At 54.5% G+C, this 57215-nt stretch carries 53 protein-coding genes and 5 tRNA genes (2 of these 58 running past the window's edge); 35 read left to right on the forward strand and 23 right to left on the reverse strand.

The window, feature by feature from the left end:
* From PYW49_RS20170 to yiaK, 5 genes are all read right to left on the reverse strand, one after another.
* Nucleotides 1–191 carry the start of an FGGY-family carbohydrate kinase gene (locus PYW49_RS20170; protein WP_320387342.1) on the reverse strand. 1315 nt of this gene lie to the left of the window's left edge, so 191 of the gene's 1506 nt are visible here — the first part of the coding sequence; it begins with the start codon at nt 189–191; the stop codon falls past the left edge of the window.
* 76 nt (nt 192–267) lie between these two features.
* The gene (locus PYW49_RS20175) at nt 268–1587 is read right to left on the reverse strand and encodes an MFS transporter (RefSeq protein WP_320387343.1); all 1320 of its coding nucleotides are present in this window, start codon (nt 1585–1587) and stop codon (nt 268–270) included.
* Between the two features lie 45 nt (nt 1588–1632).
* Entirely contained in the window at nt 1633–2559 is a 927-nt protein-coding gene (locus tag PYW49_RS20180; RefSeq protein WP_320387344.1) for a DUF4862 family protein, read from the reverse strand.
* 151 nt (nt 2560–2710) lie between these two features.
* Complete coding sequence (locus tag PYW49_RS20185; RefSeq protein WP_320387345.1) at nt 2711–3178, reverse strand: YhcH/YjgK/YiaL family protein; 468 nt, start codon at nt 3176–3178, stop codon at nt 2711–2713.
* A 10-nt stretch (nt 3179–3188) separates the two neighbouring features.
* A complete protein-coding gene (gene yiaK / locus PYW49_RS20190; protein WP_320387346.1) occupies nt 3189–4187 on the reverse strand; it encodes a 3-dehydro-L-gulonate 2-dehydrogenase in 999 nt (332 codons plus the stop codon).
* A 224-nt stretch (nt 4188–4411) separates the two neighbouring features.
* Between yiaK and yiaJ the strand changes: the two genes are divergently transcribed.
* Together yiaJ and PYW49_RS20200 are read left to right on the forward strand one after the other, a co-directional pair.
* Nucleotides 4412–5230, forward strand: a complete 819-nt coding sequence (gene yiaJ, locus PYW49_RS20195; RefSeq protein ID WP_320387347.1) for an IclR family transcriptional regulator YiaJ — start codon at nt 4412–4414, stop codon at nt 5228–5230.
* A 3-nt stretch (nt 5231–5233) separates the two neighbouring features.
* A complete protein-coding gene (locus tag PYW49_RS20200; protein ID WP_320387348.1) occupies nt 5234–5689 on the forward strand; it encodes a 4Fe-4S dicluster domain-containing protein in 456 nt (151 codons plus the stop codon).
* Nucleotides 5690–5693: 4 nt separating this feature from the next.
* Here the strand turns inward: PYW49_RS20200 and avtA are convergent, their stop codons facing one another.
* Both avtA and PYW49_RS20210 read right to left on the reverse strand, forming a co-directional pair.
* The gene (gene avtA / locus PYW49_RS20205) at nt 5694–6950 is read right to left on the reverse strand and encodes a valine--pyruvate transaminase (protein ID WP_320387349.1); all 1257 of its coding nucleotides are present in this window, start codon (nt 6948–6950) and stop codon (nt 5694–5696) included.
* Between the two features lie 189 nt (nt 6951–7139).
* Nucleotides 7140–9170, reverse strand: a complete 2031-nt coding sequence (locus PYW49_RS20210) for an alpha-amylase (protein ID WP_320387350.1) — start codon at nt 9168–9170, stop codon at nt 7140–7142.
* A 314-nt stretch (nt 9171–9484) separates the two neighbouring features.
* Between PYW49_RS20210 and PYW49_RS20215 the strand changes: the two genes are divergently transcribed.
* Nucleotides 9485–10309 (forward strand): protein bax, encoded by an 825-nt coding sequence (locus PYW49_RS20215; RefSeq protein WP_134348396.1) that lies wholly within the window; start codon nt 9485–9487, stop codon nt 10307–10309.
* A gap of 38 nt (nt 10310–10347) precedes the next feature.
* Here the strand turns inward: PYW49_RS20215 and xylR are convergent, their stop codons facing one another.
* The 4 genes from xylR to xylF all read right to left on the reverse strand — a co-directional run bounded on the left by xylR (nt 10348) and on the right by xylF (nt 15325).
* Nucleotides 10348–11526 carry a D-xylose utilization transcriptional activator XylR gene (gene xylR, locus PYW49_RS20220; protein ID WP_134348397.1) on the reverse strand — a complete coding sequence of 393 codons (1179 nt, stop codon included), beginning with the start codon at nt 11524–11526 and terminating at the stop codon, nt 10348–10350.
* A 33-nt stretch (nt 11527–11559) separates the two neighbouring features.
* Nucleotides 11560–12741, reverse strand: a complete 1182-nt coding sequence (gene xylH / locus PYW49_RS20225; RefSeq protein ID WP_134348398.1) for a xylose ABC transporter permease XylH — start codon at nt 12739–12741, stop codon at nt 11560–11562.
* On the reverse strand, nt 12719–14260 hold the full coding sequence (locus PYW49_RS20230) for a xylose ABC transporter ATP-binding protein (protein WP_320387351.1): 1542 nt from the start codon (nt 14258–14260) through the stop codon (nt 12719–12721). Before PYW49_RS20230 ends, xylH begins: the two co-directional genes overlap by 23 nt.
* A 72-nt stretch (nt 14261–14332) precedes the next feature.
* On the reverse strand, nt 14333–15325 hold the full coding sequence (gene xylF / locus PYW49_RS20235) for a D-xylose ABC transporter substrate-binding protein (RefSeq protein WP_047347624.1): 993 nt from the start codon (nt 15323–15325) through the stop codon (nt 14333–14335).
* 371 nt (nt 15326–15696) lie between these two features.
* On the opposite strand from xylF, the gene xylA reads away from it, so the two are divergent.
* The 4 genes from xylA (at nt 15697) to PYW49_RS20255 (ending at nt 20097) form a co-directional block, all read left to right on the forward strand.
* Nucleotides 15697–17019: a xylose isomerase gene (gene xylA / locus PYW49_RS20240; protein ID WP_134348435.1), complete on the forward strand. Its 1323-nt coding sequence runs from the start codon at nt 15697–15699 to the stop codon at nt 17017–17019.
* Nucleotides 17020–17079: 60 nt separating this feature from the next.
* A complete protein-coding gene (gene xylB, locus PYW49_RS20245) occupies nt 17080–18534 on the forward strand; it encodes a xylulokinase (RefSeq protein ID WP_320387352.1) in 1455 nt (484 codons plus the stop codon).
* 103 nt (nt 18535–18637) lie between these two features.
* Nucleotides 18638–19177, forward strand: coding sequence for an isochorismatase family protein (locus PYW49_RS20250; protein WP_320387353.1), 540 nt, complete (start codon nt 18638–18640; stop codon nt 19175–19177).
* Entirely contained in the window at nt 19177–20097 is a 921-nt protein-coding gene (locus tag PYW49_RS20255; RefSeq protein WP_320387354.1) for a GlxA family transcriptional regulator, read from the forward strand. The genes PYW49_RS20250 and PYW49_RS20255 overlap by 1 nt, the downstream gene beginning before the upstream one ends.
* Here PYW49_RS20255 and PYW49_RS20260 read toward each other — a convergent pair.
* Nucleotides 20090–21085 (reverse strand): acyltransferase, encoded by a 996-nt coding sequence (locus PYW49_RS20260; protein WP_320387355.1) that lies wholly within the window; start codon nt 21083–21085, stop codon nt 20090–20092. The two genes, PYW49_RS20255 and PYW49_RS20260, sit on opposite strands and share 8 nt — an antisense overlap.
* 183 nt (nt 21086–21268) lie before the next feature.
* On the opposite strand from PYW49_RS20260, the gene PYW49_RS20265 reads away from it, so the two are divergent.
* The 3 genes from PYW49_RS20265 (at nt 21269) to glyS (ending at nt 24725) form a co-directional block, all read left to right on the forward strand.
* Complete coding sequence (locus tag PYW49_RS20265; RefSeq protein ID WP_134348404.1) at nt 21269–21574, forward strand: YsaB family lipoprotein; 306 nt, start codon at nt 21269–21271, stop codon at nt 21572–21574.
* 160 nt (nt 21575–21734) lie between these two features.
* A complete protein-coding gene (gene glyQ / locus PYW49_RS20270) occupies nt 21735–22646 on the forward strand; it encodes a glycine--tRNA ligase subunit alpha (protein ID WP_003860141.1) in 912 nt (303 codons plus the stop codon).
* Between the two features lie 9 nt (nt 22647–22655).
* Entirely contained in the window at nt 22656–24725 is a 2070-nt protein-coding gene (gene glyS / locus PYW49_RS20275; protein ID WP_134348405.1) for a glycine--tRNA ligase subunit beta, read from the forward strand.
* A gap of 93 nt (nt 24726–24818) precedes the next feature.
* Here the strand turns inward: glyS and PYW49_RS20280 are convergent, their stop codons facing one another.
* Nucleotides 24819–24959, reverse strand: a complete 141-nt coding sequence (locus PYW49_RS20280) for a hypothetical protein (RefSeq protein WP_320387356.1) — start codon at nt 24957–24959, stop codon at nt 24819–24821.
* A 449-nt stretch (nt 24960–25408) separates the two neighbouring features.
* On the opposite strand from PYW49_RS20280, the gene PYW49_RS20285 reads away from it, so the two are divergent.
* The gene (locus tag PYW49_RS20285) at nt 25409–27028 is read left to right on the forward strand and encodes an ABC-F family ATP-binding cassette domain-containing protein (RefSeq protein WP_320387357.1); all 1620 of its coding nucleotides are present in this window, start codon (nt 25409–25411) and stop codon (nt 27026–27028) included.
* 39 nt (nt 27029–27067) lie between these two features.
* On the opposite strand, the gene PYW49_RS20290 is transcribed toward PYW49_RS20285, so the two are convergent.
* Nucleotides 27068–27355 (reverse strand): HTH-type transcriptional regulator, encoded by a 288-nt coding sequence (locus PYW49_RS20290; RefSeq protein ID WP_008502755.1) that lies wholly within the window; start codon nt 27353–27355, stop codon nt 27068–27070.
* Between the two features lie 331 nt (nt 27356–27686).
* Here PYW49_RS20290 and PYW49_RS20295 point away from each other — a divergent pair, with 331 nt between their 5' ends.
* Both PYW49_RS20295 and cspE read left to right on the forward strand, forming a co-directional pair.
* Nucleotides 27687–28397, forward strand: a complete 711-nt coding sequence (locus PYW49_RS20295) for a DUF3053 domain-containing protein (protein WP_134348407.1) — start codon at nt 27687–27689, stop codon at nt 28395–28397.
* A 246-nt stretch (nt 28398–28643) separates the two neighbouring features.
* Entirely contained in the window at nt 28644–28856 is a 213-nt protein-coding gene (gene cspE / locus PYW49_RS20300; protein ID WP_006177792.1) for a transcription antiterminator/RNA stability regulator CspE, read from the forward strand.
* Nucleotides 28857–28913: 57 nt separating this feature from the next.
* Here cspE and ghrB read toward each other — a convergent pair whose 3' ends face one another.
* From ghrB to PYW49_RS20330, 6 genes are all read right to left on the reverse strand, one after another.
* Entirely contained in the window at nt 28914–29888 is a 975-nt protein-coding gene (gene ghrB, locus PYW49_RS20305; RefSeq protein ID WP_320387358.1) for a glyoxylate/hydroxypyruvate reductase GhrB, read from the reverse strand.
* Between the two features lie 26 nt (nt 29889–29914).
* Nucleotides 29915–31195: an MFS transporter gene (locus PYW49_RS20310; RefSeq protein ID WP_134348409.1), complete on the reverse strand. Its 1281-nt coding sequence runs from the start codon at nt 31193–31195 to the stop codon at nt 29915–29917.
* Nucleotides 31196–31312: 117 nt separating this feature from the next.
* Nucleotides 31313–32251: a sugar kinase gene (locus PYW49_RS20315; protein ID WP_320387359.1), complete on the reverse strand. Its 939-nt coding sequence runs from the start codon at nt 32249–32251 to the stop codon at nt 31313–31315.
* Between the two features lie 3 nt (nt 32252–32254).
* Complete coding sequence (locus PYW49_RS20320) at nt 32255–33004, reverse strand: sugar phosphate isomerase/epimerase family protein (RefSeq protein WP_320387360.1); 750 nt, start codon at nt 33002–33004, stop codon at nt 32255–32257.
* A gap of 103 nt (nt 33005–33107) precedes the next feature.
* A complete protein-coding gene (locus PYW49_RS20325; protein ID WP_320387361.1) occupies nt 33108–34124 on the reverse strand; it encodes a LacI family DNA-binding transcriptional regulator in 1017 nt (338 codons plus the stop codon).
* A 179-nt stretch (nt 34125–34303) separates the two neighbouring features.
* Entirely contained in the window at nt 34304–34966 is a 663-nt protein-coding gene (locus tag PYW49_RS20330; protein WP_320387362.1) for an OmpA family lipoprotein, read from the reverse strand.
* Between the two features lie 212 nt (nt 34967–35178).
* Between PYW49_RS20330 and PYW49_RS20335 the strand changes: the two genes are divergently transcribed.
* Nucleotides 35179–37458, forward strand: a complete 2280-nt coding sequence (locus PYW49_RS20335) for a molybdopterin guanine dinucleotide-containing S/N-oxide reductase (protein ID WP_320387387.1) — start codon at nt 35179–35181, stop codon at nt 37456–37458.
* Here the strand turns inward: PYW49_RS20335 and PYW49_RS20340 are convergent.
* Together PYW49_RS20340 and tag are read right to left on the reverse strand one after the other, a co-directional pair.
* Nucleotides 37421–37867 carry an N-acetyltransferase gene (locus PYW49_RS20340; protein WP_134348415.1) on the reverse strand — a complete coding sequence of 149 codons (447 nt, stop codon included), beginning with the start codon at nt 37865–37867 and terminating at the stop codon, nt 37421–37423. The two genes, PYW49_RS20335 and PYW49_RS20340, sit on opposite strands and share 38 nt — an antisense overlap.
* The gene (gene tag, locus PYW49_RS20345; RefSeq protein ID WP_024909083.1) at nt 37845–38426 is read right to left on the reverse strand and encodes a DNA-3-methyladenine glycosylase I; all 582 of its coding nucleotides are present in this window, start codon (nt 38424–38426) and stop codon (nt 37845–37847) included. The genes PYW49_RS20340 and tag overlap by 23 nt, the downstream gene beginning before the upstream one ends.
* Before the next feature lie 154 nt (nt 38427–38580).
* Between tag and PYW49_RS20350 the strand changes: the two genes are divergently transcribed.
* The 9 genes from PYW49_RS20350 (at nt 38581) to dppF (ending at nt 49179) form a co-directional block, all read left to right on the forward strand.
* Nucleotides 38581–39279 (forward strand): autotransporter domain-containing protein, encoded by a 699-nt coding sequence (locus PYW49_RS20350; protein ID WP_320387363.1) that lies wholly within the window; start codon nt 38581–38583, stop codon nt 39277–39279.
* Between the two features lie 238 nt (nt 39280–39517).
* Nucleotides 39518–40720, forward strand: a complete 1203-nt coding sequence (locus PYW49_RS20355) for an L-lactate MFS transporter (protein ID WP_134348418.1) — start codon at nt 39518–39520, stop codon at nt 40718–40720.
* Between the two features lie 258 nt (nt 40721–40978).
* The gene (gene eptB, locus PYW49_RS20360) at nt 40979–42670 is read left to right on the forward strand and encodes a kdo(2)-lipid A phosphoethanolamine 7''-transferase (RefSeq protein ID WP_320387364.1); all 1692 of its coding nucleotides are present in this window, start codon (nt 40979–40981) and stop codon (nt 42668–42670) included.
* 91 nt (nt 42671–42761) lie between these two features.
* Nucleotides 42762–42838, forward strand: a tRNA-Pro gene (locus tag PYW49_RS20365).
* Nucleotides 42839–43458: 620 nt separating this feature from the next.
* Nucleotides 43459–45066, forward strand: coding sequence for a dipeptide ABC transporter periplasmic-binding protein DppA (gene dppA, locus PYW49_RS20370; RefSeq protein WP_047347644.1), 1608 nt, complete (start codon nt 43459–43461; stop codon nt 45064–45066).
* Nucleotides 45067–45243: 177 nt separating this feature from the next.
* Nucleotides 45244–46263 carry a dipeptide ABC transporter permease DppB gene (gene dppB, locus PYW49_RS20375; protein ID WP_320387365.1) on the forward strand — a complete coding sequence of 340 codons (1020 nt, stop codon included), beginning with the start codon at nt 45244–45246 and terminating at the stop codon, nt 46261–46263.
* Between the two features lie 9 nt (nt 46264–46272).
* Nucleotides 46273–47175 (forward strand): dipeptide ABC transporter permease DppC, encoded by a 903-nt coding sequence (gene dppC / locus PYW49_RS20380; protein ID WP_063957891.1) that lies wholly within the window; start codon nt 46273–46275, stop codon nt 47173–47175.
* Nucleotides 47176–47185: 10 nt separating this feature from the next.
* Nucleotides 47186–48169, forward strand: coding sequence for a dipeptide ABC transporter ATP-binding protein (dppD, locus tag PYW49_RS20385; RefSeq protein ID WP_134348422.1), 984 nt, complete (start codon nt 47186–47188; stop codon nt 48167–48169).
* Nucleotides 48166–49179: a dipeptide ABC transporter ATP-binding subunit DppF gene (dppF, locus tag PYW49_RS20390; protein ID WP_032644494.1), complete on the forward strand. Its 1014-nt coding sequence runs from the start codon at nt 48166–48168 to the stop codon at nt 49177–49179. The genes dppD and dppF overlap by 4 nt, the downstream gene beginning before the upstream one ends.
* A 44-nt stretch (nt 49180–49223) precedes the next feature.
* Here dppF and coaA read toward each other — a convergent pair whose 3' ends face one another.
* Nucleotides 49224–50174 carry a type I pantothenate kinase gene (gene coaA / locus PYW49_RS20395; RefSeq protein WP_021242480.1) on the reverse strand — a complete coding sequence of 317 codons (951 nt, stop codon included), beginning with the start codon at nt 50172–50174 and terminating at the stop codon, nt 49224–49226.
* A gap of 317 nt (nt 50175–50491) precedes the next feature.
* Here coaA and PYW49_RS20400 point away from each other — a divergent pair.
* The 12 genes from PYW49_RS20400 to rpoB all read left to right on the forward strand — a co-directional run.
* A tRNA-Thr gene (locus tag PYW49_RS20400) sits at nt 50492–50567 on the forward strand.
* Nucleotides 50568–50575: 8 nt separating this feature from the next.
* Nucleotides 50576–50660: transfer RNA gene (locus PYW49_RS20405), tRNA-Tyr, on the forward strand.
* A gap of 117 nt (nt 50661–50777) precedes the next feature.
* Nucleotides 50778–50852 (forward strand) — tRNA-Gly (locus PYW49_RS20410).
* A gap of 6 nt (nt 50853–50858) precedes the next feature.
* Nucleotides 50859–50934 (forward strand) — tRNA-Thr (locus tag PYW49_RS20415).
* 118 nt (nt 50935–51052) lie between these two features.
* Nucleotides 51053–52237 (forward strand): elongation factor Tu, encoded by a 1185-nt coding sequence (gene tuf, locus PYW49_RS20420; protein ID WP_320387366.1) that lies wholly within the window; start codon nt 51053–51055, stop codon nt 52235–52237.
* 228 nt (nt 52238–52465) lie between these two features.
* A complete protein-coding gene (secE, locus tag PYW49_RS20425) occupies nt 52466–52849 on the forward strand; it encodes a preprotein translocase subunit SecE (protein ID WP_014068449.1) in 384 nt (127 codons plus the stop codon).
* Nucleotide 52850: 1 nt separating this feature from the next.
* Nucleotides 52851–53396 carry a transcription termination/antitermination protein NusG gene (gene nusG / locus PYW49_RS20430; protein ID WP_002438628.1) on the forward strand — a complete coding sequence of 182 codons (546 nt, stop codon included), beginning with the start codon at nt 52851–52853 and terminating at the stop codon, nt 53394–53396.
* Nucleotides 53397–53552: 156 nt separating this feature from the next.
* On the forward strand, nt 53553–53981 hold the full coding sequence (gene rplK, locus PYW49_RS20435) for a 50S ribosomal protein L11 (RefSeq protein ID WP_008503452.1): 429 nt from the start codon (nt 53553–53555) through the stop codon (nt 53979–53981).
* A 3-nt stretch (nt 53982–53984) separates the two neighbouring features.
* Nucleotides 53985–54689, forward strand: a complete 705-nt coding sequence (rplA, locus tag PYW49_RS20440; RefSeq protein WP_006176745.1) for a 50S ribosomal protein L1 — start codon at nt 53985–53987, stop codon at nt 54687–54689.
* A 291-nt stretch (nt 54690–54980) separates the two neighbouring features.
* Nucleotides 54981–55478 (forward strand): 50S ribosomal protein L10, encoded by a 498-nt coding sequence (rplJ, locus tag PYW49_RS20445; protein WP_004097644.1) that lies wholly within the window; start codon nt 54981–54983, stop codon nt 55476–55478.
* 66 nt (nt 55479–55544) lie between these two features.
* Complete coding sequence (gene rplL, locus PYW49_RS20450) at nt 55545–55910, forward strand: 50S ribosomal protein L7/L12 (RefSeq protein ID WP_000028879.1); 366 nt, start codon at nt 55545–55547, stop codon at nt 55908–55910.
* A gap of 319 nt (nt 55911–56229) precedes the next feature.
* A protein-coding gene (rpoB, locus tag PYW49_RS20455) for a DNA-directed RNA polymerase subunit beta (protein ID WP_047345341.1) crosses the window boundary here: on the forward strand, nt 56230–57215 show its 5' portion. Its footprint extends 3043 nt past the window's final position; 986 of the gene's 4029 nt are visible here — the first part of the coding sequence; its start codon is at nt 56230–56232; its stop codon lies off the right edge, out of view.

Below are 57215 nucleotides of genomic sequence, written 5' to 3' on the forward strand. Positions count from 1 at the left end.
AAGGCAACGGTCGCGTGACAGTACTGCCATAGCTGATGCATATCCCGCTCGGCATAGCCTGCTCGAGGGCTGAGCGTGGCAACGGAGCGGCGTTCGATACTGACTTCTTTGCCCTGGCTGTTGTACAAACCGGCTTTCAGATAAGTACCGCCACAATCGATACCCAGCCAGAAAGGCTCTTTTTCACTCATCTTCTTCTCGCTTAATTGCCGGGCGGCGCTTCGCTTACCCGGCCTACGGTTTGGTTTAGTGGGTTAGTTGAGGGCATCAGACCGCACGTTTATGTGGGGTCACCGTGGGATTGGGCTCTGCGCCGGCATCGCATTTCGCCGGCAACAGCAGGGCCAGCAGCGATGCCAGTGCCAGAGAGATCGCCAGGCAGTAAACGCCCGCATCTTTGCTGTACAGGGTGATCAGCACGCCCACGGCATACGGACCACAGAACCCACCGAGGTTCCCCAGAGCGTTGATCACGCCACGCGCACCGCCCGCCATTTCGGCGCTGAACAGACGCGCCGGAATGGTCCAGAACACGCCCGCAGCGGATTGCAGGAAGAAGCCGCAGCCCACCAGTGCGGCATAGGCCAGCCAGGTGTTTGCTTTCAGCGCCACGGAAAGGAACATGCAGAGCGCGAAGCCAATCAGCGGCAGGGAGACAAACAGCTTGCGCTTGCCGGTGCGGTCAGAGAGCGTAGAGAACAGGAACATGCCCGCAATGGCACCGATGTAGGGCAGAATAGCGAGCATTCCCACCTGGCCGATGCTGGTGTGCGTCAGCTCCTTCAGAATGGTGGGCAGCCAAAGGGTGTAACCGTAAATCCCGGTCTGATAGAAGAAGTTCAGGGCGATCAGCTGCCACATGGTTTTGTCAGACAGCACCGCGCTGAGCGAGGCATTTTTCACCTCTTTTCCGGCGATGGCCTGCTGTTCCGCCGCCAGCGTTTGCACCAGATAGTTTTTCTCGGCGTCTGTTATCCAGCGGGCTTCCTGCGGACGGTCGTAAACGGTGAACGCCCACAGTACCAGCACCACGACGGACATCAGACCCTCAATAATGAACAGCCAGCGCCAGTCGAGTGCGGTAATAATCCAGCCTGACAGCGGAGCCGTGATGATCCCGGCGATGGGCACAAACATGATCACAATCGCGTTGGCGCGACCGCGCTCGGCGTCCGGGAACCAGTTACTGATCATCGTGAGCACAACGGGCAACATCCCGCCTTCCGCCACGCCGAGTAAGAAGCGCAGTACCAGAAGCTGATACTGGTTAGTCACAAGCCCGGTCAGAACCGAGATCACCGCCCAGGCGACCAGTGACCAGCCGATAAACTTCTTGCCGCTGCCGTGCACGGCAATCTTGCCGCCGGGGACCTGCAAAAACAGATAGCCGATAAAGAATATCCCGCCCGCCAGGCCTGCCATGGTGGCGGAAATACCCAGCTCTTCATCCATGCCACCCGGCATCGCAAACGCGATATTCACGCGGTCCATATACGAAATAATACAGGCGATAAGAATGGGAGGAATGATTCTTAGCCAGCGCTGACGCGGAATATCCGCATGTAGAGCTTGAGTAGACGTATTCATATTTAATCTCTCAGTGTAGGTAACCGGAATACGATTTTTTAATTGTTATTGTGTTGCTTTTTTCATGGCGCTAATGCCGTCGCGCAAAATAGCAATGCGATGGTTGACGTCAGCATTAGCATTTATTTCCAGTAACTTAATACCGGAGAATTTCAATGTTGCGGCGCTCGCCGCAGTAAAGAGTGATTTTGCGTGTTCAGTGGACATCAAACTGTCGGCGCAGAACGAAGAAAACGGCGCGTGCAGATCCTGCCATTCTCCGTACGCACCCAGGGCGGTCGTACCCGAGAACATCAAGGCTCCCAGTTTCCCGGCATCGAGCGCGGCCTGAACATGTTCAAGCGGAAGGGTCGTATTACGGCCTTCGATGGCCGAGCGCGCCCAGTTGATACAAACGCTGATGTCCGTTCCTCTCACCACCTCCAGCACCTGCGCCAGGGGCAGGAAGCCTTTACGCGGCGCGGGTCCCGTCATGGCGTCGCAGTGTTCCAGCACAAGATCGCAGGGCCAGTCCCAGCCCGCGATTTCACGGATGGAACGGGCGAACGCCTCGGTAGCCTGCTCAACTGAAGCATTGCCCGCCTGCGGTGCTGCCTGCATTTCCAGGGCGATCACTTTGCCGGGAAAACGGGCGTTAACCGCACTAATCTTTTGATGCAGATGGCGGTAATATTCAACGCATGCTTTACGCTGTTCTTCGTCAGCAGACGCCAGGCCAAACGCGCCGTGAGTGCCGCGGCGGCGCATGGTTTCCATTACCGCGGTGACGACGATTTGCCAGTTCCCAGGCGTATGACGGAACAACCATTCATCACCAAACGGATGGAGGTTTTCCAGGCAAGGTTGTTCCAGCCCACGGATGTTGGGCGTGTCGGAAAGTTCCCGCCAGAAGGTTTGTTCTTCTTGTTCCCCTTTCTGGTGAAACGAGGGTGCGCAGGGGTACGCACCAATAATAAAACTGGTATTGGTCATTTCGCGTTCCTGTATTTATACCCGTCATACTTCAAGTTGCATGTGCGTTGGCTGCGCTCGTTCACCCCAGTCACTTACTTATGTAAGCTCCTGGAGATTCACTCTCTTGCCGCCTTCCTGCAACTTGAATTATTTAGGGTATATCAGAAAATTAATCTAATTCGCTGATTGCCACTTTCACCACAATTTTACGAATTGCGGATTCCTTGTTTTTAATACAGGCAGGACGGTGTACATCCTGCGGGAAAAATATGGCATAACTGCCGGGTATCATTTCGATAAACGATTCGTGTTCGCTGTCGTGATAAAAAATAATATCCCGCTGTTCCAGTAATGATTCGCTTATTTCGTTATTGCCGGTATCAATGGCGATACCGATTTTCTCTTCACCCCAGGCCAGAAACTGTATATCCAGATAACGGCGATGCACTTCCGGGCGATTCTCGTGCTGTTCCCGGGTGGTGAGATCGAGCACCTGGGCAAAGATGTTGCGCCCCTCAATTTCAACGACACCCGGCTGTAGCATGCTGAAATCTGTGGTACGCAGAAAATCTAACGCTTTTTCAATCGCCCGCGGCAGGCGACACGGATTTGGCTGCGAAATATGTCCGAATATCATGGCCTACTCCTTACAGAGACTGGATTTTCGCCCACACGCTGTCGTCTACCGTGATGCCGTTGCGGCGGTTCTCTTCAAGCAAACGGGTGAACTCATGCCCCGGCAGACGAACGGCGACATTTTCATCAGCGCGTTCGGCGGTGGTGATGAAGTCCATGATGCGCTGCAGTTTGGCATCGCGGGTCGGACCGTCGATCAGGCGATCAACCTCGATGGCGATAAAGATCTGAGACACGCCGTATTCGTCACTGTTGTCCTGCGTCACTTCCGCGACGGAAGAGCCGTTGGAGAGCAGGGTGGCGATCATGTCGAGCACGATGGATAAACCTGAACCTTTCCAGTAACCCATTGGCAGAATCCGGCGGTTTTTCTCAATCACGCCGGGCTCTCGGGTGAGATTACCCTCGTCGTCAAAGCCGCCATCTACCGGCAACTCGCGCCCGGCAAGGCGATTCACTTCCAGCATGCCGTAGGAGAACATCGACATCGACATATCGACCATGGTGATCGGGCTGGAGGGAATGGCAACGATCAGCGGGTTCGTGCCGATGCAGCATTCTTTTGATCCCCACGCGGGCATGACGGCAATGGAGTTGGTCCAGCAAATGCCGATGTAGCCCTTCTCCGCCGCCTGCCAGCCGTAGCTGCCGCCGCGCATCCAGTGGTTAGCGTTACGCAGTGCCACCAGACCAATGCCGTGATCGGATGCCAGCTCAGTGGCGCGATCCATCATCTTTTTCGCCGTCAGGTTGCCGATTGAGCGCTGGGCGTCCCACTGTTCGATAGCCCCTAATGTCGTCACTCGTTTGGGCTGGGCGTCGGGAATGATGTCGCCAGCGTCAAGCTGCTGAATAAAACGCGGGAAGCGGTTGACGCCGTGTGAATAGACGCCGGATTCCGTGGTGCGGGCAAACATTTCCGCGCAGGCGTCTGCGGTATCCGCGTTGACACCGCGATCGAGAAGAACCCGATTGAACGCCGCTTTCAACTCTTCGAAGGTCACTTTCATCCCTGTTCTCCTGTTTTTTTAAGGGCAAGTGCGAGTGCTTTTTTATCGCTAAATTTCACTATGCGAAATCTGATTTCAAATATAGCGATCAAATTTTGCCAGATCAACGACATTCATGTTTTTCAAAATCGATTAAAATCAAACGGTTGTGTTTTTTCTGTTGAGATCGTGAACTGAACCACACTTTGCGCTACCATCAGGGCGCGATAAAAAGGAGCCATTTAATGAGCATGAAAGAGAGCGAAATGACGCAAGAAAAAGAAAGGCCAGCAGGTAGCCAGAGCTTGTTTCGCGGCCTGATGCTGATTGAGATCCTCAGTAACTATCCGAACGGGTGTCCGCTTGCGCATTTATCGGAACTTGCGGGGCTGAATAAGAGCACCGTGCACCGGCTGTTGCAGGGGTTGCAGTCGTGTGGGTACGTTACGCCAGCACCCGCGGCGGGTAGCTATCGGCTGACTACTAAATTTATCGCCGTCGGGCAAAAGGCGCTGTCCTCGCTCAATATCATCCACGTGGCGGCGCCGCACCTTGAAGCGCTGAATATTGCCACTGGCGAGACGGTGAACTTTTCCAGCCGGGAAGACGACCACGCCATCCTGATTTATAAGCTTGAACCGACAACCGGTATGCTGCGCACGCGTGCTTATATCGGTCAGCATATGCCGCTGTACTGCTCTGCGATGGGCAAGATCTACATGGCGTTTGGTCATCAGGATTATGTGGCGAGCTACTGGGAAAGCCATCAGGAACAGATCCAACCTTTGACGCGCAACACCATCACTGCACTGAGTGCCATGTACGATGAGCTGGCGGAAATTCGCGATCGCAGCATGGCGATGGATAAAGAAGAGAACGAGCTGGGCGTCTCCTGTATTGCCGTGCCGGTGTTTGATATCCACGGCCGCGTCCCGTATGCGATTTCTATTTCGCTTTCGACGTCGCGCATGAAGCAGGTGGGTGAGAAGAACTTACTCAAGCCGCTGCGCGAAACGGCAGAGGCTATCTCAAGAGAGCTGGGTTTTAACGTGCGCGAGGCATAACACATGAACCGATTTATCATGGCGGATGCGGAAAAATGCATCGGGTGCCGCACCTGCGAAGCGGCCTGTGCGGTGTCGCATCAGGACGCCGTCTCCGCAAATGCCTTTATGCCCCGCCTTCGGGTGGTGAAGGGCGGTTCTTACACCACGACAGTGGGTTGTCATCAGTGCGAGGACGCGCCGTGTGCCAACGTCTGCCCAACCCATGCTATTCGCCGCACTGCAGGAGCCTGGCTCGTTGAGCAGACGCGCTGTATTGGGTGCAAAAGCTGTATGGTGGCGTGTCCGTTTGGGGCGATGCAGGTTAGGCTGGAGGGAAACAGGGCGCAAGCGGTGAAATGTGATTTGTGCATGCATCGCGAAGGCGGACCGGCCTGTGTGGAAGCCTGTCCAACCCACGCGTTGCGCTGTGTTGATCCCGCCAGATTACGCGCCGAGCGGCAACGTCATCTGGCGTAAGGTTTTACTGACCGTCTTCGCGCCAGGCTTTCTCAATTTCTTCAGCCAGAATTTTGACACCCGCTTCGATTTTATCCGGATCGGGCACGTAGTTCATGCGCATGCACTGGTGCGTATGCGGCCACGGCTTATCCAGACCCGGGAAGAAGTAGTCGCCCGGCACCATCAGCACGCCGCGCTTTTTCAGGCGCTGGTAAAGCAGTTCGGTGGTGATAGGCAAATCCTTAAACCACAGCCACAGGAAAATCGCCCCTTCAGGTTTGTGGATCAGGCAGCGTTCTTCTGGTAAGTAGCGGCGAAGTATCGCAATCGTCTCCTGAACGCGCTGGTAATAGAACGGTTTGATCACCTCATTGGACAGACGCAGCAGATCGTTGCGTTTGATCATTTCGCACATCATCGCCGGGCCAATGCCGCCCGGCGAAAGGCTGATGATGCCGTTCATATTGGTAATGGCGGTGATGATTTTCTCATTGGCGATGATGATGCCGCAGCGGCTTCCCGGCAGGCCCAGCTTGGAGAGGCTCATGCACAGGACAATGTTCGGGTTCCACAGCGGGCGTGCTTCGCTGAAGATAATGCCCGGGAACGGCACGCCGTAGGCGTTATCGATCACCAGCGGAATGCCGTGCTGATTCGCCAGCGCATCCAGCTTCATCAGTTCGTCGTCGGTGATCACGTTGCCCGTTGGGTTCGTCGGGCGTGATACGCAGATCATGCCCGTCTCTTCACCAATATGCAGGTGTTCAAAATCGACGTGATATTTGAACTGGCCTTCCGGCAGCAGCTCAATGTTCGGGCGCGCGGAGACAAACAGGTCCTCTTCCAGGCCCGAATCGGCATAGCCGATATACTCCGGGGCTAGCGGGAACAGCACTTTTTTGGTGGTGCCGTCGGCGCGACGTCCGGCGAACAGATTAAACAAGTAGAAAAATGCGCTCTGGCTGCCGTTTGTCAGTGCAATATTCTGTGGTTCGATATCCCAGCCCAGCTCTTTACGCAGCATTTCGGCGAGGAGTGCCAGCAGTTCGGTTTTACCCTGCGGGCCGTCGTAATTGCAAAGCGCATCGGTTGCTTTGCCGCTTTCCAGCATCTGAGCGAGCAGGGTCTGGAAATAGGTATTCATCTCCGGGATTTGAGCCGGGTTTCCGCCGCCGAGCATGATTGCGCCTGGTGTGCGCAGCCCGTCGTTGAGGTCCTCCATCAGGCGAGTAATGCCTGAATGGCGGGTAAATTTGTCGCCGAAAAGTGAAAACGTCATAGCAGGTGATCTGTCGGGCTGATTTTGAAAGTGGGTAACCATAACGCTAGCACCGTGTTGGTGCAAATCGGGTGATGTGGTCGGATTTGTTGTTTTATAGGGTGGCTTTGGATTTTTTTAGTGAATAGTTCTGGGGATTTGCTCTCACCCTAACCCTCTCCTTGTCGGAGAGGGTACTGGAGTGAGCCGTTATTGATTACCTGCCCATATCACCATCACCTTATCGCCATTATGCTCGCGCACGAAGCCATACCCTTCTTTCAGCGACAGTGTGGTTTGTTTGCCTTCGCCTATCGCGGGATGTCGGGCGCGGAACTGACCCAGCGTCTGCCAGTGGGCGACGGTTAAGACCTGTTTGCCCGTCACGTCCTGCCAGTTCATATCTGAGCGGGTGCCCTGCAGCGGGTCGGAGCCCGTCGGGCCGAACGGACGTTCAGATTCATCCCCGTAATAGATTTGTACGCTACCCGGCGCTAACAGGAGCAGCTCGGCCGCGCGCTGGCCGCCTTCACGGAACAGGCGCGTGTCATGCGAAGAGAGATAACTCAGCACATTGAAGCTTTGCAGCTCTTCCGCCATCTGCTGCCACGTGAGGTCCATATCGGCCAGGCAATCCACTGCTTTTGCCGCCTGCTCCTGATAATCAAAGTTGATCATCGCATCAAAACCGTGGCGGTAGTAATCGCTCTGCATGACCCCATGGCCCCAGGATTCGCCGGTCATCCAGAATGGCGCGTTGTCGAGCTTTTTATCCGGATTCGCGCCTTTCCAGGCGGCCAGCGCCTGGCTTGCCTGGTCTTTCAACTGTTGCCATGCCGCAAGCTCAACGTGCTTCGCGGTATCCACCCGGAAACCGTCGATGCCGTATTCACGTACCCACTGGCTGAGCCAGTGGGTCAGGTAATCGCGCGGGGTATATCCCGGAATGGCTTTCGCATGGGTATCGGGCTTGTGTTGATAGAAGTTAGGTAACCCGGAAGGTGGGGTGGATTCCGTTTTGAGGTCGGGTAAGAACGCCAGCGACAGGGTTAAATCATTGAAGCCAGGGTTGTCGTAATCGCCAATGTCGGTGCGGATCCACTTTTTACCCCACCATTTTTCCCATGCGGCTTTATCGCTAAAGTTGATGTAGTCGTTAAAGCTGTGCCAGCTTTGGCCCGCGTCCGGCTTCCAGTCCGTCCAGCGTTCTCCCAGCGTCTTTTTGAGTTCATCGCCCTGCAGGTACAAGGCGCCAAACTGGTACTCCTGCATGTCCGCAAGCGTTGCGTAGCCCGTATGGTTCATCACGATATCAAACAGGATGCGAATGCCGCGTTTATGCGCTTCATCAACAAGATGACGTAAATCCTCTTCGGTGCCCATGTTGGCGTCGAGCGTCGTCCAGTCCTGGGTATAGTAGCCGTGATAGGCGTAGTGCGGGAAATCACCTTTGGTTCCCCCCCCAACCCAGCCGTGGATCTGCTCAAGCGGAGAGCTTATCCAGAGGGCGTTCACGCCCAGCTGCTGTAAATAATCGAGCTTGCTGGTAAGTCCCTTAAGGTCGCCACCATGGAACGTGCCGATCTCCTGCATGCCATCTTTATGACGGCCATAGCTGTTGTCGTTGCCTGGGTCGCCATTCACATAACGGTCAGTCAGTACGAAATAGACGGTGGCGTTTTGCCAGCTGAACGGCGCAGGCTTGTCGGTTTCGGCGCGTTCAAGCAGCAGCAGGCCGTTACTGTTGGCGGCTGGCTGCAGGGTGATTTTGCCATTCTGCACCGTCGCCGTCTGTTTACTGTAGTAGTCGCGCACCACGGAGCCTTCCGGGAAGGTATGGCTTACGTCCAGCGTCAGCGGTTTACCGTCCCACTTCGGGCACTGGCGGATAACGTTTGCCACCGGCTGTTCTGCGGCACTCTGAATGGTCAGCAGCAGGGTGGGCGTGCCGGATCGGGTATCAATCCGCATCTGGTATTCACCGTCGCGGAACAGGCGCCACTGGGGCGGTGTGGCTTCACAGGGTTTGAGCGACAGCATCTCGTTGAGTTTTATCGCTTCTGAGGGCTGCCAGCACGTGTTGTCAAAACTCACTGTCAAAGGGCGCGTACCCTTCGCAAGCTTTGCCTGGCTGGTGAAAATCCCCGTGCCTTCGGGACTAAATGCAGTAAACCCGGGCGATGACCAGTCTGCATGTGCCAGTGCGGGTAACATCAGAAAGGCTATTGCGGTGCGTTTCATTCCATTTTCCTGTCGCGGCATTTTTGACCAGTGTGCCATCAGGCGGAGGGTAAAAACTCATCCCCGACCGCTTTCTGCCAGGAGGATGCGTGAGGATGAGTGATCCCGCGCAAAATTAAGCAGTTAACTGCGATACCGCACACATTTTTTCGGGAATGGTGTTTTTGTGAGCACTTTTTAGATGACATAGTTTCGGAATTGGACTATTTCTATACGTGCTCTTGAAGTCTATTTTTGATATAATTTGAGATTCCGCTCTCAAATTTGTGAAAAAAATAAGGTGTTGGGATGATTACATCCGACCAGGAGACCTAATGATATCGACTCCCATTCGACGATATGGGGCTGCGATACTCATGTTACTCACCACGGCATTTTCGGGTGAGGTGCTTGCGAAGACGCACACGGATACAACGAGTAAGAAAGCCCACGTAATACAGACGACAAGTAGTAAGGTTAGCAGTAAACAAGAGTATTCTCGCAATAGTGCAAAGAGTAGTTCACTTCCTGATTTGCGAAAATACCCTTCCGGAACACCAAGGAAAAAAGCGTTTCTCCGGACGGTAATGCCTTACATCACGAGTCAAAATGCCGCGATTACTGCGGATCGTAACTGGCTGATTTCAAAACAGTACGACAGCCGCTGGTCGCCGTCAGAACGCGCGCGTCTTAAAGATATCACGAAGCGCTACAAGCTGAGCTGGAACGGTAACACGCGTCGTGTGCCGTGGAATGCTCTCCTTGAGCGTGTGGATATCATCCCGGGTAGCATGGTTGCGACCATGGCTGCTGCCGAAAGTGGCTGGGGTACTTCTAAGCTGGCGCGCAGCAACAACAACCTCTTCGGTATGAAGTGTGGGAAAGGTCGTTGTAACAATGCACCAGGCAAGGTGAAAGGCTATTCTCAGTTTGAATCAGTGAAAGATTCCGTGAGTGCCTACGTGGTGAATCTGAACACGCACCCGGCCTACTCCTCATTCCGTAAATCACGCGCGCAGTTGCGTAAAGCGGATCAGGAAGTGACGGCCAGTACGATGATCCACAAGCTGAAAGGGTATTCGACGAAGGGACAGAGCTATAACAACTATCTGTTCGCCATGTACCAGGATAACCAGCGCTTAATCGCCGCCCACATGTAATCTCAAAAAACGCCTTCCACTGGAAGGCGTTTTCTTTTCTATATCAGCACCTCGCTGTAGCGATCCCGGTACTCTTTTGGTGTGGTGTCATACTCTTTGCGAAACACCGAATAGAAATATTGCAGGGACGGGTAACCACACATCTGCGAGATTTCATTGATCGACAGTGACGTGGAGATGAGCAGGCTGCGGGCTTTTTCCAGCTTCTCAGCGTGGATGACGGCATGAATGGTTTCGCCCACTTCTTCTTTGAAGCGCTTCTCCAGATTCGAACGCGAAATGCCCACCGAATCCAGCACCTGATCGACCTTAATCCCTTTGCAGGCATGGTTGCGAATATAGTGCATGGCCTGAATAACGGCGGGGTCGCTTAAGGAACGATAGTCGGTTGAGCGACGCTCTACGACGCGGACAGGCGGTACAAGCAAGCGCTGAAGCGGCAGAGATTCTTTATCCAGCAGACGATGCAGCAGCTTCGCCGCCTGGTAGCCCATCTGACGCGTTCCTTGTGCAACAGAGGAGAGCGCCACGCGAGACAGATAGCGGGTCAGTTCTTCGTTATCAATGCCAATCACGCACAGTTTTTCAGGCACCGGGATGTGTAAATGTTCGCAGACCTGCAGTACGTGGCGCGCGCGGGCGTCCGTCACGGCGATAATTCCGGTTTGCGGCGGCAGCGTTTGCAGCCAGTCCGCCAGGCGGTTTTGCGCGTGCTGCCAGTTTTCCGGCGCGGTCTCCAGCCCTTGGTACACCACGCCGCGATACTTCTCCTGCGCGACCAGTTGGCAAAACGCGTGTTCGCGCTCAACGGCCCAGCGCTTGCCGCTGGTAGCGGGTAGGCCATAAAACGCGAAGCGGTGAACGCCTTTCTCTTTTAAATGGAGAAAGGCGGCCTCGACCAGGGCATGGTTATCGGTAGCAATATAGTGGACCGGCGGATAGTGTTCGGGCGAATGGTAGGAGCCGCCGACGCCCACTATCGGGACGTCGACGTCGGTCAGCAGTTGCTCGATGACGGGATCGTCATAGTCGGCGATGACGCCGTCGCCCAGCCAGTCTTTGATGTTTTCCAGACGGGTGCGGAAATCTTCTTCAATAAAGATATCCCACTCGGATTGCGACGCCTGCAAATATTCACCAACACCTTCTACAACCTGACGGTCATAGGCTTTATTGGCATTGAATAACAACGTAATGCGGTGACGCTTTTCAAACATGGCTCACTTCCCAATTAAGTCACAATACCGTTATCAGGCCCGTCGCTTGGTTGCCGAGTCCATCCAGACTGCCAGTAAAAGAATGGCCCCCTTGACGATATACTGCCAAAACGTCGGGACGTCCATCATACTCATCCCGTTATCCAGCGAAGCCATAATAAATGCCCCCATGACTGCTCCCGCCACGCTACCGATACCCCCTGCGAGGCTGGTGCCACCAATAACACAGGCGGCGATAGCATCCAGCTCGGCAATGTTACCGGCGGAGGGCGAACCGGCCCCCAGACGCGAGCTGAGGATCAACCCGGCGATGGCGACCATCAGGCCGTTAATGGCGAAGACCGCGAGTTTGGTGCGTTCGACGTTAATACCCGACAGACGGGCGGCCTCAAGGTTGCCGCCAATCGCATAAATACGGCGGCCAAACGCGGTGCGCGTGGCCATAAACATGCCGCCCAGCAGCAGAAGCGCCAGCAGCAGTACGGGTGTCGGGACACCGCGATAGTCGTTAAGAAGCCAGATTGCGCCCAGCACAATGACTGCCGTGAGCGCCTGACGCCCCACTACAGACGTTGACGCCGTAGAAGCCAGACCCAGCGCCTGACGGCGCATACGACCACGCCACTGCCAGGCAACAAACGCCAGCAACCCAATCACACCGATCGTAAAACCTATGCTATCTGAGAGGTAACTCTGGCCAATCTCCGACATTGCCGCGCTGGTGGGGGAGACGGTGGTGCCGTTGGTGATGCCGATTAAGATCCCACGGAAGGCCAGCATCCCCGCCAGGGTGACAATGAACGACGGCACTTTACGGTAGGCGACCCACCAGCCGTTCCAGGCGCCCAGTACCAACCCCAATACCAGCGTGACCGCCACGGTCAGTGGCAGCGGCCAGCCAAGCCAGACGTCAAAAATGGCCGCCACACCGCCGAGAAGTCCCATCATCGAACCGACCGACAGGTCGATTTCCGCAGAGATAATCACGAACACCATGCCCACGGCCAGAATGCCGGTGATGGCAGTCTGGCGGAGCAGGTTAGAGACGTTACGCGCGCTTAAGTAAGAACCATCGGTCATCCAGGTAAAGAACAGCATGATGACGATAATTGCCGCGATCATCACGAAAACCTGCAGGTTCAACGCTTTTAGCCCCGCGAACGCACCGGGCGTCGGAACAGCGACTTTGATATCAGACGGATTGCTTTTCGACATGACGTTCGCTCCTTAAAGCGGCTTCCATCACCTGCTCCTGCGTCAGGTTATGGTTAATCAGGTTGGCTTTCAGTTTTCCCTCGTGCATGACCAGCACGCGGTCGCTCAGGCCGAGCACTTCGGGTAACTCAGACGAAATGACAATGACGGCAATCCCTTGCTGTACAAGCTGATTAATCAGTTTGTAGATTTCATATTTGGCTCCGATATCAATCCCGCGCGTTGGTTCATCAAGGATTAATATGCGTGGATTGAGAAGCAGGCAGCGCGCCAGAATCGCCTTCTGCTGGTTGCCGCCGCTCAGCCGGCCAATGGCCAGTTCCGGTGAGGATGTTTTTACCTTCAGTCTGGCAAGCGACTGAAGGATGCACTGCTGCTCTGCGGCATCGTCCAGGCTGCTCAGTGCACCTGAGAATCGATCGAGTGCCGCAAGCGTAATGTTTTTACCTACCGCCATGACCGGCACTATGCCGTCTTTTTTACGATCTTCCGGGACCATGGCAATGCCGCGGGCAATTGCCTGCTGGCAGTTATCGATTTTCACCGGCTGGCCGTCGATATAAATAGTGCCCTCCCAGCGCCCCGGCCACACGCCAAACAGGCACTGTACGGCTTCGGTACGCCCGGCGCCGACGAGTCCCGCAATGCCGAGAATTTCGCCGCTGTGAAGAGAAAACGAGACGTTATTGACGCGCTTGATGTGTCGGTTAACAGGGTGCCATGCCGTCAGGTTTTCCACGCGTAACACTTCGTCACCCTGGGTGTGAGGCTCATTAGGGTAGAGCGCCGTCAGCTCGCGGCCCACCATCATGGTGATGATGTCATCTTCACTCATGCCCGCGGCTTCACGCGTGCCGATATGTTGCCCGTCGCGGATCACGCAGATGGTGTCCGAAATAGCTTTAACCTCGTTCAGCTTGTGCGAAATGTAGATGCAGGCGATACCGTGATTTTGCAGGTCGCGGATGATATTGAGCAGAACCGCGGTTTCCTGTTCGGTGAGCGAGGCCGTTGGCTCGTCAAGGATCAGCAGCCTGACCTGTTTATTAAGCGCTTTCGCTATTTCGACCAGTTGCTGTTGCCCAAGGCCCAGATCCCCCACGCGGGTATCCGGTGAAATGTTGAGGCTCACCTGTGCCAGCAGCTTTTCACAGCGCAGCGTCATAGTGTCGTAATCCAGTACGCCGTGGCGGGAAATTTCGGCCCCAAGGAAAATGTTCTCCAGCACGGTGAGATGTTTCACCAGTGCCAGCTCCTGGTGGATGATGGCGATGCCTTTACGTTCGGTATCGCGAATGTGCGTCGCCTGGATAACTTCGCCGGCAAAGACGATTTCGCCTTCGTAACTGCCGTGTGGGTAGATCCCGCACAGCACTTTCATCAGCGTTGACTTGCCCGAACCGTTTTCGCCACACAGAGAAACCACCTCGCCGGGGTTCAGCCGGAGACTGACGTTATCGACGGCTTTCACCATGCCGAAGCGCTTGGTGATGCTTTTCATTTCAAGTAAATAAGGCATAACTGCTCCACATAACCCGAGGGAAGAACAGTACAACGTGATGCGCCCCCGCAGAGCAGGGGCCGCGCCGGATTACAGTTCGCTCTTCTTGTGGAAACCATCTTTGATGACGGTGGCGTCAATGTTCTCTTTATTGACTTCAATTGGCGTGAGCAGACGAGCCGGAACGTCTTTAAGCCCGTTATTCAGCGTTGCGTCTGCTTTCGGTTGCTTACCATTGCCCAGCTCCACGGCGATTTCCGCCGCCGTATTGGCAAGCTGGGTAATCGGTTTGTAGACCGTCATGGTTTGGGTGCCTGCGATAATGCGTTTTACACCAGCCAGATCGGCATCCTGCCCTGAGATGGCGACTTTTCCGGCCAGCCCCTGGGCGCTCAGAGCCTGAATAGCACCGCCTGCGGTGGCATCGTTGGAGGCCACGACCGCATCAATTTTGTTGTTGTTGGCCGTCAGCGCGTTTTCCATAATTTTCAGCGCGTTTTCTGGCAGCCATCCGTCGGCCCATTGATCGCCAACCACTTTAATTTTCCCGTTGTCGATGTACGGCTTAAGGACTTTCATTTGCCCTTCACGGAACAGTTTGGCGTTGTTGTCCACCGGGGAACCGCCCATCAGGAAATAATTGCCCTGAGGCACTTTATCGATCAAGCTTTGCGCCTGTAATTCCCCGACTTTTTCATTATCGAACGAAATATAATAATCAATATCCGCATTATTAATCATGCGGTCATAGGCCAGAACTTTTATGCCTTCTTGTTTGGCTTCTTTCACCACGTTACTTAATACCTGGCCGTTATAGGGGATAATGACCAGGACATCAACGCCACGGTTGATCATATTCTCAATTTGCGACATTTGCGTTTCTTCGTTGCCGTTAGCCGACTGAACAAACACGCTTGCGCCAAGTGATTCTGCTTTTTTAACAAAAATATCGCGATCTTTTTGCCAGCGCTCCAGACGCAGGTCGTCAATCGCCATACCAATTTTGACCTCTTTGGCATGACCGGCAAAACTGGCAAGCAGGAGCGTAGTGCAGAGCGTTAGGGTCAGGTTCTTTATCTTCATAATTATTAGGCCTTTTTGTAGGGGTATGTGTTGCTGAGATAAAAGAAACATTCACTGCTGAGACGCAGCAAATTTTTAACGTGGAAAGGCCCGCTGGCAATTACAGATTTTTATCTTCTCATTATGATATTTGGTTTATTTCTGAATTTATGACCGCGATCGGGTTTTAAAATGCGTAACCTATTAATTACATTTGATTCTGGAATAAACACCGAAAAATAGTTTGCCTGCGCTTTATTTTGCGAGCCAGCGCACAGTTGTGCATTCTCTCAATAGCAGTGTGAAATAACGTAATTGAGCAACCCAAAATGTCTATTCACTATTACTCCTGTATCAACGACTCGCCGCATACCCTGATTATGGAGCTCAATATGCAAGCTTATTTCGACCAACTCGATCGTGTTCGTTACGAAGGCCCAAAAACGACCAATCCTTTAGCATTTCGTCACTACAACCCGGATGAGCTGGTGCTGGGTAAGCGCATGGAAGATCACTTGCGCTTTGCCGCCTGTTACTGGCATACCTTCTGCTGGAACGGCGCCGATATGTTCGGCGTGGGTTCCTTTGACCGTCCGTGGCAACAGCCGGGTGAGGCCATCGAGCTGGCGAAACGTAAAGCCGATGTGGCGTTTGAGTTCTTCCACAAGCTGAATGTGCCGTACTACTGCTTCCATGACGTTGACGTGTCGCCGGAAGGCGCATCGCTGAAAGAGTACCTGAACAACTTTGCGCAGATGGTGGATGTGCTGGCTGCGAAGCAGCAGCAGAGTGGCGTGAAGCTGCTATGGGGCACGGCAAACTGCTTCACTAATCCTCGCTACGGCGCGGGTGCGGCAACCAACCCGGATCCAGAAGTGTTTAGCTGGGCGGCTACGCAGGTGGTGACGGCAATGAACGCCACGCATCAGCTGGGCGGTGAAAACTATGTCCTGTGGGGTGGCCGTGAAGGCTATGAAACCCTGCTGAACACCGACCTGCGTCAGGAGCGCGAGCAGATTGGGCGCTTTATGCAGATGGTTGTCGACCATAAGCACAAAATCGGTTTCCGCGGCACGCTGCTGATTGAGCCGAAACCACAGGAACCGACGAAGCACCAGTATGATTACGATGTAGCGACGGTGTATGGCTTCCTGAAGCAGTTCGGCCTGGAAAAAGAGATTAAAGTTAACATTGAAGCCAACCATGCCACCCTGGCGGGCCACTCTTTCCACCATGAGATCGCGTCTGCGATTGCGTTGGGTATCTTCGGCTCTGTCGATGCTAACCGTGGTGATGCGCAGCTGGGCTGGGATACAGACCAGTTCCCAAACAGCGTGGAAGAGAATGCGCTGGTGATGTACGAAATCATCAAAGCGGGCGGCTTCACCACCGGCGGCCTGAACTTTGACGCCAAAGTGCGTCGCCAGAGCACCGATAAATACGATCTGTTCTACGGCCACATTGGCGCGATGGACACGATGGCGCTGGCGCTGAAAGTGGCCGCGCGCATGATTGAAGACGGCGAGCTGGATAAACGCGTAGCGAAGCGTTATAGCGGCTGGAACAGTGAGCTGGGTCAGCAAATCTTGAAAGGCCAGTTATCGCTGGCGGAAATTGCGAAGTACGCTGAACAAAATAAACTGGCACCGCAGCACCAGAGCGGGCACCAGGAACTGCTGGAAAATCTGGTCAATCACTACCTGTTCGATAAATAACAGCATGTAGGCCCGGTAAGCGCAGCGCCACCGGGCATTTTCAGTTAAGGAATCCACTATATGTACATCGGGATCGATCTTGGCACATCGGGTGTGAAAGCCATCCTGTTAAGCGAGCAGGGCGACGTGTTAGCAACGCAGACAGAAAAGCTGCAGGTTTCACGTCCGCATCCGCTGTGGTCGGAACAGGATCCGGAGCAGTGGTGGCAGGCGACGGATCGTGCAATACAGGCCTTAGGTGAACAACACAGTCTGCGTGACGTCAACGCGCTGGGGATTGCCGGCCAAATGCACGGCGCTACGCTGCTGGACAGTCAGCATCGTGTGCTCCGTCCAGCCATTCTCTGGAACGATGGCCGATGTGCAGAAGAGTGTGCACTTCTTGAGACGCGTGTTCCTGCCTCTCGCGAGATTACCGGCAACCTGATGATGCCCGGCTTTACTGCGCCTAAATTGCTGTGGGTTCAGCGCCACGAACCGGACATTTTCCGTCAGGTGGCAAAAGTTTTGCTGCCAAAAGATTATCTGCGCTTTCGTATGACGGGCGATTTTGCTTCCGACATGTCCGATGCCGCCGGCACGATGTGGCTCGACGTGGCGAAACGTGACTGGAGTGAGGCGATGCTGGATGCCTGCCATCTGACTCGTGAACATATGCCCGCGCTGTTTGAAGGTAGTGAGGTGACAGGCACATTGCTGCCAGCGGTTGCTGAACGCTGGAATATGCCTGCCGTACCGGTGGTTGCCGGGGGCGGTGACAACGCGGCGGGGGCTGTCGGTGTCGGCATGGTTGAGGCAGGGCAGGCCATGCTTTCGCTGGGAACGTCTGGCGTCTATTTTGCCGTCAGCGACGGGTACCGCAGCAATCCTGAAAGCGCTGTGCACAGCTTCTGCCATGCCCTTCCGGGGAAGTGGCATTTGATGTCGGTGATGCTCAGTGCAGCCTCTTGCCTGGACTGGGCGGCAAAGCTCACCGGCATGGCCGACGTTCCGGCGCTCATTTCCGCGGCCCAGCAGGCGGATGACGGTGCGGGTACAGTCTGGTTTTTACCGTATCTTTCTGGAGAGCGTACGCCGCATAACAACCCGGAAGCGAAAGGGGTGTTCTTTGGCTTAACCCATCAGCATGGCCCGGCTGAACTGGCGCGTGCGGTTCTGGAAGGCGTGGGGTATGCACTGGCCGACGGGATGGACGTGGTGCATGACTGTGGCCTGAAACCGGCAAGCGTCACCCTGATAGGCGGCGGCGCGCGAAGCCCGTACTGGCGACAGATGCTGGCGGATATCAGCGGGTTACAGCTGGATTTTCGCACCGGTGGCGATGTCGGGCCAGCGCTCGGCGCAGCGCGACTGGCGCAGATAGCCATGAACCCGGAAAAACCGCTTTCGCAACTGTTGCCGCAGCTTACGCTTGAACAGGCGCATTTGCCTGACGCGGCACGCCATGCGCGTTACGCGGAAAGGCGCGACGTGTTCCGCAAAATCTATCAGCAGTTACTGCCGCTGATGTCGTAAACACGCTTGTCCGACAGAGGCACGACGATGTCCTTTTTTGGTCTGTGCGTGCCTTTATTTCCTTGCCAGTATGGTGTCACACCCACTGGCGAGGAGAACCATCATGTCACGCATTGCATTAATCAACATCGATACTCAGCAGTCATTCCATCATCGTCATTACTGGCAGGAAGACGAAATTCCTGCCTTTCAGCAGGCGATGCTGGGGCTGATTGAAGGCTGCAAAGCGCGCGGTATTCCGGTCGTTGATATTTTTCATGTTGATGAAGACGGCCCCTTCACGCTGCAAAGCGGCTATGTCAAACCGATGGCCTTTTTGCGTCATCAGCCGGATGTGGTTTTCCAGAAACACGTCCATAATGCCTTCACGGATACCGGGCTCGACCGCTGGCTGCGTGAACGTGATATCAACCAGCTGATTATCTGCGGCATTCGTACTGAACAATGCTGTGAAACCACCGCACGGGTGGCATCCGATCTGGGTTATGCTGTGACCTTTGTGAGCGAGGCAACGCTGACGTTTCCCATGACGTACAAGGGCATTACCCTTAGCGCAGCGGAAATTCGCCATCGTACCGAAACGGTACTGGCCGGGCGTTTTGCCGAGATTAAAACGGTAGCGGAGACGCTGGAGTCACTGTAATGCGCATCGACGTCTGGTTCGTGATGTTGCCTGGGGTGCTGTCATTAGATATGACGGGCCCGGCAGAGACCTTTGTGCTGGCTGGCGACGCGTTTCGTCTGCACTATATTGGCCCGCAACCTGAGGTTCCGACGTCGATAGGCCTGACGATGAGCGGCATTAAGCCGCTGCCCGAAAGCCTGCCTCCCGGCAGCCTGCTGGTCCTGCCGGGGGTGAGCGACTCCCGCTCTCAATTCTCCACGCCGCAGGCGCAGCAGATTCAGCACTGGCTGATGCGCCTGCAGCCGCAGATCCAGCGCCAGGATATCACCGTGATGTGCGTCTGTTCAGGGGCACTGCTGGCGGCGAAATCGGGCCTGCTGAATAACAGACAGTGCACAACTCACCATGACGTTATTAGCCGTCTACGTACCGCGGTTCCCACGGCGACGATTAAAGAAAACCGGATATTTGTGCAGGATGAGAATATCTGGACCAGTGCCGGGATCACGTCGGGTATCGATCTGGCGCTGCATATGATTAACCGCCTGTGCGGCCCCGAAAAGGCGCTGACCGTGGCGCGTGAGATGGTGGTCTGGTTCCGACGTTCCGGTGACGATCCTCAGCTATCTCCGTGGCTACGCTACCGCAATCATCTTCATCCGGCCATCCATCGGGCGCAGGATGCGCTTACCGCCGAGCCGCAAAAAGCGTGGAGCGTGCCAGATATCGCCGCGCTGGCGCACGTCAGCCCGCGTCACCTTACCCGCCTTTTCCAGTTACATTTAGGGATTAGCGTTCGCGATTATCTGGAGCAGCTGCGTCTGGCGGTGGCGGAGCAGTGGTTATTGCAGGGGCGCGGTGTGGAACAGGCTTCACTGGCGGCAGGCTTCTCCTCTCCACGCCAGTACCATCGCGCCCGGCAGCGAAGCGTTAACTGACGAAGCGGCGTGTGTCTATTTTTTGCAGCAGCATCGACAGCAGCAGGCTGACAACCAGCGTAGCGGCAAAAATCCAGATAATATCCAGCACCGGCCAGCTTTTTAGCTCTACGCCTCTTGTCCGCAGCGCGTGGATCACCAGTGCGTGAAAACCGTAAATCCCGAGAGAGTGCCGCGAGATCATACTCAGTACGGGCAGGGGACGCGTGTTCAGAGTGTTTTTGGCGAGCGTGAGCAGCGAAACGGCACAGATAAAGACCATTGGCCCGCAATACAGATACCAGGTATCGGCAAAATTGCCGCGCCACTGCAGCTCATGTAGCGTCCCGCGCGCAATGACGATCACACCAGCAATAAACAGCGCCGCGCAGAGCCAGTTCAGACCGCGTTTTTGCGTGTCCATCATGCCGATAGCGCGCCCCAGCATGCCGTAAAGCACGTAGTAAAAGGTATCGCCGTTGATATAGAGGTTGACCGGCAACCATTCAAATCCGTCGATTTTCTGCGAGACCGTATTCGGGTTGGCGATAATGCCGATCACCATCATCAGGGCCAGAAGCATTTTTCCGCTGACATTTTTCACCTGAATGAGGGGGGAGACCAGATAGATAACGATAATGGCGAAGAAGAACCACAGATGATAGAACACCGGTTTTTGCAGCACGTATTTCAGCGATAGCCCGGCGTTAATTGAGGTGAACAGGGTGATATAGACCAAGGCAATGGCACTGTAGAATCCCAGGCAGGCCGCGATACGAATGAAGTGCCTCGGTTGCGCGCTACGCTCGCCAAAAAAGAGAAAGCCGGAAATCATAAAGAACAGCGGCACGCTGACGCGTGAAGCAGAGTTTAGAATATTGGCGATATCCCAGTTAACGGGGCTGATGCTGTGCGCATTTGTGATATACCAGGTCGTCGTGTGGATCATGACCACCATCAGACACGCTATTCCTCGCAGGTTATCAATCCAGTTAATTTTTGACTGCATCAGATCCTCGTATTCCCTGTAAATTGAGTGTGACTACCATTGTCCAAAAGTCTTCGTTTGGAAAATTCTGAGTTTTATTCAGCAGGCTTGTAGGGAGGCCGCGAGATTCGCAGAATGCCGGACCTTAATCTATAAAAGCTTTGATACTAAAAATAACAGCCACTGACCAGGGCGGTAATAAAAATGATGATGAAGCGTGCGGCGTCACTCTTTCTGCTGGTAATCCTCGCGGGATGCAGTGCCCCACAAGAAGCCCCTGTGCAAAAAGCGCAGCAGGGCAAAATGAGCCCGGAGCGTTCACTAAATATGGAAGCGCTTTGCAAAGATAGGGCTGCCCGACGTTATAACTCAGACGTTCAGGACATTGATGTCACCGGGTTTGTCCGCTTTCAGGGAAGCTATGAGCTGCGGGGCCATACGTCACGTAAAGAGGGCTTTGTCTGCTCGTTTGATGCGGACGGCCAGTTTTTACACCTCTCCATGCGCTAGCCTGCTCGTATAATCAACAGCCAGACGTCCACGACGTTCTGGCTTAACTGCTTATTTCCCAATTTTCCCTAAACAACCCCGTTTCGTACTGTATATCTTGCAGCCAGCGGGTATACTGGTCCCTTCCATTTAAAACCACACGTATCCAGCACGAAATACTATGCAAAAGTTTGATACCAAGACCTTCCAGGGCCTGATCCTGACCTTACAGGATTACTGGGCTCGTCAGGGCTGTACCATTGTTCAACCTTTGGACATGGAAGTCGGCGCCGGCACTTCACACCCGATGACCAGCTTACGCGCGTTGGGGCCAGAGCCAATGGCGACCGCGTATGTGCAGCCTTCCCGTCGTCCGACCGATGGCCGTTACGGTGAGAACCCGAACCGTCTGCAGCATTACTATCAGTTCCAGGTGGTGATTAAGCCATCACCAGACAATATTCAGGAACTGTACCTCGGGTCGCTGAAAGAGCTGGGTATGGATCCAACCATTCACGACATCCGTTTCGTGGAAGATAACTGGGAAAACCCAACGCTGGGTGCCTGGGGTCTGGGTTGGGAAGTGTGGCTGAACGGAATGGAAGTGACCCAGTTCACTTACTTCCAACAGGTTGGCGGTCTGGAATGTAAACCGATCACGGGTGAAATCACCTACGGTCTGGAGCGTCTGGCCATGTACATTCAGGGCGTAGACAGCGTTTACGACCTGGTCTGGAGCGACGGCCCGCTGGGTAAAACCACCTACGGCGACGTGTTCCATCAGAACGAAGTGGAGCAATCCACCTATAACTTCGAATACGCTGACGTGGACTTCCTGTTCACCTGCTTCGAGCAGTATGAGAAAGAAGCGCAGCAGTTGCTGGCGCTGGAGACTCCACTGCCGCTGCCTGCTTACGAGCGTATTCTGAAGGCCGCCCACAGCTTCAACCTGCTGGACGCCCGAAAAGCCATCTCCGTGACTGAACGTCAGCGCTACATTCTGCGTATTCGTACCCTGACCAAAGCCGTTGCAGAAGCTTACTATGCGTCCCGTGAAGCCCTTGGCTTCCCGATGTGCAACCGAAACAAATAAGAGGCGGCCATGTCTGAGAAAACTTTCCTGGTGGAAATCGGCACCGAAGAGCTGCCACCAAAAGCCCTGCGCAGCCTGGCTGAATCTTTCGCTGCGAACGTGACTGCTGAGCTGGATAACGCTGGCCTGGCACACGGTAAAATTGAGTGGTTTGCTGCCCCGCGTCGTCTGGCGCTGAAAGTGGCAAATCTGGCGGCGTCTCAGCCGGATCGTGAAGTGGAAAAACGTGGCCCGGCAATTGCCCAGGCGTTCGACGCGGAAGGCAAGCCGAGCAAAGCGGCTGAAGGCTGGGCGCGCGGTTGCGGCATCACCGTTGACCAGGCCGAGCGTCTGACCACCGACAAAGGCGAGTGGCTGCTGTATCGCGCCCATGTGAAAGGTGAGAGTGCAGAAGCGTTGCTGCCTGACATGATCGCCACCTCGCTGGCGAAGCTGCCAATTCCTAAACTGATGCGCTGGGGCGCGTCCGACGTGCACTTCGTGCGTCCGGTTCATACCGTGACCCTGCTGCTGGGCGATACCGTCATCCCAGCCACCATCCTGGGTGTGGCGTCCGATCGCGTGATCCGCGGCCACCGCTTTATGGGTGAACCGGAATTCACCATCGACAATGCCGACCAGTACCCGCAGATCCTGCTGGAACGCGGTAAAGTCATTGCCGACTACGAACAGCGTAAAGCCAAAATCAAAGCGGACGCAGAAGAAGCGGCGCGTCAGATCGGCGGAAATGCAGACCTGAGCGAAAGCCTGCTGGAAGAAGTGACCTCTCTGGTGGAATGGCCGGTTGTGCTGACCGCGAAGTTTGAAGAGAAATTCCTGGCCGTTCCGGCTGAAGCGCTGGTGTACACCATGAAGGGTGACCAGAAGTACTTCCCGGTCTATGCCAACGACGGCAAGCTGCTGCCAAACTTTATCTTCGTGGCGAACATCGAATCGAAAGATCCGATCCAGATTATCTCCGGTAACGAGAAAGTGGTGCGCCCACGTCTGGCGGATGCCGAGTTCTTCTTCAACACCGACCGTAAAAAACGTCTGGAAGATCATCTCCCGCGCCTGCAAACCGTGCTGTTCCAGCAGCAGCTGGGCACGCTGCGCGACAAGACCGACCGCATCGCGGAGCTGTCCGGCTGGATCGCCCGTGAAATCGGCGCGGACGTCAATCACGCGACGCGTGCGGGCCTGCTGTCCAAGTGCGACCTGATGACCAACATGGTGTTTGAATTTACCGACACCCAGGGCGTGATGGGGATGCACTACGCGCGTCACGATGGCGAAGCGGAAGATGTGGCTGTTGCTCTTAACGAGCAGTATCAGCCGCGCTTTGCGGGTGACGAACTGCCGTCCAACCCGGTTGCCTGTGCGGTGGCGATTGCCGATAAGATGGACACCCTGGCGGGTATCTTCGGTATCGGTCAGCATCCGAAAGGCGACAAAGACCCGTTTGCGCTGCGTCGTGCTGCGCTGGGCGTGCTGCGTATCATCGTTGAGAAGAACCTGAACCTCGATCTGCAAACGCTGACCGAAGAAGCGGTGCGTCTGTACGGCGATAAGCTGACCAACGCGAACGTGGTGGATGATGTGATCGACTTTATGCTCGGTCGTTTCCGCGCGTGGTATCAGGACGAAGGTTACACCGTTGACACCATTCAGGCGGTGCTGGCGCGTCGTCCGACCCGTCCGGCTGACTTCGATGCGCGCATGAAGGCGGTTTCCCACTTCCGTACGCTGGAAGCGGCATCTGCCCTGGCCGCAGCCAACAAGCGTGTATCCAACATCCTGGCGAAATCCGACGAGACGCTGAACGAGCGCGTGAACGCCGCGACCCTGAAAGAGCCGGAAGAGATTGCTCTGGCGATGCAGGTTGTAGTGCTGCGCGACAAGCTCGAGCCGTTCTTCGCGGAAGGTCGCTACCAGGAAGCGCTGGTGGAGCTGGCTGAACTGCGTGAAGTCATCGACGCCTTCTTCGAGAAAGTGATGGTGAACGTAGAAGATAAAGAGCTGCGTATTAACCGTCTCTCTATGCTCGAGAAACTGCGCGAGCTGTTCCTGCGCGTAGCGGATATTTCGCTGCTGCAGTAATGTGCCCGTTGTTACAAATGCTAAAAACCCGCTTCGGCGGGTTTTTTTATGGGGCTTTTGTAGGCTGGATAAGCGCAGCGTCATCCGGCAGGCTTAGCCGATCGCGATTGTGCCTTCATCCGTCTTCAGCCAGCGCGGTGCCTTTAGCGTATCGGCAAAGTAGCTGACCAGTTCGCACAGCAAATCTTCCATCACGATTTCAGATTGTCGCGGCAGTGAGCCGTTCATCAGCATCTGCGTAATCTCCTGACAGTAGCGCTCCAGTTCGGCCCGCCATTGAGATGCAACAGGCCGTACGACACAGAGCCTGTGTCGCCAGTGAAGTGATTCAGGGTTCCAATCCCGGCACCTGATTTTGCAGGTGCAAAGAGAACTTACTGATCATCAAAACAGGCGGCAATAGATTTGGGCTATGCCACTGAGGATACTACCATTTCTGGTAAGAGGCTCGCAAAATTACCGTCTGTTCCCCCTCACCCCAGCCTCTCCCAAAGGGAGAGGGAGTATAAGTCGTCCAAAATTTAACCTTGAAACGTTCAACACATTACCGCTATCCTTATCCGCGTTAACTTTCTCGCGCTGGAGCGCCCCCCAAAAATGAACAAACACGACTGATGAATTTCGATCCTTGCTAAACGCCACCGCGTCGGCAGGGGATGTTTTGATTTCATTCAGGAGTGCTTATGGCTCATTTTGCGCAGTCCCCTTCTTTTATTTTGCATCAGGTCACCTGTCAGTTTCCGACGGGCGATATTCTTTTTGGTCCGCTGAATCTAACGCTTGAACCCTCCCTGTGCGCGCTGGTTGGCCGCAACGGCAGCGGGAAAACGCGTCTGTTGCGCATGCTGGCGGGGCTGGATGAACCGGCTACCGGTCATATTGAACGCTTTGGCTCACATGTCTATGTGGCGCAGCAGCACGCTATTTCTCCGCAGACGACGGTTGCGGAACTGCTCGGGTACGACGCGATTTTTGCGGCGCGTAAGCGCATTGATAGCGGCGATTACGAACCTGACGATCTGGACACGCTCGACGGCCACTGGGATGTCGCCGAGCGCCTGCGCGAGGCGTTTATCAATGCGAAGCTCCCACCGTTTGACCCGGATAAACCTGCCGGTGAACTCAGCGGCGGCGAGCGTATTCGTGCCCTGCTGTGCGGGGCGTTTACGGCGGACGCGGACTTTCTGCTGCTGGACGAACCCACTAACCATCTGGACCGGCAAGGCCGGGCGTGGTTCTACGACCAGCTCAGTCGTTTTCAGGGCGGCGTGCTGGTGGCCTCCCATGACCGCGAACTTCTGGAGCTGGTGCCGCGTATTCTTGAACTGAGCCCTTCGGGCCTGCGCAGCTACGGCGGGAATTATGCGGATTATCAAACCCAGCGCGATGCCGAACAGCAGGCGGCCCGCGCGGCGATGGAACATGCTGCAACCGAGCGCAAACGGACCCGGGCACGCATGCAAAAAGAGCATGATGACAGCCAGCGGCGTTCGGCAAAGACATTACGCACCGTCGATACCCTGAATATCGCCTCGTTTGAGCGGGTCAAATATAAAGGTGCGGCAAAGGAACGGATCGGCGCCTGGAAAAAACAGCATAGCGATCAAAATGCGGTGCTGAACGCCGCGGTCAACAAGGCTCGCGAACGGGTTGAAGAGGATAACCCGGTGATGTTTACCCTACCGGGAAGTCAGATCCCGGAGGGCAAACAGGTGCTGGTGCTGGAGGAGCTGGTGTTGCCGCATGTGCCTGTTCCACCCATCACCTGGCGCATGGACGGACCGATGCGCGTGGCGTTAAAGGGCCCCAACGGCTGCGGAAAATCGACGCTGTTAAAAACGATCCTCGGCGAGATCGCCCCACGTTCAGGTATCTGTAAAGTTTCCGTCAGCTGTGCTTATCTCGACCAGCATCTGTCGCAGCTCGATCTTTCGCAGTCGGTCATGACGCATCTCAACTTGAGTCATACGCCACTGGAAGAGGGGGTATTGCGCACCCGTTTAGCGCAGCTTCAGCTGGGGGCCGATAAAGTCACGCTCCCGCTGGCGGCGCTCAGCGGCGGGGAGCGTCTTAAGGCCGCCCTGGCCTGCGTGCTGTGGCGTGCAGAGGCCACGCAGCTTCTGCTCCTGGATGAACCGACCAACCATCTGGATCTGGCTTCGGTGCAGGCGATTGAAGCGGCGCTGGCCGGTTTCCCCGGGGCTCTGCTGGTGGTATCACACGATGAGGCTTTTTTAAGAGGATTAACATTAACGCATGAATGGGTCTGGGAAGAGGCGGGCTGGCGTTGTGATAGCCTTTAAAACACAAGCCCCCGCAAAGGCGGGGGCATTCAAACTTCACTATGCTATCTGTTTGCTGAGTGCAGGGTTGGCCTGAATCAGGCGCATCAGCCTTAACTCGGTTGGGGTGGGTTTCTCACGTTTTGACTCCCACTCCTGCACCATAGCCACGCTGACACCCATCGCTCTGGCGAATTCTTCCGTTTTCAGTCCTGTCCCTTTGCGCAATTGCTCATATTCTGTAAAGGGATTGGATTTTTGTTGCAGGGTAATCGTCTGCGGTACATCTTTAAAAATGATCTGTTCCAGACTGCTCAGCAGTTCAAACTCAGGATCTTTATATTCCATTGAGGACTCCTCTTAAATCTCACATCGTGATCAAGAACATCAGAGAGCCAATTAAGAATAGTCCCTAATACAAACCCAGGATCCTCGCGGTTGTGATTAATCGTGCGGTAACGATCGCTTTACCCGATTCAGCGATATGGATAGTTATGCTAATTCCCTGATTAGTCATATGTCGGCTTCGTCAGGTATTTTTTTGTAAATGGTAAGAAATAAATCGGCAATAGCCGTTTTGCATGAAAAGAGTATCTTGCAAGGCTGACCTGGACTATCCTTGTCAGCGTCGGGCACGCGTGTGCCGGTGTGCGCTTTTTTGGGTGAAAGGAGTAATAAAATGGCGACAGGAAAGTCCTGCTCTCGCTGGTTTGCGCCTATTGCGGCGTTGTTGATGGTTGTTAGCCTGAGTGGGTGTTTTGATAAAGAAGGCGATCAGCGCAAAGCGTTTATCGATTTTCTGCAGAATACAGTGATGCGCAGCGGCGAGCGGTTGCCAACGCTGACTGCGGATCAGAAAAAACAGTTTGGCCCCTTCGTGTCCGATTACGCCATTCTTTATGGTTATTCACAGCAGGTGAGCCAGGCGATGGATTCCGGTATCCGTCCAGTGGTGGATAGCGTGAACGCCATCCGCGTTCCACAGGATTATATGACGCAGCGTGAACCGCTACGCCAGTCCAACGGTGCGCTTGGCGTGCTGAGCCAGCAGCTGCAAAATGCGAAAATGCAGGCTGATGCGTCACGTTCTGCGCTGAAGCAGGGCGACGATCTCAAACCGGTCTTCGATAAAGTGTATGAGAAAGTGGTGACCAAACCTTCTGAAGCACTGCAACCGTTGATTCCAGCCGCGCAAATTTTCACGCAGCAGCTGGTTCAGGTGGGAGACTTTATCGCCCAGCAGGAGGCTCAGGTGAGCTTTGTTGCCAATGGCATTCAGTTCCCGACCTCACAGCAGGCTAGTCAGTACAATACGCTGATTGGGCCGCTGGCCTCCCAGCATCAGGCTTTTAGTCAGGCCTGGAGTATAGCCGTTACGGCCACAGAATAAACCGAAAAAACCCCGCCTCAGGCGGGGTTTTTTTATACATACAGAAAATAACGCTTGTCATTCCTCTACCATATCGGTATAACTATTCCTGTCGGTTTGTTACACAGACCTAAAGCAGTTTAGTAAAGCAGTCCAGATTGTTATCCATAGATACCCTTCGTAGTGACCCTTCCTTCATCGCTTAAAAATCTGTAACGCAACCCATCAAGCCGGAAGGCACAATATATTTTTAATAAGGTAATTTCTATGTCTGGTAAAATGACTGGTCTGGTAAAATGGTTCAACGCTGATAAAGGTTTCGGCTTCATCACTCCTGACGATGGTTCAAAAGACGTGTTCGTACACTTCTCTGCTATCCAGAATGAAGGCTACAAATCTCTGGACGAAGGTCAGAAAGTTTCCTTCACCATCGAAAGCGGCGCTAAAGGCCCAGCAGCTGGTAACGTTGTAAGCCTGTAAGCTTCCAACCCAGTAGCAAAAAATTCTAAAACCCGCCTTCTGGCGGGTTTTTCGTTTCTACCGTTGTACCTGCGGATTCACGCAGTTTATCTCCACCTTACCGCTTAGGGCGGCGATAAGGTTATCTACCGCTGTGGCCGCCATGTTGTAGCGTGTTTCATGTGTTGCCGAGCCGATATGGGGCAGAGCGACCACGTTAGGCAGCGAAAGCAGTGGAGAATCCACCGGCAGCGGCTCCTGCTCGAATACGTCCAGACCTGCGGCGTGGATCTCACCGTTTTGCAGGGCTTCAATCAGCGCCTCCTCATCCACCACCGGGCCACGACCCGCGTTGATGAAAATGGCTGACTTCTTCATTTTCTCAAATGCCTCTTTGCCAATCAGATGACGTGTCTCGTCCGTCAGCGGCAGGACCAGGCAGACAAAATCGGCTTCCTGCAGCAGGGTATCCAGTTCACAGTAACGGGCGTTGAAACGTTCTTCGGCTTCACTGTGATGGCGACGCGCGTTATACAGAATCGGCATGTTAAAACCAAAATGCGCGCGCTGCGCCAGCGCCAGCCCGATACGCCCCATGCCAACAATACCGAGCGTTTTGCCGTGAACATCCACGCCGAACCAGTCCGGACCAATGCTTTTTGTCCATTCGCCCGATTTGACGCGCTCAGCCACTTCCACCACGCGACGGGCCGTGGTGAGTACCAGCGCCATCAGCGTGTCGGCCACGGTTTCCGTCAGGGCATGTGGCGTATGCATCAGCAGGATCTTGCGGGCGTTAAGGGCATCTACGTCGAAGTTGTCGTAACCCACGGAAACGGTAGAGGTAGCACGTAGCTTCGGCATTTTCTCCAGCAGGGCGACATCCACTTTCTCGCTTGAACCCAGCAGGCCTTCGGCGCTGGCGAACGTATCGGCGTGCTGTGCCACGGTCTCCGGGCTCAGATTCTTCACCTGCGTGACGGTGAAGTGTTCTTCAAGGCGTTTCTGCAGATCTTCCGGCAGTGCTTTATACAAAATGACGGACGGCTTCATGCTAATCTCCGTTGATTTTTAAGGATTCAGGCGTGGCGAGCGCCGACAGGGTGCTGTTGATTATTAGCAGGCTTAACAATCAGAGTAAGCCACACGGAAGCGAAAAGTGCCACCCCCATAAAGATGTACGAGGCTGACGGACTGCCGGTGGCACCGTTCAGGTAACCGACGAACCAGGAGCCGCAGAACGAACCCAGCGCACCCATACTGTTAATCAGCGCCATCGCGCCACCTGCCACGTTACGCGGCAGCATTTCCGGGATGATGGCAAAGAACGGACCGTACGGGGCGTACATGGCTGCACCGGCAATGACCAGCAGAGCGTAAGAGGCCCAGAAGTGATTCGCACCCACGGCCCAGGAGCCAATGAAAGCAAAGGCAGCGATCAGCAGCAGCGGCCAGACAAACAGCTTACGGTTCTGCAGCTTATCCGATGCCCACGATGCGACGATCATGGCGATGGTTGCTGCCAGATACGGTACGGAAGAGAGCCAGCCAACTTCTACCATGCCGAGGTTTTCGCCGCCGCTGCGGATAATGGACGGCAGCCACAACACAAAGCCGTACACGCCAATGCTCCAGGTAAAGTATTGCGCGCACAGCAGGATCACGTTGCGGGAGCGGAAGGCTTCACCATAGTTACGTACTGCCTTCAGCCCCTGCTGTTCTTTATCCAGCTGCGCCTGCAGTGCCGCTTTTTCATCTTCGGAAAGCCATTTCGCCTGTGCAGGTTTATCTTTCACCAGCACCCACCAGCAGAATGCCCAGATCACAGCCGGAACCCCTTCGATGATAAACATCTCGCGCCAGCCGAAAGACTGGATCAGGTAGCCAGACACCACCGACATCCACAGTACCGTGACCGGGTTACCGAGGATCAGGAAGGTATTCGCGCGTGAGCGTTCAGATTTGGTAAACCAGTTGCTGATGTAGATCAGCATCGCGGGCATGACCGCCGCTTCAACGACGCCGAGGATAAAGCGAATGGCAGCCAGGGCTGGAATATTGTTCACCATGCCGGTCAGTGACGCGCAGGCACCCCACAGAATCAGACAGATGAAGATCAGCTTACGCACGCTGCGGCGTTCCGCATAGATAGCGCCGGGGATCTGGAAGAAGAAGTAGCCCAGGAAGAAAAGGGCACCCAGCAGGGAGGAGACACCTTTGGTGATCCCAAGGTCTTCGGTGATCCCCGCCGCGGACGCGAAACTGAAGTTGGCACGGTCAAGGTACGCCAGGCTGTACGTGATAAACACGATTGGCATGATGTACCACCAGCGTTTTACTGCATTGGTCGAACTGTTCATAGGCTTGCCTCTGTTGTTGAGGTTGTTACCGCCGTTGTCTGTAGGGTACACGGTGGCTTAATTATTTGGTGCGGCTTGCTGCCCCCACCCTGGCCCTCTCCCACAGGGAGAGGGAATTTAAACGCCGAGCTCTGCTCGCGTTGGTAATCCTTCGCTGTCGCCCTGTACCTGAATGGCCAGCGAGCCAATCTTGTTACCCCGCGCGACGGCCTGCTGCAGCGTTTTGCCTTCCAGCAGGGCGCTAATAACGCCCACGGCAAAACCATCGCCCGCGCCGACGGTGTCGACAACGTTCTCAACCTTCACCGCAGCGACCGCGCCCTGTTCGCCGTCGGCCGTTTTAAACCATGCGCCATCGGCACCGGTTTTCAGCACCACCGCTTTTACGCCTTTATTCAGGTAGAAGTCGGCAATGCCTTCCGGCGTGCTTTCTCCGGTCAGGATCATCCCTTCTTTCAGGCCTGGCAGAACCCAGTCCGCCCTGAACGCCAGATGGTTCAGCTTCTCGACCATTTCCGCTTCGCTTTTCCACAGCACCGGGCGCAGGTTAGGATCGAAAGAGATCGTTTTTCCCTGGGCTTTCAGCGTTGCTGCCGCATGATCCAGCAGTTCATACGAGCTGGCAGAGAGCGCTGCCGCCACGCCGCTCAGGTGCAGATGGCGCGCACAAGCAAAATAGTCGGCGTGGTAATCCGCCACGGAGAGATGGCTTGCGGCCGATCCTTTACGGAAATACTCCACGATGGGATCGGTTCCATTTTCGACTTTCGATTTAAGCTGAAAGCCGGTAGGGAAGCGTTCGTCGAGGGTGACGCCTGAGGCATCAATACCCTCTTTTTTCAGCGAGTTGAGAACGAAATGGCCAAAGCTGTCGTCCCCCACGCGGCTGACCCAGCCGACGTTCAGGCCGAGACGCGCAAGTCCCGTCGCGACGTTCAGCTCGGCGCCTGCCACGCGTTTGATAAAGTGCTCCACAGCGCTCAGCTCGCCCGTTTCGGTGGCGACGAACATCGCCATGGCCTCGCCGATCGTGATGACATCCAGCGTCTTGTGCATGATTTACTCCTCGCGTAGCAGGTTGACGTAATGGCGGGTAACGGCGGTTAAATCCGCCCCTTCCAGCGGGAATTCGATACCGCGCGGGGCATCGGCTGGCAGCTGGCTGAGCAGATCCAGCCAGCGCGCATCGGCGCGGTCCGGTGCGACGGCGCGGAAGTTATCTTTATGCGGCACGGCGGCTTTCACGTGGATATAGCTCACGGCAGAGGCCAGATGGCGGGCCGCTTCTTCGGGAGAGTCACCGACCCACAGCCAGTTACCCATATCGAAGGTCAGCGTGATGGGGAGCGCCATTTCCCGGCAGGCGGCCTGGAAGCGCTGCATAGGCGCAAGCTGACCGCAGTCGGTCTGATCGTTCTCCACGACCAGCGCCATGCCGCTGGCGTTCAGCAGGGTACGCAGGGCTTCGAGAGGCTGTGCGTCGCTAAAATGGCCCAGGGAAACCTTGAGCCACAGCGCGTTCAGGGTGTTGGCCTCAGAGAGATAGCGGGGTAGCTCCGGGTTGAGGGTGCCGTCCGGCATAAACAGGGCGGCAGGAGCGGAGTAGCACGCCAGCAGACCCAGCAGCTCAATGGATTCACCCAGCGCAGGCAGCGCCAGCAGTTCTTCGCTGTTGAACAGCTCGCGGCGGATCTCCACGCCGTCTGCCCCTGCGCCTGCAATAACGGGAAGTATTGCCCGCTGACCGCCTGCCTGTCGCACCTGTTCCGCGCCATACGCGGCGGTGACCACCATAATTTTCCTGTCCATCTTCGGACTCCATCGCAACATATCAATACTATTACGCTAGGTGGAACCGGTTCCAAAGAAAAGGTCAGGATGTCGAATTTATGATCGGTATCACAAGGGAAAATTAACGCGCGGTGGAGCCGCGAACGATCAGCTCGCCGGAGAAGACCTGCTCGCGAACGGCATCGCTGATGCCTTCAATACGACGAACTACTTGTTCTACAGCAGCATAGCCAATCTGCCAGGTGGGTTGTTTGAGGGTAGTAATACCGACGCCAGCCAGCTCCGCCCACTCCAGTTCATCAAACCCCAGTAGACCGATGTCGCTGCCCCAGTGCAGGCCAATGCGCTTGAGTGAACGGGCGACCTGCAGGGTTAGCGCCCCGTTGGCAGAGATAACGGCTTTGCGCATTCCGCGATGGCGAGTGTGGAACTGACGAAGGGTGTTGTCGAGCTGCCCGGCTTCGTGAAGCGGGGTTTCGGCATTTTCGGCGATCACACCGGGATAGCGTTCCAGCGTGGCACGAAACGCGCTCAGACGTTCGCGACGGGTGTTAACCATGCCCAATGGTTCGCTCAGAAACAGAATCGCTTCGAAGCCTTGTTCGATGAGATGTTCGGTGGCAGTCGTGGCTGCCTGGGTGTTATCCAGCCCAACTACATCACAGGCAAATTCGGGAATTTTACGGTCGATGAGGACCATGGGCAGGGAGGACTGCTGCAGGCGGTTTAGTCCCTCTTCACGCATGCCCACCGCGTTAACCACAATTCCTTCCACCTGGTAGCTGCGTAGCAGATCGAGGTAATGCAGCTCCTGATCGACTTCGTTGTTGGTATTACAGACCAGCGGCGTGAAACCCTTCTCGCGACAGGCAGCTTCGATACCGCTGAGCACGTTAACGGAATAGGGGTTGGTGATATCGGCGATGATAAGCCCAATAAGGCGGGTGCGGCCACGTTTGAGTCCGCGCGCCATGAGGCTGGGACGGTAGTCGAGATCGGCAATGGCCTGTTCAATTCGAGCCAGCAATGCATCGGACAGCAGGTGTTTCTCGCCGTTAAGGTAGCGCGAAATACTGGTTTTACCGGTTTTGGCGGCTTTCGCCACGTCGCTGATGGTGGCCCGGGTTGGTTTGCTCATCGCTGATTTCCCTGAATTTAGTGAGAATACCTTAGCGGGAAAATCTGACGAAGCAAGTAATTTGCCCGGTGGCGCTACGCTTACCGGAGGTTGCGGTCTGTTGCCCTCACCCCAACCCTCTCCCACGGGAGAGGGCGCAAACACTAAAAACGGCAACGGGGTTGCCGTTTTGCTTTTACCTACTGCACAGGACTCAACGTAATCTCTACGCGGCGGTTCTGTGCTTTACCTTCCGCCGTGCTGTTGCTGGCGATAGGGTTAGCTGGGCCCATTCCGCTGGTGCGGATGCGGTTCGCTTCAACGCCCTGGGTAATCAGCGAGCTGGCTACGGAATCGGCGCGCTGCTGAGACAGACGCATGTTCAGATCCTGGCTGCCGGTGCTGTCGGTGTAGCCCGTCACGTTCACGGCGGTCTTATTGTACTCTTTCAGCACCATCGCCACGCCGGTCAGGGTATTCGCGCCGGCCGGTTTCAGCGTTGCGCTGCTGCTGTCAAAGGTCACGTTGTTCGGCATGTTCAGGATGATGTTATCGCCGCTGCGGGTGACGCTCACGCCGGTGCCTTTCATTTTGTCGCGCAGTTTCGCTTCCTGCACGTCCATGTAATAACCGACGCCGCCGCCCAGTGCTGCCCCCGCCGCTGCGCCAATCAGTGCGCCTTTGCCGCGATCTTTCTTGGAGGAGGAGAGCGCCCCAACGCCTGCGCCGACCAGCGAGCCGATACCTGCACCGATACCGGATTTACCCGCTTCGCGTTCGCCGGTGTAAGGGTTGGTTGTGCAGCCAGAAACAGCCAGTGCACCGCTCACCAGAGCGGCAATAACGAGTACGCGTTTTTTCATCTTCTTTCCTTAATCCTTTTTATTCTTTGCCACGACGAGCGTGGCAGTTGATTATGACGTCCGGATACGGAGAAAATTCCGGGTATAACTCTGAAATTTGTGACAAACCATAAACTGCCTCAATAAGAAGGCCGTAAAACCTGCACGCAACCAGGAGCGCACGCTTGAGCACCTCAACAAAAACCATTCTGACCGCCGCCCACTGGGGGCCGATGCTGGTCGAAACCGACGGTGAAAATGTCCTGTCGTCTCGCGGGGCATTGCCAACCCAACATTCCAACTCTTTGCAGACCGTCGTTCGCGATCAGGTGCATAGCAAAACGCGCGTGCGCTGGCCGATGGTGCGTAAAGGTTTTCTGGCTTCGCCGGACAAGCCGCAGGGTATTCGCGGTCAGGATGAGTTTGTTCGCGTTAGCTGGGATGACGCGCTGGCGCTGATCCATACCCAGCACAAGCGCATCCGCGATACCTGGGGGCCATCCTCCATTTTTGCCGGATCCTACGGCTGGCGTTCTAACGGTGTGCTGCACAAGGCCTCGACGCTCCTGCAGCGCTATATGAGCCTGGCGGGAGGCTATACCGGTCATCTGGGGGATTACTCCACCGGTGCGGCGCAGGCAATCATGCCGTACGTCGTGGGGGGGAACGAAGTGTACCAGCAGCAGACCAGCTGGCCGCTGGTGCTGGAGCATACCGACGTAGTGGTGCTGTGGAGCGCCAATCCCCTTAACACATTGAAAATTGCCTGGAACGCCAGCGATGAGCAGGGCATTGGGTATTTCGACGCGCTGCGCAAAAGCGGTAAGCGCATCATCTGCATTGACCCGATGCGTTCTGAAACCATGGACTTCTTTGGCGACAGCGCCGAGTGGATTGCCCCGCATATGGGCACCGACGTGGCGATGATGCTGGGTATCGCCCATACGCTGGTAGAAAACGGCTGGCACGATGTCGAATTCCTGACGCGCTGCACCACCGGCTTCGATAAATTTGCTGAATATCTAATGGGTCAATCCGATGGGGTGGTAAAAACCGCAGAATGGGCGGCCGGGATTTGCGGCGTTCCTGCGGATAAACTCCGAGAACTGGCAGCGTTGTTCCATAAAAATACCACGATGTTAATGTCCGGATGGGGGATGCAGCGCCAGCAGTTTGGCGAGCAAAAACACTGGATGCTGGTGACGCTCGCCGCGATGCTCGGTCAGATCGGGACGCCGGGCGGGGGGTTTGGTCTCTCCTATCACTTCGCGAACGGCGGTAACCCCACTCGTAAAGCCGCCGTGCTGGCCTCTCTGCAGGGCTCGGTGCAGGGAGGCGTGGATGCCGTGGATAAAATTCCGGTGGCGCGTATTGTCGAAGCCCTGGAAAACCCGGGCGGTTTTTATCAGCACAACGGTCTGGACCGCCACTTCCCGGATATTAAATTTGTCTGGTGGGCGGGCGGGTCAAATTTCACACATCATCAGGATACCAACCGCCTGATCCGCGCCTGGCAGAAGCCGGAGCTGGTGGTGATTTCAGAGTGCTTCTGGACCGCCTCGGCCAAACACGCCGATATCGTTCTCCCGGCGACCACCTCGTTCGAGCGTAACGATCTCACCATGACCGGCGACTACAGCAACCAGCATATGGTCCCGATGAAGCGCGTCGTGGCCCCGCGTGATGAAGCGCGTGATGATTTCGACGTGTTTGCTGAACTGAGCGAGCGGTGGGAGGCGGGCGGCCGCGAGCGTTTCACCGAGGGGAAAACTGACCTCGAATGGCTGGAAACCTTCTATCAGATTGCCGGGCAGCGCGGCGCGGCGCAGGGCGTGACGCTTCCGCCATTCGCTGAGTTCTGGGAGGCGAACCAGATCGTCGAGATGCCGGAGAGCGAACAGAACGCGCAGTTTGTCCGTTTCGCTGATTTCCGCCGTGACCCGGAAAATCACCCGCTGAAAACCGAGAGCGGAAAGATGGTGATCTACAGCGAGCGCATCGCCAGCTTTGGGTATGCTGACTGCCCGCCACACCCTATGTGGCTCGAGCCGGACGAGTGGCACGGCAACGCCCGGCCGGAGCAGCTGCAGGTGTTGTCAGCCCATCCCGCACATCGTCTGCACAGCCAGCTTAACTACACGTCTCTGCGTGAGCAGTATGCGGTTGCAGGGCGAGAGCCGATTACGCTGAATACTCTCGATGCAAAAGCCCGCGGGATTGCCGACGGTGACGTGGTGCGCGTCTGGAACCATCGTGGACAGGTGCTGGCAGGGGCGGTGGTTAGCGACGGGATTAAACCGGGCGTGATTTGCATTCACCAGGGCGCATGGCCTGACCTTGAGCCAACCGAAGGCGGTATCTGTAAAAACGGGGCGGTTAACGTGCTGACCATAGATCTCCCCAGCTCGAAGCTGGGGAATGGTTGTGCAGGGAACACGGCGCTGGCCTGGGTCGAGAAATATCAGGGGCCCGAGCTTACCTTAACGGCGTTTGATCCGCCTGCCAGCTCATGATCCAGGTCGGGTGCTGAGTATCATCCTGCCAGGCGCTGTCTTCGATACGAAAGCCCTGCGCGTGGTAGAAATTCACCGCCCGGATATTTTTCTGGTACACCTCAAGGCTTAAGTGTGGGAAGCGCTGTTGAACGTGGTTCAGCAGCGCGCGCCCGATGCCTTTCCCGATGCACGTCGGTGCGACAAACAGTGCGCCAACAAACTGAGACTGCATCACGCTGATAAAACCGCATGGTTCGCCATCCTGTTCCCAGACCCAGGTTTCAGCTGACGGCAGGTAAACGTCCCGCACCATGGCCTCGTTCTCTTTCCAGTAGCTTGCCTCGATAAACGGATGCGCTTCTGCGGTGCTTTCAAGCCATAAGCTCAGAAGCGGCGCGGTATTCTCACTTTGCCATTTGCGGATCATGGTGGCCTCCCGGATGACAGAAGCAGCCGGTAACATGGTCGTTGACCAGGCCACAGGCCTGCATAAAGGCGTAGCAGATGGTGGAGCCGACAAACTTAAAGCCGCGTTTTTTCAGAGCCTTCGAGAGCGCATCCGAGGCCGGGGTGGAGGCGGGGATTTCCGCGAGCGTGGCGGCCTGCGTGACTTGCGGATCGTTATTCACAAACGTCCAGACAAAGTCTGAAAACGATTCGCCGTTTTGTTCCATTGCCAGGTAAGCGCGTGCGTTACCGATGATGGCCTGGATCTTACCCCGATGGCGGATGATGCCAGCATCCTGCACCAGTCGTTCCACGTCTTCATCGGTCATGGCGGCGACGGCGACAGGATCGAACTGGTGGAAGGCGTTGCGATAGTTTTCGCGTTTCTTCAGTACCGTAATCCATGACAAACCCGCCTGCTGGCCCTCCAGGCAGATCATCTCAAAGAGTTTTTTGCCATCGGTTTCCGGCACGCCCCATTCCCGATCGTGATAGTCGATATAAAGCTGATCCTGGCTTACCCAACCGCAACGTTCCATCCGTAATCTCCCTTATTGATACTGATTTCGCAAAATTTTCATCCAGACTGGCTTGACGTGTTTACTATAAAGACAATAGTTAATACAAGGGCTATAAGCTCTTCCTGAATAACGACAAATATCGCCGAATTCGGCTCTCTCTGGGGTCGCGTTGATGATGATAAAAAAAATCAGTGGTCGCCATGCTGTTTCTGGCCTGGTGGGAATTTCAGCCTGCCTGTTTTTTTGTAATACAGCGTCTGCCTGGCAACAGGAATATATCGTTTCAGATGCACAAAATAATACGGCGGAACGCTATACATGGGACGCGGATCACCAACCGCGTTATGAGGATATTCTTGCAGAGCGTATTCAGTCTTCACAAAATGCGCCTGGCCTTGCCCTGAATGTACCGTCTGGCACCACGATGGAAGCGGCGATGAGTGTGGGCTGGAATTTTCCGGTTTCAGCGCGTACCACCACCGGTCCGGTGGTGGCGTGGCGTTATGACGGCACGACTCCCATGATGATCAACGAGTTCGGTGATAGCGCGACGACGCAAGCACTCACCGACCCGCTCTGGCATGCCAGCGTCAGCACGCTGGGGTGGCGTGTGAATACCCAGTATGGCGATCTTCGTCCCTGGGCGCAGATTAGCTACAACCAGCAGTTTGGTGAAAACCAGTGGAAATCGCAGTTTGGCATGCCGCAAACGCCGGCCCCCGCGCAAAACGGTAGCTGGATGGATGTAACCGTTGGAACGGATATTCCGTTTAACACGCATGTTGCGGCCTATGCGTCGCTCGCCCAGGGGGAACATACCACCACCGGTGAAGAGTTTTTGTACACCCTGGGTGTCAGCGCGAATTTCTAGAGTTGTTACTTTTTTAAACGTTACGATAACATCCTGAATACAACAACCGCAGGGGTTACAGCGATAGCAGGCACTAACACACTATCGCTTTATTCCCGGCGCAGGTCATTCATTCCCGATTCCAGGCATTTCATTCCGTTCCGCCTGCATTTCATGCCGTTTTACCCCAGGCGTATTAAGGTTTTGTTTATTGTTGTCCTCAGCGAACTTCCTTAATTTCTCTTGCAGGACAACTGCCATGAACACATCAACTTATAACCGCACGCGCTGGCTCACGCTCTTTGGCACCATTGTCACCCAGTTTGCACTGGGCTCGGTTTATACCTGGAGTCTGTTTAACAGTGCGCTTTCCGACAAACTCGGTGCACCGGTCAGCCAGGTCGCGTTCTCCTTTGGCCTGCTGAGCCTGGGACTGGCGATTTCGTCTTCCGTTGCGGGCAAGCTGCAGGAGCGTTTCGGTGTGAAGCGTGTGACCATGGCGTCCGGCATTCTGTTGGGCGTAGGCTTTTTCCTGACGGCGCACTCCAGCAACCTGATGATGCTGTGGCTAAGCGCCGGCGTGCTGGTGGGGCTGGCCGATGGCGCAGGCTACCTGCTGACCCTGTCGAACTGCGTGAAGTGGTTCCCGGAGCGTAAGGGCTTGATCTCCGCATTTGCAATCGGTTCTTATGGTCTCGGCAGCCTTGGCTTCAAATTTATCGACTCCCATCTGCTGGCGTCCGTTGGCCTCGAAAAAACCTTCATGATCTGGGGCGTAATCGTGCTGGTGATGATTCTGTTCGGCGCCACGCTGATGACCGATGCGCCGCAGCAGGCGGTCAAAACCGTTAACGGCGTGGTGGAGAACGACTTCACCCTCGCGCAGTCCATGCGTAAACCGCAGTACTGGATGCTGGCGGTGATGTTCCTGACGGCCTGCATGAGCGGTCTGTATGTCATCGGTGTGGCGAAGGATATTGCCCAGGGGATGGTGAAACTGGATGCGGCCACGGCAGCCAATGCGGTGACTGTTATTTCCATTGCCAACCTCTCCGGTCGTCTGGTGCTCGGTATTCTGTCTGACAAAATCGCCCGTATCCGTGTGATTACGATTGGGCAGGTGGTTTCGCTGGTCGGTATGGCGGCTCTCCTGTTTGCCCCGCTGAACGAAGCGACCTTCTTTGCGGCGATTGCCTGCGTGGCCTTTAACTTTGGCGGCACTATTACCGTCTTCCCGTCACTGGTGAGCGAGTTCTTTGGCCTGAACAATCTGGCGAAAAACTACGGCGTTATCTATCTGGGCTTCGGGATTGGCAGTATCTGCGGTTCGCTGATTGCTTCCCTGTTCGGTGGGTTCTACGTGACTTTCTGTGTGATATTTGCCTTGTTGATTATTTCTCTGGCGCTCTCTACCACAATTCGCCAGCCGCAACGCGAAGTTTTCAAAGAAGTTCATGCATAATGACGACGAGAAAGGCCGGTAATCCGGCCTTTTCCTTATGTAAAAAATGCAGCGTTGACTCAATCGCTAAATTCCAGATTCGTTTTTTTGTAAATAACTGTACCGATCACACACTCTGCTGCCACTTTTTCCCATCCCTGTGGTCTACTTACCACGCCTGTAGACGTTTCATTGAACGATCCCCTGAGCGTATGTTTAATCTGCCCACTTTTTAATCGAGGTGAGCGGCGGTACTGTCCCTTTTTCCGGGTAGCTTGCATGAAATACATTAAATCGATGGCGCAACAAAAGCTCTGCTTTTTGCTGGCGTTGTACATCGGCCTGTTTATGAATGGCGCAGTTTTTTTCCGTCGGTTTGACGGTTATGCGCAAGATTTTACCGTCTGGAAAGGAATTGCAGCGGTTGTCGAATTGGTCGCCGCGGTACTGGTCACCTTCTTTTTATTCCGTATTCTTACTCTGTTTGGTCGTCGCGTATGGCGAGTGCTGGCAACGTTTATCGTGCTGTGCTCGGCGGGGGCCAGCTATTACATGACCTTTATGAACGTGGTTATCGGCTACGGCATTATTGCCTCGGTGATGACCACGGATATCGATCTCTCTAAAGAGGTCGTGGGGTTGCACTTTATTCTCTGGGTGGTGGCGGTCAGTGCCTTACCGCTGCTGCTCATCTGGAGTAACCGCTGCCGGTACACGCTGGTTCACCAGATCCGCACGCCAGGAAAACGTTTCAGAAGTGTCGCGATAGTCCTGCTGGCCGGTCTGATGGTCTGGGGGCCAATTCGTCTGCTGGAGGTGAAGCAGAAGTATGATGAGCGTACCTCCGGCGTGGATATGCCAAGCTACGGCGGCGTGGTTGCCAACTCGTATTTACCGTCTAACTGGATCTCCGCGCTGGGGCTGTATGCGTGGGCGCAGGTGGATGAGTCTTCTGATAATAAATCGCTGATGAACCCAGCGAAGAAGTTTACCTATGTCCCGCCAAAAGATATCGATGATACCTATATCGTCTTTATCATCGGGGAAACCACGCGCTGGGATCATATGGGCATTCTTGGCTATAACCGCGATACAACCCCAAAACTGGCGCAAGAGAAAAACCTGATTGCCTATCGCGGCTACTCCTGTGATACCGCCACCAAGCTCTCCTTACGCTGCATGTTTGTACGTGAGGGAGGGGCGAGCGATAACCCACAGCGTACGCTGAAAGAGCAAAACGTCTTCTCGGTGCTTCATCAGCTTGGGTTTACATCTGACCTCTATGCGATGCAGAGCGAGATGTGGTTCTACAGCAACACCATGGCGCAGAATATTTCCTACCGCGAGCAGATTGGCGCGGAGGCGCGTAACCGTGGTAAGCCCGTCGATGACATGCTGCTGATTGATGAGATGAAATTGTCTCTCAACGGTAACCCGGATGGTAAGCACATGATTATCCTGCATACCAAAGGGTCGCACTTTAACTACACGCAACGCTACCCGCGTAGCTTTGCGAAATGGACGCCGGAATGTGTCGGGGTGGACAAAGACTGCACCAAAGAGCAGCTGATTAACTCCTACGACAACTCCGTGACGTATGTGGATCACTTTATTGATACGGTGATTGACCAGGTGCGTGATAAGAAAGCGATTGTGTTCTATGCGGCGGACCACGGTGAATCCATCAATGAATTCGAGCATCTGCACGGTACGCCACGTAAGATGGCGCCGCCGGAGCAGTTCCGTGTACCTATGATGGTGTGGATGTCTGACAAGTATCTGGAAGATCCTGAGAAAGCGAAGATGTTTGCTCACCTGAAGAAAGAGGCGGATATGAAGGTGCCGCGTCGTCACGTTGAGCTGTACGACACCATTTTAGGCTGCCTGGGATACACCTCTCCAGACGGTGGTCTTAACGAAAATAACAACTGGTGCAAACTCCCTGAAAGCAGCCAGAAAGCCGCGCAGTAGCTCGCCTGGCGAGAATATCGCCAGTTGAATGGCTTTTTGAAAATAAGGGATTGACGGGGGCGCACCCCAGCAGTAAGATGCGCTCCGCATTCGGCGAGTAGCGCAGCTTGGTAGCGCAACTGGTTTGGGACCAGTGGGTCGGAGGTTCGAATCCTCTCTCGCCGACCACATTCTGAAAAGGGCTAATCGCAAGGTTAGCCCTTTTTGCATTATGACCTTAGCCCGCCAGAGTCATCAAAACACCCCTTAGACCTGCTTCTCCCTGCCTGTTAACGATTTTGTGACATAATCCATTGTATTTTTTTATATATAGATTGATCTTTTTTCGCGTTGCTTATGGATAACCTCAGCATTTTTCGCTGTGCGTTTTAACGTTCGCGGTATTTAGTGCTCAGATAATCACCATTCTGCAAGAAAATTTACCCATTCTGAATAAAAGTTAATCACTGACTGTCGCTAAATATGAAGATATTTGTGCTGCAAGATAGCGAGTAGCATAAATTTCCCTGCTGAAAACTGGCATACATGGTTTTTTTAATCTTTGTTTGCGGTTTCTCACACTCAGCGTAAATCCCCGTCACCTGTATTGACGTTTTCACATTCTGTTGACAGATTGTAGGGCATGAGGGGCATTTCAGGGACGATCTGCGCTGCAACTCAAACGCTCTTCTGAAAGGATTCTCCATCCCTTTAAAGCCTTCGGGCATCACCGACCGGACCGGGTAAAAAATAAATAAAGGTCTGGCGGCGTAACACAACAAAGCAAAACATCACATTGGAGCAGAATAATGAGTATTTCCTTGAAGAAGTCAGGGATGCTGAAGCTTGGTCTGAGCCTGGTGGCTATGACCGTGGCAGCAAGCGTACAGGCAAAAACCCTGGTTTACTGTTCTGAAGGCTCGCCGGAAGGCTTTAACCCACAGCTCTTTACCTCTGGTACGACTTACGACGCAAGCTCTGTACCGATCTATAACCGTCTGGTTGAATTCAAAACCGGTACCACGGAAGTGATTCCGGGTCTGGCCGAGAAGTGGGAGGTCAGCGAAGACGGTAAAACCTATACCTTCCACCTGCGCCAGGGCGTGAAGTGGCAGGACAACAAAGAATTCAAACCGACGCGCGATCTTAACGCCGACGACGTTGTGTTCTCCTTCGACCGTCAGAAAAATGCCCAGAACCCGTACCACAAAGTTTCTGGCGGGAGCTATGAATACTTCGAAGGGATGGGTCTGCCAGACCTGATCTCTGAAGTGAAAAAAGTTGACGATAAAACGGTTCAGTTCGTACTGACTCGCCCGGAAGCGCCATTCCTGGCTGACCTGGCCATGGACTTCGCCTCTATTCTGTCCAAAGAGTATGCGGACAACATGCTGAAAGCCGGTACGCCGGAGAAAGTCGACCTGAACCCAATCGGTACCGGTCCATTCCAGCTGCTGCAGTACCAGAAAGACTCCCGTATTCTGTACAAAGCGTTTGAAGGCTTCTGGGGCACCAAGCCGAAGATCGACCGTCTGGTCTTCTCCATCACGCCTGATGCGTCAGTGCGTTATGCAAAACTGCAGAAAAACGAATGTCAGGTTATGCCATACCCGAACCCGGCTGACATCGCGCGCATGAAGCAGGATAAAAACATCAACCTGCTGGAACAGGCGGGTCTGAACGTGGGCTACCTCTCCTTCAACACCGAGAAGAAACCGTTTGATGACGTGAAAGTGCGTCAGGCTCTGACGTATGCGGTGAACAAAGAAGCGATCATCAAGGCGGTGTATCAGGGTGCTGGCGTTGCAGCTAAAAACCTGATCCCACCAACCATGTGGGGCTATAACGACGACGTTAAAGACTACAGCTACGATCCTGAGAAAGCGAAAGCGCTGCTGAAAGAAGCGGGCCAGGATAAAGGCTTTACCGTTGAGCTGTGGGCGATGCCTGTTCAGCGTCCGTACAACCCGAACGCACGCCGTATGGCAGAAATGGTTCAGGCTGACTGGGCGAAGATTGGCGTTCAGGCCAAGATTGTGACCTACGAGTGGGGCGAGTATCTGAAGCGTGCCAAAGCGGGTGAACACCAGGCGGTAATGATGGGCTGGACCGGTGATAACGGGGATCCGGACAACTTCTTCGCCACCCTGTTCAGCTGCGCGGCGGCGAAAGACGGCTCTAACTACTCTCGCTGGTGCTACAAGCCGTTTGAAGACCTGATCCAGCCGGCGCGTGCAACCGACGATCACAACAAACGTATTGAACTGTACAAACAGGCTCAGGTTGTTATGCACGATCAGGCTCCGGCGCTGATTGTTGCTCACTCCACCGTGTACGAGCCAGTGCGTAAAGAAGTGAAAGGCTACGTGGTTGATCCACTGGGCAAACACCACTTCGAAAACGTATCTGTTGAATAATTAAAAGCAACGCCAGGCGGCGCTGCGCTTGCACTGGCCTACGGTATGTAGGCCGGGTAAGCGTAGCGCCACCCGGCAGCAGTGCTTTATTCCCTCTCTAAAAGGGGAGGGAATAAGATTTGTGAGCAATACAGACGCCACGCCATTGGTTGTGCGTCATCAGAGAGAATCCGGGTTATGTTGCAGTTCATCCTCCGACGTCTGGGACTTGTTATCCCCACGTTTATCGGTATCACCCTTCTCACTTTTGCCTTCGTCCATATGATCCCCGGCGACCCGGTAATGATTATGGCGGGTGAGCGTGGTATTTCCCCTGAGCGCCATGCACAGCTGCTGGCTGAGCTCGGCCTCGATAAGCCGATGTGGCAGCAGTACCTCCATTATATTTGGGGCGTCATGCACGGCGATTTAGGGATTTCGCTGAAAAGCCGTCTTCCGGTGTGGGACGAGTTCGTGCCGCGTTTTAAAGCGACACTCGAGCTTGGCGTCTGCGCCATGATTTTCGCCACAGCGGTGGGCATTCCTGTTGGGGTGCTGGCTGCCGTTAAGCGTGGCTCTATTTTTGACCATACTGCCGTGGGCCTGGCGCTGACCGGCTACTCCATGCCTATCTTCTGGTGGGGCATGATGCTGATTATGCTGGTATCGGTGCAGCTTAACCTGACACCGGTCTCCGGGCGCGTCAGCGATATGGTCTTCCTGGATGACTCCAACCCGCTCACCGGCTTTATGCTGATTGATACGGCAATCTGGGGTGAAGAGGGCAACTTTATTGATGCCATCGCGCATATGATCCTGCCTGCCATGGTGCTGGGCACCATTCCTCTGGCGGTGATCGTGCGTATGACCCGTTCATCCATGCTGGAAGTGCTGGGTGAGGATTATATCCGCACCGCGCGCGCCAAGGGCCTGACGCGCATGCGCGTCATCATCGTTCATGCGCTGCGTAACGCCATGCTGCCGGTGGTGACCGTTATTGGTCTGCAGGTGGGGACACTGCTGGCAGGGGCGATCCTGACCGAAACCATCTTCTCCTGGCCGGGTCTCGGCCGCTGGCTGATTGACGCGCTGCAACGCCGTGACTATCCGGTTGTGCAGGGCGGTGTACTGCTGGTCGCGACGATGATTATCCTCGTCAACCTGCTGGTCGATTTGCTGTACGGCGTGGTGAACCCGCGTATTCGTCATAGGAAGTAAGGGGCCATCATGTCACAAGTAACTCAAAATAAAGTGGTCGCAGCACCGGTGCCAATGACGCCGCTGCAGGAATTCTGGCACTACTTCAAACGCAATAAAGGTGCGGTAGTCGGGCTGGCGTATGTCGTCATCATGATTCTGATCGCGGTGTTTGCGAACGTCCTGGCGCCGTATAACCCGGCGGACCAGTTCCGCGATGCGCTGTTGGCCCCCCCTGCGTGGCAGGATGGCGGTAGCCTGACGCACCTGTTAGGTACCGATGATGTGGGCCGCGATGTGCTGTCGCGTCTGATGTACGGCGCGCGTCTGTCGCTGCTGGTCGGCTGCCTGGTGGTGGTGTTGTCCCTGATTATGGGGATCGTGCTCGGTCTGGTTGCCGGTTACTTCGGCGGTATCGTTGATAACATCATCATGCGTATCGTCGATATTATGCTGGCGCTGCCAAGTCTGCTGCTGGCGCTGGTGCTGGTGGCAATCTTCGGCCCGTCAATTGGTAACGCCGCGCTGGCGTTGACCTTCGTGGCGCTCCCTCACTACGTACGTTTAACCCGTGCGGCGGTGCTGGTGGAAGTGAACCGCGATTACGTCACGGCGTCTCGCGTGGCGGGGGCGGGTGCGATGCGCCAGATGTTCGTCAATATTTTCCCTAACTGCCTTGCGCCGCTGATTGTTCAGGCGTCGCTCGGTTTCTCTAACGCCATTCTTGATATGGCCGCTCTTGGCTTCCTGGGCATGGGTGCGCAACCGCCAACACCGGAGTGGGGCACCATGCTCTCCGACGTGTTGCAGTTCGCACAAAGCGCCTGGTGGGTTGTCACCTTCCCGGGTCTGGCAATCCTGCTGACGGTGCTGGCATTTAACCTGATGGGTGATGGTCTGCGTGATGCACTTGATCCCAAACTGAAGCAGTAAGAGGCACGAGATGGCGTTATTAAATGTAGATAAATTATCGGTGCACTTCGGGGATGAAGGCACTCCGTTTCGCGCCGTGGACCGCATCAGCTACAGCGTAAATCAGGGCGAAGTGGTTGGCATTGTCGGGGAATCCGGTTCCGGTAAGTCAGTCAGTTCACTGGCGATCATGGGGCTGATTGATTACCCGGGCCGCGTGATGGCGGAAAACCTGCAGTTCAACGGTCAGGACCTGAAGCGCATTTCTGAAAAGCAGCGCCGCCAGCTGGTGGGCGCGGAAGTGGCGATGATTTTCCAGGACCCGATGACCAGCCTGAACCCTTGCTACACCGTCGGTTTCCAGATTATGGAAGCCATTAAGGTGCATCAGGGCGGGAATAAGAAAACCCGTCGCCAGCGCGCGATCGATCTGCTGAACCTGGTGGGGATCCCTGACCCGGCATCGCGTCTGGACGTTTACCCGCATCAGCTTTCCGGTGGGATGAGCCAGCGCGTGATGATCGCGATGGCGATTGCCTGTCGACCAAAACTGCTGATTGCGGATGAACCGACGACGGCGCTGGATGTGACCATTCAGGCGCAAATCATCGAACTGCTGCTGGAGCTGCAGCAGAAAGAGAATATGGCGCTGGTGCTGATTACACACGACCTGGCGCTGGTGGCCGAAGCGGCGCACAAAATCATCGTGATGTATGCCGGCCAGGTGGTCGAGACCGGCAGTTCGCACGATATCTTCCGCGCGCCACGTCACCCGTATACCCAGGCGCTTTTACGTGCGCTGCCAGAGTTTGCCCAGGACAAAGCGCGTCTGGCGTCTCTGCCGGGCGTGGTGCCGGGTAAATATGACCGTCCGCAGGGTTGTCTGCTTAATCCGCGCTGTCCGTATGCGACAGATAAATGCCGGGCAGAAGAGCCTGAGCTGAATCAGCTTGCTGACGGTCGTCAGTCGAAATGCCATTACCCACTCGATGATGCCGGGAGGCCAACACTATGAGTACGCAACAGGCCACCACGCAACAACCGCTGTTGCAGGCCATCGACCTGAAAAAATACTACCCGGTGAAGAAGGGGCTGTTTGCCCCTGAGCGCCTGGTGAAGGCACTGGACGGCGTCTCCTTTAATCTCGAACGCGGTAAAACGCTGGCGGTGGTGGGGGAGTCAGGCTGCGGCAAATCCACGCTGGGCCGTCTGCTGACGATGATTGAAGTGCCGACCGGCGGGGAGCTCTATTATCAGGGGCAGGATCTGCTCAAGCACGATCCGCAGGCGCAGAAGCTGCGTCGCCAGAAAATCCAGATTGTATTCCAGAACCCGTATGGTTCTTTGAACCCGCGTAAAAAAGTGGGGCAGATTCTGGAAGAGCCGCTGCTGATTAACAGCAATCTGAGTAAAGAGCAGCGACGTGAAAAAGCCCTGGCGATGATGGCGAAGGTCGGCCTTAAAACCGAGCATTATGACCGCTACCCGCACATGTTCTCCGGCGGCCAGCGTCAGCGTATCGCTATCGCGCGGGGCCTGATGCTCGATCCGGACGTGGTGATTGCCGATGAGCCGGTGTCGGCGCTCGACGTTTCCGTCCGTGCTCAGGTGCTGAACCTGATGATGGATCTGCAGCAGGAGCTGGGGTTGTCTTATGTGTTCATTTCCCACGACCTGTCGGTGGTAGAGCACATTGCCGATGAGGTGATGGTGATGTACCTGGGGCGCTGCGTGGAGAAGGGGACCAAAGATCAAATCTTTAATAATCCTCGTCACCCGTATACCCAGGCGCTGCTGTCTGCGACGCCGCGTCTGAACCCGGACGATCGTCGTGAGCGTATTAAGCTGACGGGTGAACTGCCAAGCCCGCTGAATCCACCGCCGGGGTGTGCATTCAACGCGCGCTGCAGTCGCCGCTTTGGCCCTTGCACCCAGCTACAGCCTCAGTTGAAGGATTATGGTGGTCAACTGGTTGCCTGCTTCGCGGTCGATCAGGATGAAAATGGCGAGAAGCCACATGCATAAAGTAAAAAACCGGCGCTAAGCCGGTTTTTTTTATGTCTGCTTTGTTATTTCCGCAAGCGAATCTGGTCGACCGCGTGCTTCTCGCTCTTGGTGAGGATCAGGCTCGCGCGCTCGCGCGTCGGCAGGATGTTCTCTTTGAGGTTTACGTAGTTGATCTCATTCCAGAGTCCTGTTGCCACATTGATCGCTTCTTCTTCAGAAAGCTGAGCATAGTGATGGAAATAGGAATCCGGGTCAGTGAACGCCCCTTCACGGAACTTCAGGAAGCGGTTGATGTACCAGTTCTGCAGCAAGTCTTCCGGCGCATCGACATAAATAGAGAAATCGACGAAATCTGAGACAAAGACATGATGCGGATCGTGAGGATAGTCCATCCCGCTTTGCAGCACGTTTAACCCTTCCAGAATCAGGATGTCTGGCTGCACAACCGTTTTGTCTCCACCCGGGATGCGGTCGTAGATCAGATGCGAATAGACCGGCGCAGTCACGTGAGGCACGCCAGATTTCAGGTCAGAGACAAATTTCACCAGACGGTGCATATCATAAGACAGCGGGAAGCCCTTCTTCTTCATCAGCCCGCGTTCTTTTAATACTTCGTTCGGATGCAGGAAGCCGTCTGTTGTGATCAGCTCCACGCTGCGGTGTTCTGGCCAACGGCTCAATAGTGCCTGCAGGACACGCGCGGTGGTGCTTTTACCCACGGCCACGCTGCCTGCAATACTAATGATATAAGGAATGCGTTGACCGTTCGTCCCGAGGAACTGCTCCAGCACAGCCTGACGGCGCAGGTTGGAGCTGATATAGAAGTTAAGCAAGCGAGAGAGGGGGAGATAAATCTCTGCCACCTCTTCCAGGGACAGATCTTCGTTTATCCCTTTTAACCGTGCGATTTCACCTTCCGTCAGCGTCATAGGGACGGAATCACGCAGGGCAGCCCACTGACTGCGGTTAAAGTGAAGATAAGGCGTCATTAACGTTTGCTCTTTTTTGCTCATAAGCATGCTTCAGTGAGCCAGCATCACACTGCCGGATCATGGCTCATCACACAGTTAATTTTGGACAATGGGCAGGAGGTTAACACCAGATGACAGGAATAATAAGAAAAAAGATGGATAGCGCTGCGTTACGCGCAAGCCGTCACGCTACGGTGTATACGGTGCAAACCACGCTAATATGTTGGATATTTGACCGTGAATGACTACTTTTACAGCGCCTGGCACGTTGTTCGGATAAAATGTGAGCGAAAGAACGTTTTATGCAAATTTTTAGTTGCATGACCGCGCAGGTATCCATAGAATGCGCGCTACTTGATGCCGACTTAGCTCAGTAGGTAGAGCAACTGACTTGTAATCAGTAGGTCACCAGTTCGATTCCGGTAGTCGGCACCATCAAGTCCGGTGGGGTTCCCGAGCGGCCAAAGGGAGCAGACTGTAAATCTGCCGTCACAGACTTCGAAGGTTCGAATCCTTCCCCCACCACCACTTTCTGGCAGCGTTAATGCAGCCGGAGCTGGTTGGAAAAATTAGCCAGCTCAAACTGAAAAAGAGAGAAATCTCTTTTTTTGTTACAGAAAGAACTGGGTAGCCGAGTTTCAGGATGCGGGCATCGTATAATGGCTATTACCTCAGCCTTCCAAGCTGATGATGCGGGTTCGATTCCCGCTGCCCGCTCCAATACGTGCTGATATGGCTCAGTTGGTAGAGCGCACCCTTGGTAAGGGTGAGGTCCCCAGTTCGACTCTGGGTATCAGCACCACTTCACTTCTCCTTCCCGTTTCTCTCTGTTTCAATTTTACTGTATTCAACAATTCAGGCATTTCGCCTGGTTGATGTGGTGATATCACCGATTTATCCGTGTCTTAGAGGGACAATCGATGTCTAAAGAAAAGTTTGAACGTACAAAACCGCACGTTAACGTCGGTACTATCGGCCACGTTGACCATGGTAAAACAACGCTGACCGCTGCAATCACTACCGTTCTGGCAAAAACCTACGGTGGTTCTGCTCGTGCATTCGACCAGATCGATAACGCACCAGAAGAAAAAGCTCGTGGTATCACCATCAACACTTCCCACGTTGAATATGACACCCCGACTCGCCACTACGCACACGTAGACTGCCCAGGCCACGCCGACTATGTTAAAAACATGATCACCGGTGCTGCGCAGATGGACGGCGCGATCCTGGTTGTTGCTGCGACTGACGGCCCTATGCCTCAGACTCGTGAGCACATCCTGCTGGGTCGTCAGGTAGGCGTTCCTTTCATCATCGTGTTCCTGAACAAATGCGACATGGTTGATGATGAAGAGCTGCTGGAACTGGTAGAGATGGAAGTTCGTGAACTGCTGTCTCAGTACGATTTCCCAGGCGACGATACCCCAATCGTTCGTGGTTCTGCTCTGAAAGCGCTGGAAGGCGACGCAGAGTGGGAAGCGAAAATCATCGAACTGGCTGGCTTCCTGGATTCTTACATCCCAGAACCAGAGCGTGCGATTGACAAGCCATTCCTGCTGCCAATCGAAGACGTATTCTCCATCTCCGGTCGTGGTACCGTTGTTACCGGTCGTGTAGAGCGCGGTATCATCAAAGTTGGCGAAGAAGTTGAAATCGTTGGTATCAAAGAGACTGCGAAGTCTACCTGTACTGGCGTTGAAATGTTCCGCAAACTGCTGGACGAAGGCCGTGCTGGTGAGAACGTTGGTGTTCTGCTGCGTGGTATCAAACGTGAAGAAATCGAACGTGGTCAGGTACTGGCGAAGCCAGGCTCAATCAAGCCACACACCAAGTTCGAATCTGAAGTGTACATTCTGTCCAAAGACGAAGGCGGCCGTCATACTCCGTTCTTCAAAGGCTACCGTCCACAGTTCTACTTCCGTACAACTGACGTGACCGGTACCATCGAACTGCCAGAAGGCGTTGAGATGGTAATGCCAGGCGACAACATCAAGATGGTTGTGACTCTGATCCACCCAATCGCGATGGACGACGGTCTGCGTTTCGCAATCCGTGAAGGCGGCCGTACCGTTGGTGCGGGCGTGGTTGCTAAAGTTCTCAGCTAATTGCTGATAACATTTGACGCAATGCGCATGAAAAGGGCATCATTTGATGCCCTTTTTGCACGCTTTCACATCAGAACCTGGCTCATCAGTGATTATTTTTGTCATAATCATTGCTGAGACAGGCTCTGCAGAGAGCGTATAATCCGTAAAGGGATTAAGCGTATCGATTTGGTCGCCTCGCAATCGCGGGGTGAAATTATTTGTAGAATTCTTCTGACAGGTTGGTTTATGAGTGCGAATACCGAAGCTCAAGGGAGCGGGCGCGGCCTGGAAGCGATGAAGTGGGTCGCTGTTGCCGTGCTGCTGATTGTGGCAATCGTTGGCAACTATCTTTATCGTGACATGATGCTGCCGCTCCGCGCGCTGGCAGTGGTGATTCTGATTGCTGCAGCGGGCGGTGTCGCGCTGTTAACGACGAAAGGTAAAGCAACCGTTGCTTTTGCACGTGAAGCGCGTACCGAAGTCCGCAAGGTGATTTGGCCAACTCGCCAGGAAACACTGCACACCACTCTGATTGTGGCTGCTGTGACTGCGGTAATGTCACTGATCCTGTGGGGACTGGATGGTATTCTGGTTCGCCTGGTTTCCTTTATCACTGGCCTGAGGTTCTAAGATGTCTGAAGCCCCTAAAAAGCGTTGGTACGTCGTTCAGGCGTTTTCCGGTTTTGAAGGCCGCGTAGCTACATCGCTGCGTGAGCATATCAAATTACATAATATGGAAGAGTTGTTTGGCGAAGTTATGGTGCCGACCGAAGAAGTGGTCGAGATCCGTGGCGGCCAGCGTCGCAAAAGCGAGCGCAAATTCTTCCCGGGTTACGTGCTGGTTCAGATGGTGATGAACGACGCGAGCTGGCACCTGGTGCGCAGCGTACCGCGCGTGATGGGCTTTATCGGCGGCACGTCTGACCGTCCGGCGCCAATTAGCGACAAAGAAGTTGATGCGATTATGAACCGCCTGCAGCAGGTGGGTGATAAGCCGCGTCCGAAAACGCTGTTTGAACCGGGTGAGATGGTTCGTGTTAGCGACGGTCCGTTTGCTGACTTTAACGGCGTGGTTGAAGAAGTGGACTACGAGAAGTCCCGCCTGAAAGTTTCTGTTTCTATCTTCGGTCGTGCGACCCCGGTAGAGCTGGACTTTGCTCAGGTAGAAAAAGCCTAAGCAGCGATCAAAAAAGCGACGATTTAACCGTTGCACAAGGCGCGAGATTGGAATACAATTTCGCGCCTTTTGTTTTTATAGGCCACAGCCTGTAAAACGAATTTTATTCACGGGGAGCCTCTCTGAGGCGCTATTACCCAATCAGAGGATTTTAGAATGGCTAAGAAAGTACAAGCCTACGTCAAGCTGCAGGTTGCAGCTGGTATGGCGAACCCAAGTCCACCAGTTGGTCCAGCACTGGGTCAGCAGGGTGTGAACATCATGGAATTCTGTAAAGCGTTCAACGCAAAAACTGAATCCCTGGAAAAAGGTCTGCCAATCCCAGTCGTAATCACTGTTTACGCTGACCGTTCTTTCACTTTCGTTACCAAAACCCCTCCAGCAGCAGTTCTGCTGAAGAAAGCGGCTGGTATCAAGTCTGGTTCCGGTAAACCGAACAAAGACAAAGTGGGTAAAATTTCCCGCGCTCAGCTGCAGGAAATCGCGCAGACCAAAGCTGCCGACATGACTGGTGCCGACATTGAAGCGATGACTCGCTCAATCGAAGGTACTGCACGTTCCATGGGCCTGGTAGTGGAGGACTAAGAAATGGCTAAACTGACCAAGCGCATGTCCGTGATCCGTGACAAAGTTGATGCGACCAAACAGTACGACATCAACGAAGCTATCGCTCTGCTGAAAGAACTGGCAACTGCTAAGTTCGTTGAAAGCGTTGACGTTGCCGTTAACCTGGGCATCGACGCGCGTAAATCCGATCAGAACGTTCGTGGCGCAACTGTACTGCCACACGGTACTGGCCGTTCCGTTCGCGTAGCTGTATTTGCTCAGGGTGCAAACGCTGAAGCTGCTAAAGCTGCCGGCGCTGAACTGGTAGGTATGGAAGATCTGGCTGATCAGATCAAGAAAGGCGAAATGAACTTTGACGTTGTTATTGCTTCTCCAGATGCAATGCGCGTTGTTGGCCAGCTGGGCCAGGTTCTGGGTCCACGCGGCCTGATGCCTAACCCGAAAGTTGGTACTGTAACTCCTAACGTTGCTGAAGCGGTTAAGAACGCTAAAGCAGGTCAGGTTCGTTATCGTAACGACAAAAACGGCATCATCCACACCACCATCGGTAAAGTGGACTTTGACGCTGACAAACTGAAAGAAAACCTGGAATCTCTGCTGGTTGCGCTGAAAAAAGCAAAACCAACTCAGGCTAAAGGCGTGTACATCAAGAAAGTTAGCATCTCCACCACCATGGGTGCAGGTGTTGCAGTTGACCAGGCTGGCCTGAGCGCTGCTGCAAACTAATGCCTTTACGTGGGCGGTGATTTTGTCTACAATCTTACCCCCACGTTTGCTAACAAAAGTTAGCGGCTAAAAGATTTGTTCGTTGGAGCCTGGCCTAATCCAGGCCTCCGTCGAAGACCGCAGGTGTTTCGCAAGAGACTTAATCCCCTGCGTAGACGGTGACAGAACGCTAAGATTATTTTTGGATACTCTGGCTTGTTTCTGCTCACCGTATTAAGACGCTCTTCCCGTTGGGTTGAGTGAAGTGAGTTCCGGAACATGAGTTCCGGCAAACATCCAGGAGCAAAGCTAATGGCTTTAAATCTTCAAGACAAACAAGCGATTGTTGCTGAAGTCAGCGAAGTAGCCAAAGGCGCGCTGTCTGCAGTAGTTGCGGATTCCCGTGGCGTTACTGTAGACAAAATGACTGAACTGCGTAAAGCAGGTCGTGAAGCTGGCGTATACATGCGTGTTGTTCGTAACACCCTGCTGCGTCGCGTAGTTGAAGGTACTCCTTTCGAGTGCCTGAAAGACACGTTTGTTGGTCCGACCCTGATTGCATACTCTATGGAACACCCGGGCGCTGCTGCTCGTCTGTTCAAAGAGTTCGCGAAAGCGAATGCAAAATTTGAGGTCAAAGCTGCAGCCTTTGAAGGTGAGTTGATCCCGGCATCGCAAATCGATCGCCTGGCAACCCTGCCGACCTACGAAGAAGCAATTGCACGCCTGATGGCAACCATGAAAGAAGCTTCGGCTGGCAAACTGGTTCGCACTCTGGCTGCTGTTCGCGATGCAAAAGAAGCTGCTTAATAGCAGTTATCTTTATAAAGCATTTGCTTACGTATAAACTTATTCTGATTTTCAGGAACAATTTAAATGTCTATCACTAAAGATCAAATCATTGAAGCAGTTGCAGCTATGTCCGTAATGGACGTTGTAGAACTGATTTCTGCAATGGAAGAAAAATTCGGTGTTTCTGCTGCTGCTGCTGTAGCTGTAGCTGCTGGCCCGGTTGAAGCTGCTGAAGAAAAAACTGAATTCGACGTAATTCTGAAAGCTGCTGGCGCTAACAAAGTTGCTGTTATCAAAGCAGTACGTGGCGCAACTGGCCTGGGTCTGAAAGAAGCTAAAGACCTGGTAGAATCTGCTCCAGCTGCGCTGAAAGAAGGCGTGAGCAAAGACGACGCAGAAGCACTGAAAAAATCTCTGGAAGAAGCTGGCGCTGAAGTTGAAGTTAAATAAGCCAACTTTTCTGGTTGCAGCCTAAGCAATTAGGCTGATGGCTGGTGACTTTTTAGTCACCAGCCTTTTTGCGCTGTAAGGCATCAGTAGCATTTCACACTGTTTGACTGCTGATTGTCCTGACAATGCATGTTTCTATCGACGACTTAATATATTGCGACAGGGTGCTCGCTCTGTGTAAATCGCGACGAAATGGTTTAAGCGTGATAGCAACAGGTATTGCGGAAAGTATTCAATTTTCCGGTCCACAAAATGGTGTTGCACAAACTGTCCCTTCGTCGGACAGATGGGTCGACTTGTCAGCGAGCTGAGGAACCCTATGGTTTACTCCTATACCGAGAAAAAACGTATTCGTAAGGATTTTGGTAAACGTCCACAAGTTCTGGACATTCCATATCTCCTTTCTATCCAGCTTGACTCGTTCCAGAAGTTTATCGAGCAAGATCCTGAAGGGCAGTACGGTCTGGAAGCAGCCTTCCGATCCGTGTTCCCGATTCAGAGCTACAGCGGTAATTCCGAGCTGCAGTACGTCAGCTATCGCCTTGGCGAGCCGGTGTTTGACGTTCAGGAATGTCAGATCCGTGGCGTGACCTATTCCGCACCGCTGCGCGTAAAACTGCGTCTGGTGATCTACGAGCGCGAAGCGCCAGAAGGCACCGTAAAAGACATTAAAGAACAAGAAGTCTACATGGGTGAAATTCCACTCATGACAGACAACGGTACTTTTGTTATCAACGGTACTGAGCGTGTTATCGTTTCCCAGCTGCATCGTAGCCCGGGCGTCTTCTTCGACAGCGATAAAGGTAAAACACACTCTTCCGGTAAAGTACTGTATAACGCGCGCATCATTCCTTACCGTGGTTCATGGCTGGACTTCGAGTTCGATCCAAAAGACAACCTGTTTGTCCGTATCGACCGTCGTCGTAAACTGCCTGCAACCATCATTCTGCGTGCGCTGCAATATACTACTGAGCAGATCCTGGACCTGTTCTTTGAGAAAGTGATCTTTGAAATCCGCGACAACAAGCTGCAGATGGAGCTGGTGCCGGAACGTCTGCGTGGTGAGACCGCGTCGTTCGACATCGAAGCCGACGGCAAAGTGTATGTGGAAAAAGGTCGCCGTATCACCGCGCGTCACATCCGTCAGCTGGAAAAAGATGATATCAAACACATCGAAGTTCCGGTTGAATACATTGCAGGAAAAGTAGCCGCGAAAGATTACGTTGATGAATCAACTGGCGAGCTGATCTGCCCGGCGAACATGGAGCTGAGCCTGGATCTGCTGGCTAAGCTGAGCCAGTCTGG

Source organism: Enterobacter chinensis, from assembly GCF_034008295.1.
GTDB lineage: Bacteria > Pseudomonadota > Gammaproteobacteria > Enterobacterales > Enterobacteriaceae > Enterobacter > Enterobacter chinensis.

Coding starts and splice junctions, on each gene's coding strand:
- PYW49_RS20175 (WP_320387343.1), bottom strand. CDS start 1,587: ATGAATACGTCTACTCAAGCTCTACATGCGGATATTCCGCGTCAGCGC.
- PYW49_RS20180 (WP_320387344.1), bottom strand. CDS start 2,559: ATGACCAATACCAGTTTTATTATTGGTGCGTACCCCTGCGCACCCTCG.
- PYW49_RS20185 (WP_320387345.1), bottom strand. CDS start 3,178: ATGATATTCGGACATATTTCGCAGCCAAATCCGTGTCGCCTGCCGCGG.
- yiaK (WP_320387346.1), bottom strand. CDS start 4,187: ATGAAAGTGACCTTCGAAGAGTTGAAAGCGGCGTTCAATCGGGTTCTT.
- yiaJ (WP_320387347.1), top strand. CDS start 4,412: ATGAGCATGAAAGAGAGCGAAATGACGCAAGAAAAAGAAAGGCCAGCA.
- PYW49_RS20200 (WP_320387348.1), top strand. CDS start 5,234: ATGAACCGATTTATCATGGCGGATGCGGAAAAATGCATCGGGTGCCGC.
- avtA (WP_320387349.1), bottom strand. CDS start 6,950: ATGACGTTTTCACTTTTCGGCGACAAATTTACCCGCCATTCAGGCATT.
- PYW49_RS20210 (WP_320387350.1), bottom strand. CDS start 9,170: ATGAAACGCACCGCAATAGCCTTTCTGATGTTACCCGCACTGGCACAT.
- PYW49_RS20215 (WP_134348396.1), top strand. CDS start 9,485: ATGATATCGACTCCCATTCGACGATATGGGGCTGCGATACTCATGTTA.
- xylR (WP_134348397.1), bottom strand. CDS start 11,526: ATGTTTGAAAAGCGTCACCGCATTACGTTGTTATTCAATGCCAATAAA.
- xylH (WP_134348398.1), bottom strand. CDS start 12,741: ATGTCGAAAAGCAATCCGTCTGATATCAAAGTCGCTGTTCCGACGCCC.
- PYW49_RS20230 (WP_320387351.1), bottom strand. CDS start 14,260: ATGCCTTATTTACTTGAAATGAAAAGCATCACCAAGCGCTTCGGCATG.
- xylF (WP_047347624.1), bottom strand. CDS start 15,325: ATGAAGATAAAGAACCTGACCCTAACGCTCTGCACTACGCTCCTGCTT.
- xylA (WP_134348435.1), top strand. CDS start 15,697: ATGCAAGCTTATTTCGACCAACTCGATCGTGTTCGTTACGAAGGCCCA.
- xylB (WP_320387352.1), top strand. CDS start 17,080: ATGTACATCGGGATCGATCTTGGCACATCGGGTGTGAAAGCCATCCTG.
- PYW49_RS20250 (WP_320387353.1), top strand. CDS start 18,638: ATGTCACGCATTGCATTAATCAACATCGATACTCAGCAGTCATTCCAT.
- PYW49_RS20255 (WP_320387354.1), top strand. CDS start 19,177: ATGCGCATCGACGTCTGGTTCGTGATGTTGCCTGGGGTGCTGTCATTA.
- PYW49_RS20260 (WP_320387355.1), bottom strand. CDS start 21,085: ATGCAGTCAAAAATTAACTGGATTGATAACCTGCGAGGAATAGCGTGT.
- PYW49_RS20265 (WP_134348404.1), top strand. CDS start 21,269: ATGATGATGAAGCGTGCGGCGTCACTCTTTCTGCTGGTAATCCTCGCG.
- glyQ (WP_003860141.1), top strand. CDS start 21,735: ATGCAAAAGTTTGATACCAAGACCTTCCAGGGCCTGATCCTGACCTTA.
- glyS (WP_134348405.1), top strand. CDS start 22,656: ATGTCTGAGAAAACTTTCCTGGTGGAAATCGGCACCGAAGAGCTGCCA.
- PYW49_RS20280 (WP_320387356.1), bottom strand. CDS start 24,959: ATGCTGATGAACGGCTCACTGCCGCGACAATCTGAAATCGTGATGGAA.
- PYW49_RS20285 (WP_320387357.1), top strand. CDS start 25,409: ATGGCTCATTTTGCGCAGTCCCCTTCTTTTATTTTGCATCAGGTCACC.
- PYW49_RS20290 (WP_008502755.1), bottom strand. CDS start 27,355: ATGGAATATAAAGATCCTGAGTTTGAACTGCTGAGCAGTCTGGAACAG.
- PYW49_RS20295 (WP_134348407.1), top strand. CDS start 27,687: ATGGCGACAGGAAAGTCCTGCTCTCGCTGGTTTGCGCCTATTGCGGCG.
- cspE (WP_006177792.1), top strand. CDS start 28,644: ATGTCTGGTAAAATGACTGGTCTGGTAAAATGGTTCAACGCTGATAAA.
- ghrB (WP_320387358.1), bottom strand. CDS start 29,888: ATGAAGCCGTCCGTCATTTTGTATAAAGCACTGCCGGAAGATCTGCAG.
- PYW49_RS20310 (WP_134348409.1), bottom strand. CDS start 31,195: ATGAACAGTTCGACCAATGCAGTAAAACGCTGGTGGTACATCATGCCA.
- PYW49_RS20315 (WP_320387359.1), bottom strand. CDS start 32,251: ATGCACAAGACGCTGGATGTCATCACGATCGGCGAGGCCATGGCGATG.
- PYW49_RS20320 (WP_320387360.1), bottom strand. CDS start 33,004: ATGGACAGGAAAATTATGGTGGTCACCGCCGCGTATGGCGCGGAACAG.
- PYW49_RS20325 (WP_320387361.1), bottom strand. CDS start 34,124: ATGAGCAAACCAACCCGGGCCACCATCAGCGACGTGGCGAAAGCCGCC.
- PYW49_RS20330 (WP_320387362.1), bottom strand. CDS start 34,966: ATGAAAAAACGCGTACTCGTTATTGCCGCTCTGGTGAGCGGTGCACTG.
- PYW49_RS20335 (WP_320387387.1), top strand. CDS start 35,179: ATGCTGGTCGAAACCGACGGTGAAAATGTCCTGTCGTCTCGCGGGGCA.
- PYW49_RS20340 (WP_134348415.1), bottom strand. CDS start 37,867: ATGATCCGCAAATGGCAAAGTGAGAATACCGCGCCGCTTCTGAGCTTA.
- tag (WP_024909083.1), bottom strand. CDS start 38,426: ATGGAACGTTGCGGTTGGGTAAGCCAGGATCAGCTTTATATCGACTAT.
- PYW49_RS20350 (WP_320387363.1), top strand. CDS start 38,581: ATGATGATAAAAAAAATCAGTGGTCGCCATGCTGTTTCTGGCCTGGTG.
- PYW49_RS20355 (WP_134348418.1), top strand. CDS start 39,518: ATGAACACATCAACTTATAACCGCACGCGCTGGCTCACGCTCTTTGGC.
- eptB (WP_320387364.1), top strand. CDS start 40,979: ATGAAATACATTAAATCGATGGCGCAACAAAAGCTCTGCTTTTTGCTG.
- dppA (WP_047347644.1), top strand. CDS start 43,459: ATGAGTATTTCCTTGAAGAAGTCAGGGATGCTGAAGCTTGGTCTGAGC.
- dppB (WP_320387365.1), top strand. CDS start 45,244: ATGTTGCAGTTCATCCTCCGACGTCTGGGACTTGTTATCCCCACGTTT.
- dppC (WP_063957891.1), top strand. CDS start 46,273: ATGTCACAAGTAACTCAAAATAAAGTGGTCGCAGCACCGGTGCCAATG.
- dppD (WP_134348422.1), top strand. CDS start 47,186: ATGGCGTTATTAAATGTAGATAAATTATCGGTGCACTTCGGGGATGAA.
- dppF (WP_032644494.1), top strand. CDS start 48,166: ATGAGTACGCAACAGGCCACCACGCAACAACCGCTGTTGCAGGCCATC.
- coaA (WP_021242480.1), bottom strand. CDS start 50,174: ATGAGCAAAAAAGAGCAAACGTTAATGACGCCTTATCTTCACTTTAAC.
- tuf (WP_320387366.1), top strand. CDS start 51,053: ATGTCTAAAGAAAAGTTTGAACGTACAAAACCGCACGTTAACGTCGGT.
- secE (WP_014068449.1), top strand. CDS start 52,466: ATGAGTGCGAATACCGAAGCTCAAGGGAGCGGGCGCGGCCTGGAAGCG.
- nusG (WP_002438628.1), top strand. CDS start 52,851: ATGTCTGAAGCCCCTAAAAAGCGTTGGTACGTCGTTCAGGCGTTTTCC.
- rplK (WP_008503452.1), top strand. CDS start 53,553: ATGGCTAAGAAAGTACAAGCCTACGTCAAGCTGCAGGTTGCAGCTGGT.
- rplA (WP_006176745.1), top strand. CDS start 53,985: ATGGCTAAACTGACCAAGCGCATGTCCGTGATCCGTGACAAAGTTGAT.
- rplJ (WP_004097644.1), top strand. CDS start 54,981: ATGGCTTTAAATCTTCAAGACAAACAAGCGATTGTTGCTGAAGTCAGC.
- rplL (WP_000028879.1), top strand. CDS start 55,545: ATGTCTATCACTAAAGATCAAATCATTGAAGCAGTTGCAGCTATGTCC.